Below are 55536 nucleotides of genomic sequence, written 5' to 3' on the forward strand. Positions count from 1 at the left end.
CCGCGGTTAGTCGCCGCATCGTCGATCAGGTGCCGCTGTCCGCGGCGGCAGGGCTCGCCGCCTGAGTCGCACCCGCGCACCGCGTCAATCCGGTGCCGCTACACGAGAAGCCCGTGAACGTCCTCGCCTATCGCACCCGACCCGCCGGCGAGGACGTTCAACTGTGCGGGCCTGCACCCGCGGTGGGCCCAGTGTCGGCATACAGGTGAACGTGCCCCGATAGGTACGACCGAACATAAGCAGTGGCCCAAGGTCAAATCCGGCAAGCGCCGAGACTTAACGGCCGCGCGAGTCGCTCTCTTGCCGAGAACATTGCGGTGGCGCCACTTGGCTCAAGCTATGGAAGACTCGGCCGCGATGGATCTTTCCCCTGATGTCCAAGCCATCATCAGGCGCCGGCTGGTGCCGGAGATTGCGGACAGCTTCCTTGCTCTGGCGCGGCCATCGGTCGGATTTACCGTATGGACCGAAGCGTCAGCGAGCGGCAGCATGATCGGCGGCGCGCCAAGGACCCGACCGTTCGCGTGGCCTGTCTACCGGGAAGCGCCGATGCTGTTGCTGGCGCAAGTGGACTGCGCGCAGATGGCCCCGATCCTAGGCGCGGAGTGGCCGTTCCCACGCCAGGGGTACCTGCTGTTCTTCCACGACGACGAGTTTTCCGCGACCTACGACTACGAGCACGGCGACGACGGTTGCCAGGTGCTGCACCTGCCTGCCGGGTCCGGAGCAGAAGCGGTCGCCACCATCCCCGGCCTGACACTGGACGCCGCCCTGATGCCGTCTCTACCCAACCTGCGGGATGACGCCGATAAGGCGCTGGGCATCCACATCGTCGAGCTGATCGATCTGTTGGAGGAGCTTCGGCCGTTGTTGCCTGCACCCCGGCATCGTCTGCTCGGCTACTGCGACACCGATACGTCCCACCCGCCAGGGCACCGGCCCCTTCTGCAGGTGGAGGCGGAACGGGGTACGGCGTGGGGCGAGATCGTAAACGTCTCCTTCTGGATTCCAGACGCCGACCTGCGCGTTGGCCGGCTGGACCGTGTACGCCGCTGCTACGACGTGGCCTGAACAGTCGCCCATCGGTCGGCGGCAGCCTCGACGGCTGGCCCGCAGCTGGCGTTTGTCCGGTCTTAAGGCTACCCATGATCACGTGCGCTGATGTGCCGCTGGGCATGCGCGCCAGCTTCGGCCGGGTCCGTCACCGATCGTGTACTGGCACCGGTAGGTACGGCGCCTTCGAGTACACGACCGGGCCGAGATCAGTGTGTCGGTGTAGTCATTTACCTCACGGAGTCGGCACGTGTCGCGCCGCCCGGATGTGGATGAGCGAGATATCCAGATGTTGGCGCAGGTGACATCGAGTTCAATAGCGCCGTGATCACGATGCAAGCGGTCGTCGAAGTCCCCGCGCTGGACAACGACCCGGCGCCGCCATGGCCGGTGGCCCAGATCGCACCTTGGTCATGGCTGCCCCTCAACGCCGGCTGCACCGATGAGGAGCTCGGGCTGTTCGTGGCCGCTCTGGCTGCTCGGATCCCCACACCAACCGAGGACTTATGAGATCAAGTTGCTCACCATGGGCCAGTGGATGGCACGGCGACCTACGCATTACGAGATCAAGTTGCCCACCATCGTCTACCAGCCCCAACCCGGTCCGGCCTGCGGAAACCCCTCTCGGCATCTCTCAGCGTTAGCGGTCAGGGCTCGACCTCTTGAGGACTGGATGAGGACTGAGACGGCTCACGCCCACGACCATCTGATCCGTAGATTCCCAAAACCATGTCCAGGCCGTCCGACGCCGTCCGCCTAGTCCTGGTCCTCAAGGGCTCGGCAACTCGATCAGTCCCGTCTCGTCCGGTCCAGTCCGCCCGGGTGGCTCCCACGCCTGGCTCCCAGACTGTCAGCTTGCAAATCCGACAAGATCGGCCCGGATGCCGTCGCTGCGCATTGCTCGACGGACCCTCGTGTGACCTCATGTGGCCTCTAGTGACCTAGCTTGTGGCCCGTGCGTGGCCCGAGCGGCGCAAGCCGCCGAAGCTGGTGCGAGCACAAGGTAGATCTGAAGCAGGGGTTAGCGCAGGATGTCTCGCATGGGTTGGCTGCATGGTCCGCGCATCCTTCAGACGTACGAGCGGGGCTTCGAAGCCTCTTCCGTGCGCCTCAACGTGGACGACATAAACGACATAATTAGTTGGATCAGAGCCAAGGGATTTGACCCAATTCATGTGCTGGGAGCGCCGATTGGACAGCACGGCGACCTGCTGCCTGATAAGCCGATCCAGGACCTGAGCACAACCAGCGCCGCAGAAGTGGGCCAGCTCAAGATATGGTCGGAGATGGACGCCGCCGATCAACAGCAGTGGCGCCGAATCGACATGAGAATTACGCCCGATGGCTTGACCGTAAGCACAATTGCCCCAAGCCAGGAGTGCTGGCAAGAAGTCTTAGGCGAAATACGACGGATGGTCGAGCATGCGGAACGCGGACCAATGCCCGTTGGTCGAAAGGTGCAGCTTATTCTGCGTGCGCAGCGCATAGTTGTTGGGCTGATTCTGCTTGGTCTCTGGACATGGCTTACGCTTGAGTGGCGGAGTGTTCCGGGAGCCCTCCTGACCGCCATCGTGGCCGCGTTGTCAGCGAGCGCCGCAAAGATTGACACTGCGGCAGTGTTCCGCTTCGTGCGTCGGCACTCCCGCATCGACTGGCTTGATCAGTTCTCCAGGCGAGAACTGTATGAACGTCGCGCCAATATCAAGCGAGACCGGAAGGTCGCATATACCACGGCGTTTCCAACGGCCATAGTGGCAGCGACCGTCGGTGCCCTGCTGACCGCCGGCCTCAAGATGTGGCTTGGTTGATAGTCGACCAAGCATCAGAGACGGGTTGCCAACACCGAGGTGGGCTGGCGGCCGGGGAGCGGCCTAGGGATTAGAAGAAGATCACGGATGGCTGGTCACGGTAACCTGCTCCTGCTCGAGCCGTCCGTCACTGTCGGATCACGTCGGCATTGGCCGGCGGTCTTGGCTGTACGAATGGCTGTATGGCGGCGGGACGCTGGCCACAGCAACTGCCTGGGCAAGCTCCTACGCATAGCCGGCTAGCTACGCGCGTCCGACGGGCTCGAACCCCGGCCCCGAAGTCAGGGGATCTGCGTCAGCGCCAGGTGGCTGGAGAAGAGGAGCGCCGCTGTCGCGATTGGCCACGGCCACCAGCGGCGGGTTCGGGGAAGCCGGATCAGCGCGATCACGAGGCAGACCGCGCCCGGCAGGCCCACCGCAGCGGCCACGATCCAGAAGGTTCGCTGCTCCGGACGCCAGCAGGCTCCCCACCCGTCGACGGCGGGATCGCACGGGTTGGGACCCGGGCCGGTGAGCGCAGGTGACCACCAGATCAGGTTGAATGCCCACACCAACAGGAACGGAAAACTGACGATCGCGAGGGGGATCGCCACCCCGAGGCGCAAAGCGCGAGTGCGGGCACGGATGGTTACCGGCTCAGGGCCCTCCGGGCGGCCGTCTACCCGTGGTCACCCCGACATCATGGTCGCCTGCAGGCCGCTCGTCGTCACCCGACCGTCCTACGAGGAATGGCCGGTCGACCATCACCGACCTACGCATTACGAGATCAAGTTGCCCACCTGGGCTCACCTGCCCTAACCCCGCGTGGCCTGCGGAAACCCCTCTCGACATCTCTCACTGTCGGCGGTCAGAAGTCGACCTCTTGAGGACTGGATGAGGACTGAGACAGGCATGCAGCCCACGAGGAGCAAAGCGAATCGTGTGGATGGGCCTTGCGCGGCGTAGCCTCCCAGGGAATCCCCGCCAGAACTGACAGAGGGCATGATGCCAGTCACTCTCGTCCCTGCGACCGTAAGGCGAGCGGCCTCGCGGATCTGGCTCGTCGCAGCCGTAGTCGCGATGGCCTACGCAGCGGGCGGCATGCCGGCGCCCGCCCGGGTTGCAGTGGACCACTGCTACGTCACCTACGACCGGTTGGAGAGGCAGCACAGTCGGTGCGTGGGGCACTGGACCAGGTTGGGTCTGACCGCTTCAGGACCGGTCCACGGCACGCCCGTCAGCACGCGGTGGCCAGTGCTCACCACGGATCCGGACGAAAACTACGAATGGGAAGTCAGCATCCCCGAAGCCTCACGTCATCACACTGCCCTCACTGTCCTGACGATCGCATGGGTCATCCCATGGTCCATACAGGTCCTGTTGACGACTCTCACCGCCACGACGGTTGGCTATCTCGCCTGGACAACCGCGAGCCAGCTGCGACGACGAGCGGTTGCCAGCCCCGACTCGCGTTCCCGCGCAGGGTAAGGCCGCCGCCGCGCAGCGGGAAGCGGGAGTGGCCGCTGTCCAGGCATAGGCCGGCCTGGTGCGCTCGGGAGGCGCTACATCATCTCTGTTTTGGCCACAACAGAGATGATGTAGCGCCGTTTCAGGCAGGCCGCACGGCGGGCACGAAGTCGCATGGCAGGCGCATCGAGACGGGTGCCCGCCAGCCGCCGGCGCCGTCCGGAGATCGGCGCGACCGGGTCACCCGCCGACGAGCACCAGGGCGGACGCGCCGCACAAGAGCAAACACATCGGGGTGTACGCGATGAGGTTGAGCCGGTAGAACGTGCTGTCCCGCCGCGCGCCGATCCCGAACGCCCAGACGATGCCGGCGCCGCCTCTCAGGAGGGTGCCGGCGGCGACGGCGAGCGCCCCGAGCGTGGGCACCCAACCCGGCAGCCAGCTGGGCAGCCACGCGTCCACCAGGCCAGCCTGGGCGAGCACCGCGCCGGCCCCGCCGAGCAGGATGAGTACGAGCGGTGCCAGTACCGGGACGGTGAACGGGACGTCGGCGTTGAGCACCACTTGCGACAGCGTCCGGACGTCGCGGGCCGGCCAGGTGCGGCCTGTCATCCAGTACGCGTGGATCAGGGCGTCGAGGCCCAGGACACCGGCCACCACGATGGCCGCAACTTGGTAGGTCTCCATGCCTCAGAAGAGGAAGCGGGTGCCGAGAACACTCCAGTGAGCCGGGCCACATCGGGCGCCGTGTCACGTGCCGGGGTGCCTGCCGGGGGTGAATCGGGCCTCGAAGCGCCGCAGGACAGTCGCGGCAAAGCGTTGACGCACCGGTGCCAGCAGTGGGCTGACGAGCCGCATGCCCGGCGCTCGTACGCCGGACAGGTAGCCGAACCGGGTGCCGTCCCGCTCGTCGCCGGCTGGCGCGGCGGCCATGCCGAAGACGACGAAGCGGCTCTGCATCAGGCACCAGCCGGGCCGCAGGATCAGGTCGAACGAGCCACGGAGCCCGGACCGGCCGCGGACCACCGCCCGCATCCGCTCGCCGTCCCGCGCGGTGATCTGGATCGACCGGACATCGGGCACCAGCCCCGGGAATCCCTGCTCTGGGTCGCCGAGCACGGACCACACCTCGTCGAAGCCGGCCGGCAGCACCGTCTCGGCCAGGACGGTGCCCGGCATCGCCTCGTGCAGCACCCGCAGCCGGCGCAGGTCGTCGAACTCGCCGATGGGCCAGGTCACCGCGCACCCCCTTCTGAGCGCCAGGCGCGTCGGAAACACTCCCGGGCCCGGAACAGCCGGGACCGCACGGTGCCGGTCGGCACGCCGAGCATCGCGCCGGCCGTCTGCTCGTCGAGTCCCTCCAGATCGCGGAGCGTCAGCACGGCTCGGTGCTCGGGCGACAGCCGGTCCAGCACGTCGTGGATGTCGGTGGCCAGCGCTGGATCGCCCGGCGCGGGCAGGTCGATCAACTCCGCGGGTACCGATCGCGACGACCGCCGGGCAATCCGGACCGCCTCCCGCACCGCGATCACCCGTACCCAGCCGAACAGGGCGGCCGGTTCCCGCAGCGTGCCCAGACTGCGGAACACGACGATCAGGGTCTCCTGGGCGGCGTCCGGCGCGTCCTGCAGGGCGATCGGCCCGCACAGCCGGCGCACGTACGGCGTGATCGCGTCGAGAAGATCGTGCAGCGCGATCAGGTCGCCGCGTTGCGCGCGGCGGATCGTCTCGTCGGGCACCCGCGCGGGACCGGCCTCGGCCGAATCCGCCGGACCGTCCTCGCCCATCATCTCCCTCGGTATCGCCGTCGGAACGGTTACACCGTACGCCCGGGTCAAGCTGGTGCCGGCGGGAAGCCGGCCGGTCGACGTCGCCGCGACCTGCCGGGATATTGGGTTGTTCCTCGTGGCGGACGCGCATAGCTTGTCGGCGCATCGTTTCGACGTCCGAAGAAGGTGCATTTAATACGTTGGCCTGCTGACGCCGAACCTGGCTGCACTGGCGGTCGCGGCGCGTGCTCACATCGGCACGTCCGGACGGCAACCGGGCCAGCTCGGCGTGACGCTGCGTAGCGCGGATCGCGGCAGAAGCGGTCGTGTCTACCGCGGCGGGAGCCGAATGGATGGCTGGAGACCCATGGGATCATGACGTCATGTCGACCCAGCATGATGCCGGTGACGCTCGGGCGACCGACCGGGCCCGAGGAGTTCCAGATCGCGGCGGGTCATGGAGAGGTCTGCGCAAGTTCGGGTCGGCCGGCGAGGCTTACGGCTTCCGGCGCTCCGGTCTGGTGTTCTTGACCTGCCTAGCGGTGGTAAGCGGACTCTCCGTGGCGGCGGCTACGGTCCGGATCAGCTCGTCATTGAGCGAGAGAGCGGAGCAGGGCGTGGCCGAGGAGAGCGCGGTCGAGGTCACCTACTGCGCGGGATGGGATCCGGGGAGCCGGAAGCCCGTCGGCGTGATGAGTGTGGACGGGGCGCGCAAGCGCGATTCGGCCGGAGAGCCTTACGCGGTGCTGCTCACCGCCGACGCACGGCCGAGGGCGCTGCTGCAGATCGACTGGGGGCGCCATTACCTGGGCCTGTTCCTCTTCGACGAGCACAGCCGCCGCGACCGTGCCTTTGACTACCGCGAGCTCGAGCCGGGCCTGCTCGACCTGCGCCAATACGAGCAGTGGAGCTACGCGTCTGCGGACGAGCCGGAATTCCCCGAGCGCGCCTGGCACTTCACCCTCACGGCCCGGCCGGACAGTGACACCGCCGATGTGCAGCTGGACCATGGCGGCCTTTTCCAGACCAGCCACGACATCCCGGAGCGGCACCGCACCCTGCGCAGGGTCCCGTTCGGCGACTGGACGGCGTACGCGGACGGCCGGATGCTCGGTTTCAAACGCAGTGCGGGGGGCGCCGGCGACGTGACGCTCGTACCGGCCAGGCACAAGGAAGACCAGGGGCACCGGGAGGCCGCAACGCCGCTGTGGCGGGCTCCGTCGGGCCTACGGCCCCGCCATCTGGAGGCGCTGTTCACCCCGGGCAATCGGTTCTCAGACACCGAGTTCGGCGTCGCGATCGTTACCGAGCCCCAACCCGCCGGGGTGCTGCGAGTGCCTACCGGCGCAGTGATCGCCGCCGACCCCGGCACCCTCGGCAGCCGCGATGAGCCGTACACGGTAATGGTCCCGGCGGGAGACCACCCTGTGCTGATCGCCGGCATGCGGTGGGAGAGCGAAGGCTGGGGCGAGACGACCGCCGCCATGCTGCGGATCCTCGACAAGCCCACCGCAAGCTGGGAACTCGCGGTCCGTCCCGGGCAGGACATACGGCTGCTCGGCGACGACGAGTTCTACGGCTTCGGAGTGGACAGCGGCATGGGCGCATTCCTGGACGCGTCAGGGCGGGACGCCCTCGCCGCGGCGTACGAGCACCGGCAGCCGAGCGACGCCCGGGACGACGACAAGGAGACGAAGATCGCCGATCCGAACACCGGCACCAATCTGATCGCCTACCCGAGCGGGAGAGGCGACGGCTCCTACCCGGTCTGGATCGGCCGCACCACCGACGGCGAGGTCACCTGCCTGGTGGCCGACATGCTCGTCCTCCACGACATGAAGCCCCTGCCGCCCACCGCACCCGACACGACCGTCTTCCTCACCCCCACACCGACGGGCAGTGGCGTGCGGCCGGAGCCGAAGCCAGCAGACCCCGAGGCAACCGCCGAGTTCCTGGCCACCGTGGCTGCCAGCATCGCAGCAAAGAAGGAGCAGGTCAGCCGTCGCTGACCTACCGCCCGCCCAACGGCGTCCGGGTCCTGGCGAAGCCCGCCGGGCGAGTCCAGGCCGAACGTCCCGGTCCGCCCCTGCTGATCCGACCGGACAAAGAGGTCCTAATAGCGGCATTCGACGTGCGCCCCGCCGGTCACCGTGCCGGCCAAACGTCCTAATCTCGGCATGTCCGCAAGGAACCGCACGAGGCTGACTCGACGCAGCGTGACCGGTGTGCCGAGACCCCAGCGCGCACGATCGGCAGCAGATCCGGATGCTCCCGCCGCCGCCCAGGGGAGAACTGGCCTTCCCCATGAGGACTGGGTGGTGCGATCAGGTGGTGTCGAAACCCGCGGCCGAGCCAGCGCCCGTAGCTGGGTGCGGGTGTTCAGCCCGGCGCGAACCCGCCCTTGTCGTGCCCGGCGAGGGGATCCGCGGCTGATGTCTGAGAGGGGTCGGGGTTCGGGCGGTCCCCGAGGTCTTCCCAAGGTTTTGTGCCCGTCAGCGTGGCCGGCCGGAGGCCGCCGGCAGGCCGGGGAGGGCTGCTAGTGCTTTTGCCCGCTCGAGGCTGCGCGCGGCTGTCGGACTTCTTCGTTGGGGATGAAGTGCTCCATGCCGGCGTCGGTCAGCCGTCGGTTGAAGGTGGTGAGCAGGTCTTCGGCAGCGGCGTGGTCGCCGAGCGCCTCGAGGGCGTGTATGGCGCGCCGGTGCAGGTCTTCGTTGTACGGGTCGATGCGGATCGCGTCTTGTAGCAGGGACAGGGCGCGCCGCGGGTCGGGCTGGGTGGCGGCCAGGGCGGTGTAGGCGTCGATGACGTGCCTGCGTAGGGCTTCTCGTGGCGGGTTGAGCCACGGCCAGTCGTGGCCGGCGGCGAGGTTGCCGGTGTGGGCGTTGATGACGGCCTGCCAGGCGGCGGGGCGTGCGGTCACTGCGGTGGCGGCATGTTCTACCGCAGCGTGGAACCGCCACAGGTCTACCTCGATGTGGTCGCGGCGCAGGCGGTAGCGGTCGCCGGTGTGCTCGATGAGCGGAACGTCGCTGACGGCGGCTACAGCTTTCCTGAGGTCGCTGAGGGTGGTGTAGAGGCGGGTGGTGACGGTGTGTGCGGGAAGGCCGGGCCAGATGGCGGATGTCAGGTCTCGGCTGTTGGCGCCGTCGGGATGCACGGCGAGGAAGACCAGGGCTTGGCGGGCGGCGGTGCGCCGGATTGTCACCGGCTGGCCGTGGCACTGCAGCATCGTGTCGCCGAGGATTTGCAGGCCCAGGCGCCGACCAGTGGTGCGGCGGGGCATGGGTGGCGCATCGCCTCGAGCGGTCTGTCGCGGGACGCGCGCCTGGGTCACCGGTTGGTCGGCTGCTCGAGGCAGTGGCTCGTGGTGTCCTGGCTGAGTCCGGGCCTGGCTGATCACTGTGAGCAGGTCGGCGGCAGCCGCCGCGTTGAGGACGCACATCCGCTGCCGTGCCGGCTGCTCGTCCGTGTTGTCATAGGCGTGGCCGGTTGCCGTGATCTCCCAGGTCGCGCCGTGGGGCCAGGCGCCGACGAGGACTGCGATGGCGGTGCCGCTGGTGGCGGCGAGTGCGGCCTTGAGGCTATGTGCGCTGCTGGAATCCTGCGGCGTGTGAGTGAGGAAGACCCGGGGCGGCTGGCCGGCTGGCCGATGCGCCGTGCTCCTGCCTGGTGCGTTGGCGGTGTCAGGAGCCTGATGCTGCTGGTGTTCCTTCAGCACCGTCACTGCTTCCTCAAGTGATGCGGCGACGGTGAGACCCGACACCGAATGGAGCCGGTGCGCGGTGGGGCTGAGCAGCCTGGTCAGGTCCCCGCTGGTGGTGATGAGCGCCGTCTCTCCGCTGCTCTGGTGTTGGGCGTGCAGAAGGACGGTGACGAGAACGCCGCGAGCAGCATCGTGGGCGGCAACCCCTGTGAGCCCGACGCCGGTCGGCGGCACATCCGCCAGCAATGAGTCCGGCGGCTGTTCCGTGCGCTGATCCGGTGCGGTGAGATCGGATGGACCGGTGCCGTCGGAGGCGGCCAGCGCTGCGTGGGCTGCGGTGACGGTCTCTGGCAGCGGGGCGAGGTCGAGGTTGTCGCGGTGCGCCGGCCCGGCCTCATCCGGGCGGTAGGCGCGCCGGCGGCGCAGCCACACGAGTGCTGCGGCCGCGGCGACCTGTTCGGCGGTGGCGTGCGGTATCCAGCCACCCGGCACGGTGACCCGTCTGGGTCGATGGTGACCGTCGTACCGCGCGTCTCGGCGGTACGGGTGGTGGTCGTGTGGTGGTCGACGGTGCCGACCGTCGTCGAGGGGATGTCTGCCGGTGGTGCGGGCGTCGTACTGGCGGAGGCGGTGAAGACCGCGGCGCCGGCCATGCCGGTTGCGGTGGCCTGAAGCGGTGTGGGAAGTGGTAGCCGGCGCAGCCACCGCATGCCGGCGCGTGTCCTCGAGACCAGTCGGACGAGGAGCGTGCCGGCGAGCAACAGCCACACCAGCCAGACGAGGATCGCCAGGGCGCCCGTCAGGGTCTGCTCGGTCAAGGGCTGCTCGAGCCACTGCCGCGCCTGCTGCGGGCTCGGCCACCGGCGGAGTGGCCATCCGACGGTGCGCGCCAGCAGCAGCGGCGGGCCGGCCAGCAGGAGGACAAGGAAGAGGCTGGCCCCTATCCGACGCGGCCACCGCATCGCGGGCACCTCCCTCCGCGGGTGACGGATCCACCCTCGGGTCGGCTGGCGCTGCCGGGCCGGTCCGCGCACGTCGCCCACCGGCAGCCGATGCAGCCGCTCGCGGCGGCCAAGCCGCGGTCCGCGCTCGTCATGGCGGCCCCGTTGCCCTGGGACGGGTCAAGGGGCATGGGCGGCGGGTGCGGCGGGGCGGATGACGCGCGTCCACAACCGCGCGGCCCACCAGACGGCGATGGCGATGGCGTAGATGACGCCGAGGGTGCCGGCGGCCTGTGAACTGACGAGCGCGGCGGTGATCACGGCAAGGGGTGCGGCGAGGATGAGGCGGAACACCAGCGGTGTCACAAGCGCCATGACCACCCCGACGCCGAGGAGCAGGCCGCCGACGCGGCCGGCGATGTCGATCCACAGCACCAGATGGGGCCACCGGTCGGCGGTCAGGGAGTACTGGATCAGCGCCATGCCGACGGCTGCGGCGACGACGGAGCCGGTCGGCACGGCCAGCAGCGCCGACCAGCCGCCGTGGGGTGCGCGCCATTGCCGGGCGGCGACGACCGCGATGGCGGCGGCCATCAGCACGGTCGGGGTGATCGGCCAGAGGGCCCATTTGAGGAACGCGCCTACCGGCTGGCCTAGGTACTGGCTGGCAACCACCGCGTAGAGGCCCGCGATCGCGAGGCCGAGGGAGACGGCGGCGAGGATGCCGACGCTGATCTTTCCGCCTTCGGAGCGGGTGTCGGGGGTGGGGCTGTGGGCGGCGGCGAGGGAGCCGAGGATGGTGCCCGCCCCGAGGCATGCCAGGAGGGCGAACACGGCGGCCATGGTGAGCTCGCCCCAGTTCAGGGTCACCCAGTAGTGCACGTTCAGCGTGCTGTGCTGCTCTGCGGTGATGAGGCACTGCCAGATCAGGGCCAGGGACGCGAAGCCGGGCACGGCGATGGCGACGGCCCGCCGCACCGGCGGCACCGGCACTTCCACGGCGCTCGCCGTGCTGGGGTTGGCGGCGCCGGCGTCCGCGGCGCCTCGGGCGGCAACGAGCACCGGCTCCGTGACCACCGTCGGAGCGACGCCGGTCTGGTCGGCGATGAGCTTCTCCAGTTGCGGCAGGTGCGCGCCGCCGCCGACGCAGTAGACGCCGGCGAGTTCATTGGTGCTGATCTCGGCTGCGGTGACCGCCTCGCTGGTCAGCCGCGCAGCGCGCTGCAGGACCGGGCGGGCGGCCTGCTCGAGCATGGCGTTGTTCACGATGATGGGTGGCCGGTCGGGAAGCGGCACGGTCACGGCCGGGTGATGCGCCAGGGCTTCCTTCGCGGCTTGAACGCTGGCGGCCACCGTCCACCGCATTGCGCCATCACCGGCGTCTTCCGGCATGGGGTCGCCGTTGAGGGACGCGGCGAGAGCTTGGTCGATGGCGCTGCCGCCGGCGCCCGGGTCGGCGAGGGTCGCGAGGACCTCGAAGCCGGCAGGGCCACGGCGCAGGACAGTGACCTCCGCGCCCGCACCCAGGTCGCAGACGGCGATGAACGAGCCCACCGGCCATCGCAGGCCGGTGGCCACCAGGTGCTCGGCGACGGCCACCGGCGCTTCCACCAGGCGTGGCTGTGGAAGACCGGCCCGGTGGGCGGCCTGCCGCATCCAGGTGCGCCGCCGCGGCCCCCACCCCGCCGGCACCACCACCCGCACATCCCGCACAGGGCCGCCGGCGACCCGCTCGGCCTCGGCAGCGACGCGGCGCAAGGTTGCGGCCGTCAGGTCGAGAGCGTCAACGACGGTTCCGTCGACGGTGAGCTGGTCGTCAACGGGACGGCGCGGTGCCGGGATGAACCGGTTCGGCTGGTCCGCCGCGGCCTGCCAGGCCCGCTGCCCGGTCCACACGTCGCCGTCCGGGGAGAGGTAGACGGCGCTGGGCAGGTGTGGTGCGCCGTCGAAGGACAGTGGCGACCAGCTGCCGTCGGGCCAGGCAAGGACGGCGACGGTGCTGGTGGTGCCGCAGTCGATTGCTAGCCGCGCCTGCCCCGCCTGCATGGGCATAGTCAAACATGAACATCTCGCTTACGTCACCCCGCCACTACAGGCAGGAATGGGGGCCCGTCCGCTTCGCTTCTCGTGACGTCGCATCGGTGGCCTGTGCGCAGGGCGTCCTGACCTTTGCCGTCGTCCTGCGCCGGCCGGTCCTGCGTGGTACGTCAGTCGGATGGAGGTGTTGTTGCGCGGCGGGCCAGGCGACGGGCACGTCATCGACGGCGGCGGCGAGTCCGTGGTGTGGGGTGCGTGCCTGTACGAGCGCACCTCGGACATCGGGCGGTCCCGCGGCCGGGACCTGCGCGTGTACCAGCACCGGCCCGACTGTTGCCAGCCGTACGGGCGCGGCTCGGAGGACCGCTGCGAATGACGCCGACGGGTGGACGGCACAGCATCCTCAACCAGTCAGCCCAGCGACTGGGTTCCTGCCGGACGTGCGCGTCGTCGCCGACCGCGTCGAGGGGGCCGGGTCGGCGGGCTCCATGTGCAGGGGGCACTCCGCTTCGGCGACGGCGCTCGCCACAGGTGGTCCCCGGTCGCCGAGGCCGATGAACCCGATCGGAGGTTGCACGGTGGTCGTGTTCACGACGCGATGGCGTTCAGTTCGGTCAGCGCGTCCTTGGGAAGGTTCAGCGCAGCAGCGGTGACGTTCTCGCGCAGGTGCGTGACGGATGAGGTGCCGGGGATGAGCAGGAGGTTCGGGGAGCGCTGGAGCAGCCACGCCAGCGCGACGGCCATCGGTGTGGTGTCGAGGCGGTTGGCGACGGCGTTCAGTTCCTCGGACTGCAGTGGGGAGAAGCCGCCGAGCGGGAAGTAGGGCACGTAGGCGATGCCCTGTGCGGCGAGGGAGTCGATCAGGTCGTCGTCGTTGCGGTTGGCGATGTTGTAGAAGTTTTGGACGCATACGATCGGCGCGATGGACTGTGCTTCGACGATCTGCTCGGCGTTGACGGTGCTGAGACCGAGATGGTTGATCAGGCCCTCCTGCTGCAGCTGCGCGAGCGCGGTGAACGGCTCGGCGATGGGGCCGGGAGTGGGTCGGTCGAGCCCACCGACGCGCAGGTTGACCACGTCGAGTGCGTCTAGCCCGAGGTGATCCAGGTTGTCGTGCACAGCCTGGCGCAGCTGCTCGGGAGCCAGCGCCGGCGGCCAGTTCCCCTCGGCGTCCCGCAACGCTCCGACCTTCGTCACGATGTGTAGATCGTCAGGGTAGGGGTGCAAAGCCTCCCTGATGATCTCGTTGGTGACGTACGGGCCGTAGTAGTCGGCGGTGTCGATGTGGTTGATACCCAGGAGAACGGCCTCGCGCAGCACGGCCACGGCAGCGTCGCGGTCGGCCGGCGGGCCGAACACGTGCGGGCCGGCCAACTGCATCGCGCCGTACCCCATCCGGGTGAACGTCAAATCCTCCGCCAAGGTGAACGTCCCGCCAGGCAGTGGGGTCGATGTCATGAGAGTTCCTCTCCTCGTTGTCGCAGGTCCACGCGCTTCCCGCCGATGCGGGCGCCAAACCGCGGCGGCCGCCAGAGGTGATGGCTAGCGGCGGATGTCAACGAGTGCCCACGGGCCGGCCGCGGGACGTGAGCGGGACTCGCAGGTGGCGCTAGGGAGCCGTCTTCTGACGCGATTCACAGCCGAGCACACCGATTATTCTGCTCCCCTTACACCCCGAAGCCCCTGCGGCGCCCCGCCGGCATCGTCGTGGTCCCACTTCATGTGAGTGGTCGATCGGCGAGGCCGCTACCTCGCCGGACCCTGCTGCGCGGCCTGCTGCACCGCCGCCACCCACAACCTGCCCGGGACCCGACCCGGAACGGATCCTCGCCCTGGTCGAGTCGGGGCGTACCGCCCGGTCGGACGCGGCCGACCTGACCGAGCTGGCCGTCGCCGCGGCGGCCGGACTGATCGCCGAGAAGCCGTCGTACGCGAAGCTGGCCGCGCGGCTGCTCACCGCGCGCCTGGCGCGGGCCGCTGCGCACGGCCCGCCCGGCGCGCCGGTCTGACAGGGACCGGCCGAGCTAGGCCCTGGTTCGCCACTACTGGTGAGCAGGGCGGCACCCGCTGGCTAAGCAGAAATCGGGCGCCTCGCGGGCTACCTGGCTAGGAGGACGACCACCATCGCCAAGCACCCGAGCAGTAGCGTCACTGCGCCGAACACCGCAAAGGGCCACCACTCGCCCGAGCGTTGCGGCTGTTGGGGAAGTGGCTGGGTTGGCAGGTTCCAGACGGCAGGTGCGGCAACGCCGTTGCGGCTGCCCGGCCAGCGCGGCGGCGGGGTACGAGATGTCGAATTAGCCATAGGGATATCTCCCGACGGGCTTCATGGTGCGCTGTTCGGACCATGCACCGGGCGAGATCGCGGGGGTGGTGCAGTCCCGCCCGTTCGTCAGGCCGCGCACCCGACCTTTCCATCATTTACAGGCGTCGCGGGAATGTGGGGCGTTACATCTACACTCGTCCGGCGCCGCCCCCTTCGTCACCCTCGCCGCACTCACCGTGCGCGGCCTTGGCCCGGATACGGCCAGGAGCGGCAGGGCGTGGCGGTGGGCACAAGTGTTGATCGGTTGCTCCGTTTCGCCAGGGCTGGGGACCTATCAGTCGCACACCGCGCCGTCCTTGTTCCGGTCGATGTACCAGGCGTACTCGGGGTCGACGCCGCGATAGTACGGGCCGTAGCCGGCGTTGTTGGCCTCTCTGCAGGTGCTGAATCGCGGGTCGGTCGTGGGCGCGGGTGGAGGCTTCGGCCGGGAGCTGGTGGGCGCCGGCCGTGGCGTGGTGCTGTGGGTGGCGGTCGGATTCGGCCGGGCTGACGACGGGCTCGGCCCCGCCGCGGACGTCGTCGGGGTAGATCGTGTCGGTGTGGGCAGTTGCTGGAGGACGTTCGAGTCGGTGGTGGCGGTCGCGCCGCCCTCGGGGAGTGCAGCGGCGGAGGGGCCGGCCTGGGCAGGGCTGTTTCCGGCGGAGGGGCCGCTCGGTTCGTCGTCGTTGACTGCGATGAAACCTCCCCAGCAGCAGAGACCGAGGAGGACGGAGGCGGCGATCACCCATGGGACCGCCTTCTTCCTGCCTGCTGGCGGGGGCTGGTAGATGGGTAGCTGCACGGTGTCACCGTGCGGTGCCTGATGGGGGTCGGGTGTCATCAGTGGAGACTTTCTGCCGGTCGGGTAGGAGACGAATCTGGTAGGCCAGGGTCCGGGCCTGGCCGACGGACAGCAGTATTTCTTGGTTTCCTGTGTCGCCGAGGCCCGTGATGAGGAGCTCGGGTGTGGCGCCCGTGGCGGTCGGCTCGGTGAGAGCGACCCGCAGCGTCGCCGACAGCACCTGCGCCCCGGGCCCCGGCCGGATCAGGGAAGCGGCGGCAGGTCTGCGAGGGTAGTTGGCCGAGGTGGTCTCTGAACGGTGATGCGCCCGATGGCGACCCGCCAGGAGGCCGCCGCACGATCGGCGGCGTAAGCGACTGCCCGGCCTGCGGCTATGGGAGCGGTGGTGATGTCGTCGGCCATGACGCTCAGGGTCACCTCGCAGGTGTTTGTTTCGATCATGCAGCGAACGGTCGGCGCGATGACGCCTTCCCACCGGTGCTGAAGCTGCGTCAGCTGATCGCGCAGATCGTCAATGAATGCCGGCAGCGAGGCGTCCTCGGGTGCGGTCATCAAAAGGATGAGACTGACCTGAAAGACCTGCACGGAGGATTCACCCCTTCCCGCAATGAGAGCGGATCCGGTCGGCGACCGCGGCTGCAGGCGGCCCGAGCAGGTCCGACACACCCTCCCCCAGGTCGGGCACTGCGCCGCCCCGGGCGGGCCCAGTGGCCACGCTCGAACAGCTCGGCAGGGGGAAGTCGCTGACGCTGATGGTGATGACCTCCTCGTCTAGGCCCTGCAGGTACCAGTCGAATCTGGGAACGGTCATGGGTACTTCCTCGACGGGGATGCAGGTTTGCGGCACACCGGCTGTCGTGGACGTCGTTGGCCGTGCTGGGTGAACAATGCGTCGGGGTAAGTCGCGCAGGAAAGCCGCGCGATTTCCTCGTGGGGCGTGCCGTGCCGGGCTATTTGCGGCCGGTCGGGTGGAGGCGGTTGCGGGGCAGCATGTCCGCGTGCCGAATCGGCAGGAAATGCTGCACACGCCGCGCCGTTGCCGAGGCATCAACTCCGACGATGAGGCCAGTCATCGGGCTTGCCTTCGTTGCGTGCGGCCGGAAGGGCAGCGGCCCCACCAACCGCGTTGCTGGGGGCGACGGAGGCGGTGGGGCCACTGCGTCATCAGCCGGGAACGGGGGGTCGGCGTCCCCGACCGATGGTTTAGGACGAATGACCTACCGCCAGATCGCGGACGGCACCGCCGCGAGAGCCGCAGTCGGCGAGTGCCCGCCCGAATCCCGGATCCCGTCGTACAGCCAACTGTCCGCGCTCTACCGCGTCTCCATCGCCACCGCCCAGCGTGCGGGCACGGTGCTGCACGTCAAGGGTGTCGTCTACGGAGAACCCGGCATCGCTGTCTTCGTCAAAGGCCACACCTAGTACGGCGGGTCACGCGGGGCGGACGTTACGCCCGTTTCGTGGAGCTGCTAGGCGAGCCGGGCCGTGGGAGCGTTTTCGCCGACCAACCAAAGCGGCCACCTTCGGTAACCGACGCAGGTCATCGCGTACTCGCGATACGCCTTCGCATTGCACCATTTGCATAACGGGCGTAGTAAATGTCCGCAGGCTCCGGCCCATCCCACGCGCAGCCGTCTCGCAGTCGCTGCCGCTGGGTGTCGACACCGCGGCGCAGCGCTTGGCTCGGCTTCGCCGCTTGCTGTGGTGCCGGCACGGATCGCAGCAAGCACCCCGCCACAAGTCGATGTCAAACGCTCGTCCGAAGAACGGCGACGTTGGCGAGTGGTGGCTGTTCGCCATGTCACCGTGCTGGTTCGGTACGTCGCCATGATCGTGATCGCGTTGGGCCTGCTGAGGCTTCGACGGCTCGCCCGCGGTTGCCGTGGCCTCTTTGGCGCCGCAGCGGGAACCTTCCTCGTTCACCGTGCTGCGAACCGGCGCCAGCCCCGTTCGTGGACGTAACGGTATGTTGCCTGCCAGCGCCGATACGACGGATGCCCATGGGCGAGCGTCCAGCGACAGGGGCGGGACACCCGGCCCCTCCCCAACCTTCGGAGGGTGGTCTCGTTCCTGTCGCTATCAGGCGCGGCGCATGTGGTGTCCATTGACCATCGCGAGCACGTGCTGGTCGTGACCGCCCTGCGCCTCCCCCGCTGGGCGACGCGCAGGGCCGGGGCACGCTTCCACGCACGATCGAACGCGTGGTGCAGGCACGATCGAACGAAGTTCCGGGCCCACGGCCGCCGGCATGGCGTAGCTGTATCGCGTCGTCAAGCCGGGCGGCTATCTGGTGACCGCCTTCAAGGCCGGGAGCAGTCAGGTCCGACGCGCGGGCCGCAGCACCAATCTTGGCGTCGAGTTTGACCTTTACTGGCAGGCCCCGGAGGAGATGGAACGGAGCGTCACGGACGCTGGCTTCACGACTGTGTTCTGGGGCGGATTCCCCGCCGATGGGCCGGACAGCCCCGCCCAGGGGTATCTGCTCGCCCAGAAACCTGTTGCCCATGCACCGCGTTGACGCGCACACCCTCAACTCGACAGCTCCGGACGTCGACCGATACGGGATGTCGGTCACTGGCGTGACGGCTTCATCTCGGTGGCGTGTACGGTCGGCGGCAGATTCGCGGACTGTGCTGGCCGAGGCACGGCACCTAATGGGGTCAGTTCGGGCCTCTCTGGTCGACGATCGGAAAGGCCCGCCGCACTTCCGCCAGGAACTCGGTCCGCCGAGCAGCGTAGGTGCTGACCGCCGCCCATAGCGCCTCCAACGCAGCCTGCAGCGGATCCGACTCGCCAGCGGCCATGAGTGCTGGCAGTGCCATCGCGACCGGGTCCACCGGGGCGTCGAGAACTGTGCGGAGCGGATCAGCCGGGACCCGACCCGCCGGGCGCAGCGCGACCAAGGAGAACGTGACGGCCGGCTCGCCCAGGATCCGTGTCCGCAGCGCTGTCGTGTCAGCGAATTCGGCGGGTAGCGGCACGCCCCGATCCAGCGCCGTCCACGCCGGCGTCATCCAGTCGAGGTCCGCAATGCCGGCGACGGTGAACGCTTGCCGCGCCGCCCAGATCGCGATCTGCCGCTGAATGACGGGGTCGGCCTCGGCCACCCCGTCGACGAGGTCTCGGTCCAGCAAGGCGATGCCATAAATGTTGCCGCGAACCCGCCGGAGCCGCTCACTCGGCGGGCGCCCGTCCCAGCGCCGCAGCTCATCCCGCCTTCGGCACTCCTGGTCGCGACGTTCCCGCTCCAACCGCTTGAGCATCTCAGCCTCGACCTGCTCCCACAGGGTCGGCGGGGGCGGCAACGCGCAGGCCCAGGCGTGCCAGTAGGCGGCGGCGCCGCTGGTCTGGCGCGGGATCGCGTCGGTGCGCGTCACGCCGTCACTCGGGCCGCCGCCGGTTATGCCCTCCGGCCACAAGCACAGCAGGTAGCGGTCCGGCCGTCGATCCATGTAGGTGTGGTCGCCCTCGTCAAGCTCGTCAGGGTCGAGCCCGCCGAACGGGTCGTGCCCCTCGTCCATGCCCGTGGCGCAGTACCGGACGCGGTAGAGCGGCAGCCGGCTGGTGTCCTGCCCTTCGGGGGTCAGCGGCAGCCGGGCGAGTGACCCGTCCCCCCACGGGACCAAGTCGACCACCCCGGCCCTCGGCAGAAACGACACCTCCACCACCTCCTCCCACTCTTCCGCTGCGGCCGACGGCTCAACGTCGTGCAACTCGATCGTGAACCGGACACGCCCAGAGTGCGTGCCGGTCATCAGGAACAGCGCGCCCGGCTGACCGGCCCCGCAGAGGCCGTTCGCTTGCCCAGCGAACGCCCCGCCCATGTCTGGCAGCTCACGACTCGTCACGTAGATTTGCCCGTAGGCGACCGGAGCCTTGCCGTCGAAGAGAATGCGCATCGGCCGATCCTGTCATCGACCGGCGGGCGCCTGCTGTCCCCACGATGCGGCAATCACGTCAGCGACTATTCGAATCGACCGGGGCCGGGCCCCCACTCCACCGCAAGCTCACGGCATCGCTCATCGGCCTGTGCGTATACCGGCCGAGTCGGCACTTCGTGACGCCGCGTAGCGCGCGGATCGCGGCAGATCCGTGCACGCGAGCGTGGACTCCAAGAGTCAACCCGCGAACCAAGGATCAGCGCTCAAGCGATGTTTCACCTTCAGCTACCGTCGTCAGATGCCCGGTGCCCGCACCGCCGTGACCGCCCTTGTCGCCCTCACGATCGTTGACGTCTTCCACACCAACGTCGCCCTCGCAGCGTACGAGTACGAGCACCGGATCGGCGTAGTGACCCACGAAGGGTCCGGCACGGTGGACATGCTCAACACCATCGTGCCGCTTCGCGAGCTGCCCGCAGCGATGTTCTGTCTGCTGCTTCTCACCCTGCTTACCGCCTGGGCCGGCGTCGCCAACTGGTTCATCCAGACCCGGCGCACCGAGCCACCGGTCGCACCCACAGCGCCAGTGACCCGGTGGCAGATGAGCGCGATCGTCGCCGTACCCCTCAACCTGATCGCAGCCGTGCAGTACCTGTCCGCCACCGCAAACGGGGGCGAGTACATGCGCACTGTCCTGGCCGAGACCACCCTGCTGCTGGTCGCCGCATCCGTGGCACTCGTGATCACCACGACGGCCGGTATCCAGGTCGTCCGGCGCACCGCAGCAAACCAGCAGCACATCGCCGGTGCCGGAGCCACAATGGCCTAGGGCGTGTCCTGCCGATCTTGTAGGGGTTGGTCGTTGACGATGTGCCGGTGGTGCGTCGTGGTGAGCTGACCGATGAGGCGTGGGCGGTGATCGCGCCGTTGCTGCCCGAGCCGGGGCGGGGGCGGTGGCGGGATCACCGTCAGGTCATCAACGGAATCCTGTGGAAGCTGCGTACGGGTGCTCCGTGGCGTGACCTGCCGGAACGGTTCGGGCCGTGGAAGACCTGCCACGAACGGCTGCGTCGGTGGACGGCCGACGGGACGTGGGATCGGATCCTCGCGGCGGCGCAGGTGCACGACGACGGGACACCGGTGCAGTGGACGATCAGCATCGACTCGTCGATCGTGCGGGCGCACCAGCATGCCGCTGCCCGCAAAAAGAGGGGCTCCCCGACCAGTGCGGCGACGCCTGGTGCGCAAGATGGCGAGGCCATCGGCCGGTCCCGAGGCGGGCTGAGCACGAAGATCCACCTCGCCGTCGACGGACGTGGCCGGCCGTTGTCGATTCTGCTCACCCCAGGTCAGGCCGGCGACAACCCCCAGCTGCTGGCGCTGCTGGACGCGATCTGCGTCAACGAACCGGGACCGGGCCGACCCCGCAAACGCCCCGACGTACTGATCGCCGACAAGGGCTACGCCCACGACTCCACCCGCCCCGCTTTGCGGCACCGCGGGATCCGGCACGTCATCCCGGAACGCTCGGACCAGGTCGCCCGCCGGGCCGCCAAGGGCAGCGCCGGCGGGCGGCCACCCGCCTTCGACCGGGCGGTCTACAAGAAGCGCAACGTGGTGGAACGCTGCTTCAACCGCCTCAAGCAGTGGCGAGACCTGGCCACCCGCTACGCCAAACGCGCATCCCTCTACCGGGCCAGCCTCGTCCTCATCGCCGCCATCATCTGGCTTCCATGATCGACAGAAACCTAGTTGCTGCGTTTGCTGGCGTCGAGGGCAGCCTGCTCCACCCGCTGGCGGTAGTCCAGCCACCATGACTCGTCGGCGGGGGGCAGGTTGTCGTTCCTGGGCAGCAGCCCGGCCGCGCCGTCGATGAGTTCTCGCACGATGTCAGCGTGGCCTGCGTGCCGTTGTGTTTCCGCGATGACGTGGACCAGGACGTGGTGCAACGTGACCGCTGCATCGCCCCACCACGGCACGCGGCCGACCTCATCCAGTGCAAGGGCTTCAATGGTGGTGTCGGCGTGGGCGATCGCGCGACGGTACAGTGCGACGATCTCCTCGCGGGTCTCATCCGCGGTCGCCCACATGTCGGCATTGGTCTCCGCTCCGTCGCCGACGTACGGCAGCTCCTGCTCGAACGGCCGGCCGAACACGACGCCGAAGTAGAGGATCTCCATGGCCGCCGAGTGCTTCACCAGACCGAGCAAGTTGGTTGCGGTCCGGGTCAACGGACGCCGAACATCGTATTCGCTGAGCCCGTCGAGCTTCCACAGCAGCGCGTCGCGGCCGCCCTTCAAGTAACTGTGCAGGTCTGCCTTCATCGCGGCACTATGGCATCCGGTTGGGTGTCGGCGCTGCCCCTGACGATCCACGGAGCTCATGATCGGCAGGACACGCCCTAGTCGTCCACGTGACGCACGGTCGGCGGCATGTGAGGGTGCTTCCGTTCGTTCTCGGTTGCAGGCGAGGGCGTGTCCCGGCCATGAGGAAGAGTGCGCCAGTGAACGATTACCGGCTGTGCCGTCTTTCGACGTCTGACGGCGAACTAGAGCTTGCCGGACCGCCGGCTGCTCTTCGTGCCCTCGCCCGGCTGCTCCGCGAGCCTTGGGAGCGGGTGGAAGCTCAGGTTTCGGGCGGAGTTGTCGTTCAGGAGCGGACAGCAGGACCGCTGACCGTCAGCCTTCGAGGCGAAGCAACGCTGCATCTTTCCGGCGGTCATCGGTATCTCGACATCCTTTGGGACGCCCTCGACGGTGTGGCTGAGCAAGCCGAAAGCGCTGAGGATCGCGGAGTTCACCGGCATCAGCACATCGAGTACCTTTCGGATGACGAATACCGGTCGCCGGAGTCTGTCCCTCTGGTCATCGTGTCCGATTGGCCAGAGGCGGCATAGCGGACGAGCGGTGACCGCAGTCTCGGACCATCGCGCCTCCCTCAGTACCGCGCGGCGAACGCCCTCACATCGGCACGTCCGTGCGCGGACCGCGGCGGCTTGTCGTGACGCTGAGTAGTGCGCTATTCGCGGCAGATGAGTGCGTTCACACTCACCGAACTCGGTCAGACTCTAGGAGGGGAATCGTCCTCGCTCGGGCGGCCCAGGCATCGACGATGTGGTCCAGGGTGCGCCTGCCCCACCGGCTCATCGTCGGGTTGGAGTCGAGGTAGTACCAGACCAGCCCCATCGCCTGCTGGAACGCCCAAGCCATCCCGCGCCGCCACTGGACGTCGCCGCATCCGAGCTCACGGCGGAGGATGCCGCGCTGGGTCTCGTCGAGGAGGTGCCAGGCCGCCACGAGGTCGAGCGCCGGGTCCGCCGGGCCGAAGCCGCCGCCGTCCAGGACGCCGACGAGACGGCCGCCTTCGACGAGGACGTTGGGCGGGATGAGGTCGCGGTGGCACATCGCGTCCTCGTCGACCTCGGGCAGCGTCCGAAACTCCGCCCAGATCCGCCGCAGGAGGGGTACGTCGAGCAGGTCCTCGCTCTGCCGGAAGCATGTCTCGAGCCACTCGTCGTGGTCCGGAAGGTGCCCGCCGCGACCGACGCCGTCGAAGCGTCGCCCACGGATGTCGTCGGCGCGCATCCCGGCGATGAGCTCGGCCAGGTCATGGGCGAACGCGTTCGACCCTGCGGGGTCCTCGACCGTCGCGTCGTGGCCGGACAGCCAGGTCTGGACGCTCCACGGCAGCGGATAGCCCGCGCCCGGCTCCCCGATCGCCACCGGCTCCGGGGTGGGCACGGTGGCGGCGTCGGCCAGTTCACGCGCGGCCTCGGCCTCGGCCGCCAGCGACGCGCGGGCCTGCGCCGGGTCGTGACCGACCAGCGGGAAGCGGGCGGCCAGGTCGTCGCCGATCCGGAAGATCGCGTTCACGGTCCCGGGCGTGCGCAGCTCGGTGACCGGCAGTCCGCGCCACTGAGGGAACTGCACCTCGACCAGCCGGCGGACGGTCTGCGCGTCTACGTGGAGCTGGTCGGCGTGCATCGTCATGCCGCCATCCTCCCGTCGGCGACCGCGGGTGTCCTCCGACTTTCGCGCGGCAGGCTCGGCGCCGTCATTGCCCGACCAGCCGCCAGCGCCCGGTCGAGACGACGTCCACCTTGTCGCCGCGGACCCGGATCGCGGAGTCGTCGTCGAGCAGGTAGAGCGGGAAGTCCACGCTCGCCGCCAGCCGGTCCGCCCATGCCTCGTCGCGGTTGCGGAAGGACGGGGAGTCGAGGTGCGGCTTGACGTACCAGTCGAACAGCGGGCAGGCCGGCTTGATCCGCTCCTCGCCGACGAGGTGGAGGTCGGCTAGGTCACCGAGCAGGTCGGCCGCCCGCTCGTCGAAGCGCCGGCTGAAGATCATCGAGCCAGCTCTGGTGCCGACGTACACCTTCTCGCGCAGCAGCCTCGGGAACGCCTGGGACAGGCCGGCGCGGGCGATGCTCTGAGCGAGATGGAACTGGTTGCCGCCGGTGACCCACCAGACGTCGGCCCGGCCCAGACGTCCCTCCAGCACGTTCCGCGTCAGGCCGTTGAGGTCGAGCACGTCGAGCTCGCCCCAGCCCATGCCGTGCAGGTCGGCGAGCGCCTCGACGAACCAGCCGTGGTCGCCGGGTTGGCCCAGCGAGGCGGTCACGATCGCGGCGACCCGGGCCTCGGCGCAGGGCTTGCCCAGCAACTTCGCAAACGCCTGTCGCAGTGTGTCGTTGGCCAGTCCGTTCGAGGTCAGCAGCATCCGCACGGCCCCGATTCTGTCGCACGCCGGCCAGAGACGGCGTGGCCGGCCCGGTCAGGCGGTGAACAACTCGGCGATCTGGCGACCAGCGTGTTGACGAATGCGTCCGGTAGGCCGCGATGCCGCCACCCCAAAGGTCCACACACGGCGGAACAGCTCGAGCCCGACCGGGTGCCGTTGCCTTCTCCTCGCAGCAGCACCACACAGCCGGGTGCCTCGTCAGGACTTTGACGCGGCCGGTCGCACGTCCGCACATCGGCAGATCCGCTCACCTCACCGACTGGGCTCGCCTCTGGCGTCCATCTCCTGCGTCGCGTTCTGCCACAGCAGCGCGCCGGCAAGCACCTCAGCATCCGATGACTGCGTTACCCGAAGACCACGCGCATGATTATGGACCGTGCCAGCGCATGGGTGAGGCGGCGGCGCCGAGAGCATGTCCGCCGTCTTCGCGAGGCAGGGCCGCACCAATCCGCGCCGGTGACCTCCCGTTCGGCCGGCCAGGAGAGCCGAAGCTCGACGGCTGCGCCGCGGTCAACCGCCATGGCCTCACCTACTGACCGCGTCACATCTGACGGCGCCGCAAGCACCATCGGACAGCACCTGACGGGGGGCCCGCACCGAGAACCCGCCGTGACAAACGCCGGTCGCGGGCGAAGCCGGGGCGGCGTAGGAGTCAATCGCCTCAGCTCGCTGCCGAGAGCGCGCGTTACCGGCGGCAGATGCGCGTACCTGAATCTCGCGCCGCATCGTGGTTGCATCCTGGGTTCAATCAGGCGCCCGTGCGATGGCTGATCAGTGGCTAGGCGTTACTGCTCGCAGTAGGGGCAGGGGGCCTTCCGGGGTGGGCTCGCGGCGAGGGGCATGCCGTCCGGAGCGGGCTTGGGGTTTTCCACCCGATCGCCGCCAATTTTGCTGTCGGCCTCCAAGCCGGCTCCGTTCAGGAGGATCGGGCCGCCGCGTGCTGGCGCCGGTGAACACCACTATTGGCAGACCTGCATGTTCGAGGCGGCGGTCCGGAGTGCCGCCACGCTTGCGGCCACCGCCGGGTGGTCGCCCGAGCCCTTCCGGTACGCGACCCGGGTACGTCGCTTGATGGTGAGCGGTACGAGGCGGACCCCGGTGGGCGGTTGCCCGACGGCGAGTTGAGGTACCAATCCGACTCCCCGGCCGGAGGCGACCAGGGCAAGCATGGTGGCGAAGTCGTCCGCGTGATGACGCACGGTCGGGTGGAAACCGGCCAACTCGCAGGCGTGCAGGGCGAGCGAGTGGCATAGCGTCCCCTGGCTACCCACGATCCAGTCCTCGTCGCGCACCGACTGCATCGGGTCGCCCGCCGGATCGTGCTCCGTTCCGGCGGCGGGAATGGCGATGAACACCGTCTCGTCCAGCAGCGGTGTCGAGTCCAGCGCCGGATCCGGTTCGACCGGCACGATGTCGTAGTCGTGTACGAGGGCCACGTCGAGACGGCGGTCGCGCAGTGCGGCCGGCACGGCGACCGGGTCCAGTTCGGTGACCATCAGGTCGAGCGCGGGTTGGTCGCGGGCCAGCGCGACCAGGGCAGGCAGCAGCAGGGTACGCACCGCGCTGGGATACGCGCCGATGCGTACCGTGCCGGATAGTCCGCCCCGCGCGGCGGCAAGGGTGGCCTCGGCCGTCTCCAGAGCTGCGAGGACCACCTCCGTTTGCCGAACCAACGCCTCCCCGGTGGGAGTGAGGGCGACCCGACGACCGACGCGTTCCAGGAGCGCGACACCGGCCTCCCGTTGCAGCGCGGCGAGTTGCTGAGAGACCGCCGAGGGCGTGTAGGTGTACGCCTCGGCGACAGCGGCGATGGTGCCGAGCCGAGCCAGATCCCGGAGCAGCCGCAGACGGCGCACATCAAGCATCAGTTCAGCTTACGTATTCGTTGAGCAATCGGAACTGGATCTTCACAATCTCAAGTCGCAGGCTGAAGGCATGACACCGTCCGGCCTGTACGTACCGCTCATCACACCGTTCGACGAACAGGGCGACATCGCCATTGACGCGCTGACCGCGCTCGCTCACGACATGCTGATAGCCGGCGCGGACGGCCTGGTCGCGCTGGGTACCACCGCGGAGCCGCACGCGCTCAGCAACGCTGAGCAGCTGACGGTGGTCGACGCCGTCGCCGCGGTCTGTCGGGAGCACCGGGCGGGCCTCTTGGTCGGCGCGCACACCACGGAAGACCTGCAAGCCCTCGCCGGACGGCCCGAGGTCACGGCGGCGCTCACCCTGGTGCCGCCGTTCCTGCGACCCGGCGAGGAGGCGGTGCTCGCGCACTTCGCTCGGCTGGTCGAGGCATCCCCGGTGCCCCTGGTCGCCTACCACGTTCCGTACCGCACCGGGCAGCAACTCTCCGCCGAGGCGCTGCGCCGCCTCGCCGCGCTGCCCGGAATGGTGGGGATCAAGCACGCCGTCGGCGGCATCGACGCGGACACCATCGCCTTCTTCGCCGACCTGCCACCCGACTTCGTAGTGCTCGGCGGCGAGGATGCGTACATCTCACCGCTGCTCGCCCTCGGCGCACACGGCGGCATCCTCGCCTCCGCGCACGTCGCCACCGCCGAGTACGCCACGCTGGTCGCGGCCTGGCAAGCCGGCGACATGGCCGGGGCCCGGCCCCTCGGTCACCGGCTCGCCACCCTGTCGACGGCACTGTTTGCCGAACCCAACCCATCCGTGATCAAGGCGGTGCTGCACGCCCAGGGACGCATCCCGACACCCGTGATCCGTCCACCACTACTGTCCGCCACACCATCGACCACGGCGCGAGCCTTGGCGCGAGCGGCCGACCTGAGCAGCGTGCCGACGCGGCCGAGATAGACGTGACCAGGCTGGTATAGAGATTGGGTGTATGCCCCGAGGGCACTGATATCCCAACAACGCTTACCCCGCCGCAATCCCACCGTCGCCAAAACGTTCGACTACGACCAGATGGACACCCGAGCCAGCACGGACAACACGAAGTGAAAGTGGCGCTGCCCCCTGGCAGCCGGGCGAGCGCGAACCAGGGATTTGTCGAAAGGCACGGCGGCGACATCCGGTCTTTAGACGCCGCTTCACCTTGGCGCCGGCGCGACGCACACCGAGGGCGACGGGCGCTCCGACGCCGACGCGCACGATCGGCGGCATGCGGACGTCGACGCGGGGCAGCCTGGGCAGGGTAGGCGGTGCATTTCCTGATCTTTAGGATGACGTCCGCGGGCTGGTTCGACCGCTCAGGGGACGGGTTCGAGTTCCAGATGCTCTACGGCAGCCGGCCAGAGGAGCAGACCCGGCCGGCCGGCGAGGGCCACAGGTTCCGGACCTACCTGTCCTACGACAGCTACCTGATGCGCCGGCTCGCCGAGCGCGCCCCGAACTTGGTCTTCTTCGCCCGCGCCCTGATCCTCAGCGGTAGTCGGCTGGCTTGGGCAGGGGTTGAGCGGGGCGGCGCCAGCCGGGATGATCCACTAATGGATCTCGTCGCCTCGCTACCTGCCTTCGTCGTTGCCGTTGTGCTGATCTCGGCATCTCCAGGTCCTGCGATGGCGCTGATCATGCGTCGGGCCGCGCTGCGCGGATTCGCCGGAGCGGTGCCGACTGTGCTGGGCCTGGAGGCCGGTCTCTACCTCTGGGCGTTGTTCGCCGCGGCGGGTCTGGCAGCCATGGTTGCCGCGTCGGAAGCAGCTTTCATTGTCCTCCGGGTGATCGGCGCGGGATTCCTGATCTACCTGGGAATCAAGGCGTGGCGGACCGCCTGGCAGGGCCGGAAGTTGGGGTCGGTCCAGGAGCCGACCGAGGACCTGCTGTCCAACCCGAAGCGGGGCTGGTGGAAGGCCTTCGGCGAGGGTGCGTTGGTGATGCTCGCCAACCCGAAGGCCGCCGTGTTCATGATCGCTTTCTACCCCCAGTTCGTGCCGGCCGACCGGCCGTTGTTCGCGACCACCGCCCTCCTTGCACTGCTCCAGGTAGCTGTCGAGATCGTCCTGTACCTCGGTCTGGCGGCCGTGGTCGGGCGAGCGGGCGCGTGGTTCCGCCGACCGGTGATCCGCCGTCGACTGGAAGCGGTCAGCGGCACAGTGCTCATCGCCCTGGGGCTACGGGTAGCCGCCGCGACCCGCTGACCGCCGCGACCCTCCCAAACCCCCCTCGCGGGTGGCGCCGGGGGTCGGGCCCGTCGGCGGATGGCGCAGCCGGTTGAGGCGGCAGCGCACCAGCACGGCGTGCACGGTCGAGGCCGGCATGTCGAGGCGCCCGCCGATCTGGACCGGGCCCAGGCGCTGCTTGCAGCGCAGGTGCACGACCTGCGGACCATGGGCTGCGGTGTGCGTGCCGGGCTGCGGTGCGGGCGCGACGAGCGATCCTGCATACCGTCAGCGCCCTGCTCGCGGTAACGATCTGTCCAGCGTTTCGCGGTGCGCCAAGAGACGTCATAACGGCGTGCCGCCTGGGCGACCGGCCAGCCCTCGTCCACGATCAGACGCGCCAGCCGCAGACGTGCGCGTGGGGTCAAAGCAGCATTACGGTGGAGCATGAAGGCCTCCTGGTTGCCGGAGCGGTTCCTAGACAGCTCCACTCCACAACCGGAGGCCTTCACCTACCTACGACATCAGACCATGTCGTCACACAACCTCGACCAACCTCCCTGGACAGCACAACTAGGCTACGTCGCTGACGTTGTCGCCGCTGACGGCTGGCGGGTGGCTGGCGGCGGCCAGTACCGGCGGACCGTGCGTTCAGACCGGCCGATCCGCGCGGCGATCTCGGCTGGGTGCAGGGTGGGCTCACGCCGATACCAGTAAGCCACCGCGCTGGCGGTCTCCGTCGGCACGGGTCCCCCCTCGGAGACCGCGCCGTCTGCTGTATCCCTCTCCGTCCTGGGTTCCATGTCGGGCCTCCGTGGCGGTGGATCCACGCGCTGCCCGTCGTCGAGCCGATCTAGCGGCTGTGGGTTCGCGAATCGCTGGTGCGGGCGCGCGGAGCGGGACGCCTTCCCGTTGGCGGTGTCGGCGGGCGTGGCGGGGTCGCTGGCGTCGGCCGCCTGCGGCGGCAGGTCATTGCCGCGCTCAGCGGAATCGACGTTGGTCGTGTTTCCGGCATCCTGGCGAGCACCGTCAGGTGCCGCAGTGGGTGCGCAAGCGGTTGACGGCGAGGCGGTTGGTGCAGTGACGGCTTTGATCGGCCGTCGAGTCCGTGTGCCCGGTGGCACGGCCTCTGCCCCTGCAGCGGCGTGCTGCTGGGGAGCGAGTGTGCCGGGCTGAGCCGTAGGCTGTCGGGTCACGTGGGTGGGCTCTGTGGCCGGTGGGAATTCGGGCGATGCGATCAGCACAGGCTGGTGGTCAGGTGTCGCCGCGCGGATCCTGGCGGTGAGCTCGACGAGGCTGACGCTGGCGACGATGACGAGTCCGTCGACGGATATGGGCAGCAGGTATGCGGCGGCGGCTTCGGTCTCCCCGTATCGCGTGGCGACGCCGACGAGGTGCCAGTAGCTCACCCATGTCGCGATGGCGGCGATGATGGCCGTCGCGATGATCCGGATGGTGCCGAGGGATCGGCGGTGGTGCGGGACGCGGGAGATCAGTTCGACGGTGAGCAGCAGCGCCAGTGGTGGCCATGCGGCGATGATCTGGCTGATCGGGTTTGATTCGGCGTGCAGGACGTTTGCCGCCACGGAGGCGGCGACGCCGAGGGTGAGCGTGGCCCGTACGGCCCAGCGCAGCCGCCGCAGATGTGCGCCGGTGTCAGCCGACGCCGCGGCGCCGGCGGTGGCGGTGCTGGTCGGATTGCCGGTGTGCGGTGCGGTGTTCATGCGGACGCTCCGTCTGTGCGGGCGGAGCTTCGTGTCCGTGCGTCGCGGCCGGGGCGGCGCAGGTCGGCGGTGAGCTGGTCGGCTAGGGCGAGAGTGTCGTCGGCGGGTTCGGCGTCGATCTCGGCCAGCCGGCGGGTCAACGTCCGGCGTAGCGCGCGGATGGCGTCGAGGTGGCCGAGTTGCGCGCGGGCGCGCATGGCGGCCTGGTACAGCTGTTCGGCGTAGGGGTGTTGGCTTATTGCGGTGTCGAGGACGGCGAGCTGTTCCGTGGGTCGGCCGGCGAGTTCCTCGGCGAGGGCCAGAGCGGCGTCGAGGGCGTCCTGGCGGATCTTCTCCCGGTAGGGCTCGAGCCATTCGTATTCGCGGCCCTCGGCGAGTGGTTGGTAGGTGTCGACGGCGCGGCGCAGCTCCGTGACCCGTTCGGGTTTGGATCCGGCGGCGTCGGCGGCGCGGACTGCGGCGCGCATCCGCCACAGGTCGATGTTGAAGCTTTCGGGGTTGAGTTCGTATCGGCGGTGGGGGTGGGTGAGGTAGGTGCCGGGGCCGCCGTTGTGCCGCAGGACGCCGCGCAGGTCCGAGACGTAGGTGTGCAGCCGGTGCACTGCCTTGCTGGCGGGCGCGTCGGGTAGCAGGTCGTCCAGGATCGCCTCCGTGGACGCGCTGCCATCGCGGACCGCCAGATACACCAGCAGTTCGAGGGACTTCGCGCGCAGGCTGCGCTGCGGGTCACCGTCGACGATGCCGGGTATCCCGAGCACCCTCACCCCCACCCGTCCGGGTTGCCCCACCAGTTCGGCATCGACGTCCCGGCCGGCTGCGGCTGGTGACCGCCCGACGACGGCAGCCCTCCGGTGGTTGACTGTCGCCGTCGCGTCGTCTGTTGGGCGGGTGTCGCCGCCCTGGCTGGCTGCGGCGCTCAGCTCAACGGGAACCGAGACGTCGGTGATGCCAACGGCACCCGCCGGGGACTGTGTCTTGTAGGTGTCGCCGCTCCGGTCGTGGCCGGCCTCCACGTCCTGCTCGGCGTCGGCGTCCGTGTCAGTTGGTGCGACCACCGGCGTGTCTGTCGGTGTGGCCGCAACCGCCAGCGAGGTCGGAGTCGCGGCCCGGAGCGGTGGTGGTGCGGGTTCGGTCGGGGGCGGCGGCTGGGGTTGGCCGGTGTGCGACTCGGCGAGGGTGGCCAGCAGGTCCGCGGTTTCAGCAGGCGTGAGGATCGCGAGCCGGCCGACGTCGGCGGTATGCCTGCCAGGGCGCTGGCTCTCTCTATCGGCGGGGGTGGTGACGCCGTCGTCGGCCACCATGACGGTGTTGCCGTCGGACCATGGGCCGAGCAGCACCCCGTGGATGTCCAGGCGTTGGCCCTGCGCGAGCAGGGCGGCGACGCGGGCGCGTTCGTGGCGGGTGCTCGCTTCGGCCAGGAGCATGATCGGCGGCTGCGGCTCCTCGTAGGGGTCGGTGTGCCGCAGCTCGGCGACGGTGTTCACCTCGTGCCGGTCGAGCAGCCAGGTGCGGCGCATGGTCTGCGCTTCGAGGATCTGAAGGGCTTCGTCGAGTCCGGTGGTGATGGTCAGCCGGGGTGTGTGCGGCAGGTTGACCGCCGCGGGACCGAGCAGCGTGGCCGCGGTCGCGGACGGCATCACCACGTCGGTGCGGGCATCGATGTCGTCCAGGCCGCCGGCGGCCAGGGCGGCGGCGAGGAACCCGCGGGCGGCGGCGTGCGCACCGGGACCGGTGAGTCCGAGTCCGGCGGGCGGCCACAAAGCCGACAGCGGGTTGGCCAGCGACGGCACGACCGGCACGTCGCCGCCTGCTGTGGTTTCGCGGCGGGCGTCGGCCTGGTTCGGCTCGTCAGCGCCGGGACGGGTATCGGGGTGCGTGCCATTGCCGTCGTTCTCCGTGGCGGCGCCACTGCCCACGGCGAGGTCGTCGGTGTGCATGTCGACGCCCACCTCGGTGATCGTGTGGGGGGCGTCGCTGGTCGGCGCGTTGGCGTGGCCGGCGGTGAGCTGGCGCAGTCCCCGGCGGATCTGGCCGATCACCGGCGGCATCGGCGCGACGTCGAGGTCGGGATCGGTCGTGTGCGTAGTGGCCGTGGGCGGCCGGGGAATGTAGCGGCGCTGGCGATGCGCCCACACCAGCGCCACCGCGCCCGCGATGGCCAGGGCCAGGCCGATGTCTACCCAGCTGCCGCTCGGCAGAGACACGCCCCGCGCATCCCGATCGTGGGTGGGGGCATCGCCCGCTTCGGCGTTGGCGGCAGAGCCGGTCGCGGTGGCGACGGGTTCCGGGGCGCCGCTGCTCGGCGGTGCGGCCGTCGTGGTCGACGCGGGTGTGTTCGGCGTGACCGTGGCCGGGGCCGAGCTGCCTGGGGCTGGGGTGGGCCTGTTCAGCGAGGGTTGTGGTGCCTTGGCGTCCGGTTGATCGGTCGGCGGCGGCTTAGGCGGCCCCACATCTTTTGGGGGGCCGTCTGGGCTGGCGTGGGCTGGCAGGTTGAGGGTCCAGCCGGGATAGATCAGGTTCGGGTTGCGCAGCGTCCCGCCGACGCCGGGAAAGCGGGCGCCGCGGTTGAGGGCGAAGATGTCCGGCCAGCGGCGGTCGTCGCCCAGGCACCGCTCGGCGATGTCGGAGAGCGTGTCTCCACGCTTGACGATGTAGGTATCCCCGTGGCCGGTCGCGACACGGTTGAGCTTTGTGCCGCTCGCCGCCGCGTGGCTTATGAGGGTGTGACTGGCTTGCGGCGGGGTGAGGTGCACCGCGTCGGGCGAGTTGGTCATGTCGGCGTTGGCGGGCGCGGCGGCGTGGGCAGGGATGGCGCCCGTGCTGGCGCTGACCGCGGTGGCTCCCAGCACGGCCGCGGTCAGTCCCTGCAGCGGTCCCGGCAGGTGCAGCGTGGGTAGCCACCGCAGCGTGCGGGTGACCGGCGTGTAGGCGCGGGGGCCGACGGCGGTGACGAGCAGCGCCCAGATCAGCCAGGCGGCGGTTTGCGCGAGGCCGGCGATGAATCCGGCGGTCAGCGGTTGTCGGACCCAGTCCCGCAGCGCCCCGGTCGATGGCACGTCAGGCGTTGGCCATCCGCCGAGGTGAATGAGCGCGGCCGGAACGGCCGCGACCAGGAGCACGGATGCCATCGTTGTGGCGATAGAACCCGCTCTGGTTCGCATCACTGCCTCCTGCCTGATTGGTGTCGCCTGGCTGATCTGCGCGATCACGGGAGATCGCGGGCGTGGAGCTACAGGGGCGACGGACGGTGAGTGGGGGTGCCTGGCCGGTGGGTCGACGGTATGACCACAGGCGGTCGAGGAAGGTGTCGTGAGGGCTGACAGTGCCTCACACGGCCTTACACGACCTCACATCAGCAGGTCAGAGGCCCGCGCCGCGACCACCAGAGAGGAGTCGAGGGCCTCCAGGGGCACTCGCCCATGCCCTTCCCTAGCGAAGTAAGTAAGGGGCTTGGGCTCGCTCCGGTGCTTTCGCCCTCACATGGGTGGGCGTTACTGTGACGTGGTGCCGACCTATTGGTGGGGTGGTGAGCTCCTACCGTTGCCCGACTTGGGGCCACTTCACCGCGCCGGCGTGGCAGTGCGCCGATGGCCGTTCGTCGTGGCGAGTGTCTGGACGTGCCGCCCGGGCCGCCGCAGCCGCGAGCGCGATCCGGTTAGTGGGGGGCTAAGAGGCGTGGAATCAGGTCCGGTCAGCGGACCAGGCAGGGATGGCGTACGCCGGCGCCGGTGTCTGCTGGGCCACCGCGCCGGGGAACGGGCATGGCATGGCCGGTGAGCTGAGCGAGGCCGTCGCCGCGGCGCAGGCCGGTGACGAGGACGCCTTCCGCTTCCTCTACCGCACCCTGCAGCCGAGCCTGCTGCGCTACCTGACCGCGCTGGTGGGCGCCGACGCGGAAGATGTGGCGTCGGAGACCTGGTTGCAGATTTCTCGGGACCTGCCCAGCTTCACCGGCGGCGAGTTCCGGGCCTGGACGGTCACCATCGCCCGGAACCGGGCGATGGACCACATCCGCTGGCAGCGCCGCCGGCCGTCAAAGCCGGTACCGGTGCACGCGCTCAGAGAGCTGGCTGGCGACGCCGACACCGCCGAGCGGGCCGGGGAGACCATCGGCACCGACGCCGCGCTCGCGCTGATCGCCACGCTGCCACCCCGGGAAGCCGAGGCGGTCCTGCTCCGGGCCGTCATCGGCCTGGACGCCGGGACCGCCGGGCGGGTACTCGGCCGGCGCCCCGGCGCGGTGCGGACCGCCGCGCACCGAGGGCTGCGGCGGCTCGCCGGGCTGATCGAGCGCTACGATCCGAGCCAGCCACCAGCCGCGCTCGAGACCAGCGCGCGGCCGCGCGGCGACCGGCGCCGGCAGGCGCCGCACGCCGAACCGGCGGATGGTTGACGTGAGGGGATTCAGGATGAGTTTCCGCCGCTCCGGCCGACTCGCCGACCGCGCCGCGGCCGACCGGCTCCTCGACGCGGCGCGCGCCGCAACGTCCACGGAGGGTGCCGTCCCGGCCGACCCGCTCGCCGGGCTGCTCGCTGCGGCGGCCGCCCCGGCGCGCCCTGTCGAGCTGGCCGGGGAGCAGGGGGCGCTGGCGGCCTTCCGGGCGGCCCGCGCTGCCCCGGCATCCGCGCCCGCCCGGGTCCCCGGCCGCCGCCGGTTCACCGCCGGCGCCCTGGCCTGGGTCGCCGGGGTTCTCGCCACCGCGACAGCCGGCGCCGCCTTCGCGGCGGTCACGTTGGACCCTCCCGGGGCGCCGGTTCCGCCGTCTGGTCCGGCGACTCCCGCCCCGACCACCGGCCGCCCCGACGGATCCCCGACCGGCGGTGGCGCGCCCACCGCCGGCGATCCGGGCCGGTCCCCGACCGTCCCGTCGGCCCGGCGGAGCCCGAGCAGCGGTCCGCAGGACAGGGCGCAGCTCGGCGGGCTTTGCCGGGCGTACCTGGCCAAGAAGCCGGCCCAGCGGGAAAAGGCGCTAGCGACCTCGGGGTTCCAGCCGCTGGTGGCCGCCGCCGGTGGTGGCGCCGCGCAGGTCGACGCCTACTGCCAGCGCCTGGTCCCGGACACCAAGCCCGCCAGCAAGAACGGGTCCGGTACGAAGAACAGCTCCGGCACCGGGAGCGGGTCCGGCACGGCGAAGAAGCCCGGCACGACGGCCGAGCCGAGCCGGCCGGCGAAGGTTAAGCCATCCCACCCGGTCACCGGCCGGCCCACCGAGACCGGGGTACTGACCGGCCCGCCCCACGCAGCGCCGCCACCCAGCCCTGGCGGGGGCCACGACCGTTGAGGCTCGCTCGCACGGATGATCAAACTCGGCAGGCCCCTGGGGGCGGAGCTGAGTGGTGACCGGCTGACCCTGGCCGATGCCAATCCCGCCGAGGGTGTTTCTCCCGCCCGGCCGTCGGTGTTTGGCTCCGGCAACGGCGGCTCGATCAACGTCCACTGAGCACCGGTCAAGCCGGAGGGGTAACCACGACATCCGGACACCGAGCCCGGCTGCGGTCGCCGCTGTCACGCCGTCCACATCAGACCATCTCGAACACGCTCATAGGCATCGTGCATCGTCGATATGTGCGTGGGTGGATGCTGCTGGTGGAAGGATGGAATATGTGGGAAATGCCTTGGCTGAAATGACTAAGCCTCAGATCTCGCCGCTTGCCGGCGAGCCGATCGAACGTACCGATGCCGAGCGGCTGGCGGGGGTCCTGAAGGCCCTCGCCGACCCTGCCCGGCTGCGGTTGCTCAGCCTGATCCAGTCGGCCCCGGAGGGCGACGCGTGCGTCTGTGACCTGACCGCGCCGGTCGGCCTCTCGCAGCCGACGGTCAGTCACCACCTGCGTATCCTTACCGAGGCCGGCTTGCTGGAGCGGGAGAAGCGCGGTGTGCGGGCCTACTACCGGCTGGTGCCGAGCGCGATCGCCACGATCGCGGATCTGCTGACCCCGCCACGCAAGCGATCAGCGCGGAGAACCCGCTGACGCGTGACAATCTCACCGCGGGGGCGGGTGCGACCTACCTACCCTGTGGCGATGCGAACGGCTCATGAAGGGTCACGACTGAGGATGGACCCAGTGGCGATCACATCGCAGACGGCCTTCGCCCAGTTCGTTGTGGGGCAGTCCAAGACGCCCGGCAGGACCGCGGCTGGACCGTGGGCGACGTCACCAGGCACACCGGTGCCAGTCGCTCGACCTGTTCCGCTGGCTCGCCGGCGACTGGCAGCAGTGGCCAAGGTACGCGGCCTATGCGCCGCACTCGACCTGCCCATCGGGGCGGCGATGCGACCGCTCGCGCTGCCTGACCCCACCCGCCGGGGCGGCGACCGCAGCGCGGAGGAGATCGAGGCCGACATCAGCGTCATTCGGCAGCAGATGGCCGACAAATCTGTCCCGAGGCCGAGAAACATCAGATCCAGAACCCGCTGCGCTACGTGGCCCGCCGCGACGATCGGGCAACCTGACCGCCCCTGGCCACCACCGCCACAGGGCACAGTGCCGGGTGGCAGCGCACGGCTGAGGGGCCGGTGAAACGATTCGTCATCTCCTCGACGACCTTGTCTCTGGTCGGGTAGATCGTGTCCTTGCTGACCTTCGCCCCGTAGACCTGATCGAAGTGCCCGGCGACCTCGGCCGCCGCGGCCATCGGCAAGCTGACCGCCCGGCCACCACCGCCACATGGCGCAGTCGCGTCGACGCTGGGTGGCAGTGCACCCCTTGTAGGCGGCACCATGGTCGCCGTGACCGCTTCCACCCGCCCGCCCCTGGCGGTACTGGACGCGGTGCTGGAGCGGTTGACCTACGTCAACGAGGAGACCGGCTACACCGTCGCCCGGGTAGCCACCGACCGCGGTTCCGACCTGTTGACGGTGGTCGGTGCGCTGCTCGGCGCGCAGCCCGGGGAGAGCTTGCGCCTGTCGGGGCGGTGGTCGTCGCACCCACAGTACGGGCGGCAGTTCGAGGTCGATTCCTACACCACCGTGCTGCCCGCCACCATCCAAGGCATCCAGCGCTACCTCGGCTCCGGCCTGGTCAAGGGCATCGGTCCGGTGTTCGCCGAGCGGATCGTCGCCCACTTCGGCCTCGACACCCTCCGGGTCATCGAGGAGGAACCCGCACGGCTGGTCGAGGTCCCTGGGTTGGGTCCGAAGCGCACGGCGAAGATCACCGGGGCGTGGGAAGAGCAGAAGGCCATCAAGGAGGTGATGGTCTTCCTCCAGGGCGTCGGGGTGTCCACGTCTCTGGCGGTGCGGATCTTCAAGAAGTACGCCGACGCCTCGATCTCGGTGGTGCGCAACGAGCCGTACCGGCTGGCGGCCGACGTGTGGGGCATCGGCTTCAAGACCGCCGACACCATCGCCCAGGCCGTCGGCATCCCGCACGACAGCCCGCAGCGGGTCAAGGCCGGCCTGCAGTACACCCTGTCGGAGGCCACCGACTCAGGGCACTGCTACCTGCCCGCCTCGCAGCTCGTCGCCGACGCCACCAAGATCCTGAACGTGCCCGGCGACCTTGTCGCCGGCTGCCTAGACGACCTCGTCGGCGAGGAGGGCGTGGTCCGTGAGGGGCTGCCCGGCTCTGACGGCGAGCAGGTGCTGGCGGTGTATCTGGTGCCGTTCCACCGCGCCGAACAGTCCCTGGCAGGGTCGCTGCAGCGGCTGCTGGGAGTCCGTGCCGACCGCCTGCCCCATTTCGCTGACGTCAACTGGGACAAGGCCCTGGCCTGGTTGAAGGCCCGCATTGGCGCCGACCTGGCCCCCGAGCAGGAACAGGCCGTACGCCTCGCGCTCACCTCCAAGGTGGCGGTGCTGACCGGCGGGCCTGGCTGCGGCAAGAGCTTCACCGTCCGCTCGATCGTCGAACTCGCCGCCGCGAAGAAGGCCAAGGTCACCCTCGCCGCCCCGACCGGCCGCGCCGCGAAACGCCTGTCGGAGCTGACCGGGCATCCCGCGGCCACCGTGCACCGGCTGCTGCAGCTACGCCCCGGCGGCGAGGCCACCTACGACCGGGACAATCCCCTCGACGTCGACCTCCTGGTCGTCGATGAGGCGTCGATGCTCGACCTCATCCTGGCCAACAAGCTCGTCAAGGCTGTCCCGCCCGGCGCGCATCTGCTCCTCGTCGGCGACGTCGACCAACTCCCCTCCGTCGGCGCTGGTGAAGTCCTGCGCGACCTGCTCGCCGCCCCGGCCATCCCCCGGGTGCGGCTCACCCAAATCTTCCGACAAGCCGCCGAATCCGGCGTCGTCACCAACGCCCACCGCATCAACGCCGGCAAACCACCCCTCCTACAAGGGCTGAGCGACTTCTTCCTGTTCGCCTGCGACGACACCGACGCCACCGCCGCCCTGACCGTCGACGTCGCCTGCACCCGCATCCCCGCGCGCTTCGGCCTCGACCCGCGCCGCGACGTGCAGGTCCTCACCCCCATGCACCGCGGCCCGGCCGGCGCGGGCGCCCTCAACGGGCTGCTGCAACAGCGCCTCACCCCCGCCCGCGATGGGCAACCGGAACGGCGGATGGGCGGGCGGGTGTTCCGGATCGGCGACAAGGTCACGCAGATCCGCAACAACTACGACAAGGGCCAAGCCGGCGTGTTCAACGGCACCGTCGGCGTCGTCACCGCCCTGTCCGCCGAGGAGCAGTCCCTGACCGTGCGCACCGACGAGGACGAGAGCATCGACTACGACTTCGACGAACTCGACGAACTCGCCCACGCGTACGCCATGACCATCCACCGCTCCCAGGGCTCCGAATACCCGGCCGTGGTCATCCCCCTGACCACCAGCGCCTGGATGATGCTGCAACGCAACCTGCTCTACACCGCCGTCACCCGCGCCAAAAAACTCGTCGTCCTCGTCGGCTCCCGCCGCGCCCTCGCCGCCGCCGTCCGCACCGCCGGCGCCGGCCGCCGTCACACCGCCCTCAACCACCGACTTGCCTGACACCAGCTGATGCCGACGTCGCCCGGCAACCACGGACGGGCTGACCAGGGCACAGCATCGCCCCGCCAGCGTGGTGGCCGCAATCAGCGGTCCACCCCGGCGAGGGCCGGCATGATGACATCGGTAACCAGCTGCGGCTTGCTGATCATGATGACGTGGGAGCCTTCGGTTCCCCGGGTGTTGCCGCTGAAGCGGACTCTGGGAGTCGGAGTGCCCTTCGTCCCGAACTGGCTGCACCGTGGCCTGTTCGGGCTTCTTCCGGGGTCATGGGCTCTGCTGACGTCGGTCTCGGCCTGCACGCTCCGCAGCACCTGAGTGCCACGGTACCCAGGCGTACGAGAGTAGCTGTCGCCAAACGCCGGTCGGCCTGCGCCGTTGACCTCTGCCCCTGCCCGGCTGTTTGGATTGTTAGGCTCCGCGCCATGTTCTCGGGCGATGCAGATGCTGACCTGCGGCAGATGGCCGACGACTCCACCTTTCCGCACCGCGATGCCGCCCGGCACGCGGTGCGGTTCCGGGCCTCCGGCGACGTGGCGGACCTTGTCGCCGTACACGACGATCCGCACCCTTGCGGGATGACCGACGTGGTGTTCGCCATGGCGGGATCGAAGCGGCCCTGGCTCAACTGGGTGCCGATGCCGAGCGAGGCGATCAGCAACGTCGCCAACGAGATCGGTGGCCGTCGGGCGCGCGGCGAGCAGCTCGAGGTCACCGGCTTCGGGCTGTCGGCGGCGGAGCCGGCCAGCGCCATGACCGCCTGCCGCAGGATCGCCGGCCCAGTCGATATCGGCATCGCCGAGTTCCCGTCCCCCGATATCCGGACGCCCGTACGGCCCGGCCGGTACGCGGTCTGGCGGTACGACGGTACCGAGCCGCTGCCCGCTGGGCCGGCGCCGGCGGCCGCCGCAGTCGGGCTGCTGCAGGAGGTTGCGGGGGAGCCGTGGCAGTCGCCGCTCTCGGGGTACGTGAAGGCCGCCCCGCTCGGCGAGGTGCCGCTGGACGACCTGCTCGGGCTGCTCGCCCACCTGCCCGGCCCGCCGGACACCGCGCGCTGGCAGCACCTGGCCAAGTCGACGCCGACGTACTGGTACCGGCTCATGCAGGCGTGGGTGTGCCTCGGCATCCTGCACTACGCCAAGGACGAGCCGTGGTCGACCTCGACCCGACGCGAGGTGCTGGTGGACCTCGCCTTCGGCGTCGAGGACTGGGTCTCCGACGCGGCGCTGTTCGCGCTCGTCACCGCCGCTTACCGGGAACCGGACCTGCGGCCGGAGGTACGCCAACTCGTCCGGGCCCGGCTCGACGCGGCGGTGGCGGCGAACCGGCTGGTCACCATCGAGGAATCACTGGCGCAGCTGATGATCGTCACGCCCGGCTGCCGTCAGGACGACCGGGCGATGGCCACGGCCGTGTTGGCCCGTGCTGCGCAGGACGACGAAGAGGACGAGGAACCGGCGCCGGCGCCGGTCGCGAAACGTCGCTGGTGGCAGCGGGGCAGCTAGCAACGAAGGGGGCAGTGGTGGCCGCCGGCACCGCCGTCGGCCATTACCGGGACCTGCGGCCGGCAGACCGGCTGTTCATTCCCGGTAGCCGCGGCAGCATCAGCCGCCCCGGCCACGTCGGCATGTACCTCGGGCAGGGGCTGATCGTTCAGGCACCGCGCAGCAGCGACGTCGTGAAGATCAGCGGCCTGTCCGCCTGGAGCCGGCACCTGGCCGCTGTGCGTCGCCTCGTCGCCTGAACCCGCCGGTCAGTTCTTACCCGGTCTCTTGACGTCTGCTCGATCTATCGGTCCAGCGGATGGTTCCGGGAAGGTCCAAGGCGCTGGCGGAATCGTTATGGCCTGGTGTGCCGCGGACCGGCGCTTGCCGCGTAAGCCGCCTTCGCGGCCTTGACCATGTCGCACGCATCACCGTGCTCCGCGCCTTCCACGTTCAGCGGCGGCCGAAGGACGGTGATCAAGGTTCTCTCGTGTTGCCGGGGCTGCTCGCACGCGAACCAGGTGAGACGTAGGTGGATCCGCATCCAGGCGGTCAGGCGCTGCTCGTCTTCAGGCACGAGGATCACGCGGTCGGTCCAGGTCGTCTGGTAGTGCTCGGTGGGAAGGAGGAGACCGGCGAGTGTCCGGCGCAGGGTGGAGCTGCCCGAGCGCGCGAGGTGGTTGCCGGCGATCCTGCTGTGCAGGCTGGTCGCGATCCCCAGGTACAAAAGGCGGACGCTCGGATCAGCGCTGCTGGGCAGGCCCGGAAGATTCGGGAAAACCTCAGGTGCCGCCCACCAGGCGTATAGGCCGGAGGTACGCGGCAGGAGTGGCACGGCATCAGTGAGGGGTGCTGGGGTGCTGTTCAGCCCGTCGATGGCGGCGCGAGGGATGTCCGGTGTGCCTGCCGTCGTCATAGGGGACGTCCTTCCGGAGGAGATGGCTTCGTGACGAGTTGTGCAACAGCAAACCGCGTCGGCTTGCGCGACCTGCTGTGCACTGCGGTCGGGTCCGTTCAGCCGTCTCGGCCGGACTGCCAGCGCCAAATCGCGCGATCGAGCGCGGTCGCGGTGATATCAAGCGACCGCCCTCGTGGCCCGCGCGTCCCGGTGCAGTGTCGGCTGGTCCACGGGCGGCGGCGCGGTTTACGTGTCGTTGGACACCCCGATGAGGGCCGAGCTGCGCGAGCGGGGAGCTCACGCGACGCTTGATCTAGCCGGCTTCGCCCTCAAGCTCCCTGCGGCGCTTCTCTGCCCAGGCCCGGATGTCGGCCGTCGCCCACACCCGCCCCACGGTCAGGTGCGCGATCGGCTCAGGGAAGTCGGGACGGTCTGCGAGTGTGTTCGCTCGCTGCCTGGACACACCGAGGAAGGCCGCTATCTCGGCCATGGCCATAACGTCCCCGGTCATCAGTGCCGACCATCCGACCGGGGCGGTTTACGACACGTCACCCTGCCCCCTTGACGAGTCGTCAACTCATCGGCGAGAGTCGGCGCATGCCCATGCGGAGAGCACCTAAACCCGTACCGCTCGCACCCATCCATCGGCCCGTGTGGCGGCGCTGGTTCCGCCGAAATTGCTCCTGCGGACTGAGGTGGAAGACGTGCCCCGACAAGCGGCTGGCCGTGCCCGTCGAGCCTCAGCGGGTCGAGCCGCCCAGGCGGGCCGACCTGCCCCCTTGGAACCAGCAGACCGAAATCCTGTGGATCGGAAACCTGCTCACGAGAGGGCAGGCGTACCGCGCGAACGGCGGCCGGCATGCGTGAGCACCTACCCATCCGCCCCATGTGGCTGTGTCGCGTCTGCGCGCAGCCCTGGCCGTGCGGGGAGGCTCGTTTAAGACTTTCTGCCGAGTACGTGAACGATCAGGTAGCGCTGAGCGTCTACCTGGCGTCAATGCTCGGCGAGGCCGCCGACGACCTGCGCAAGCTCAATCCCGAGCCTGGGCCAGATCACGTGCTCCTGTTCCGAAGGTTCCTTGGCTGGACAAGGCAGGGCGAGAGTCCAGGCCAGGCGGGCGAATAGGAGTGCGTCATCCGCTACCCACCCTTCGAACCGCCCTGCGCCTTGCGCATCCCTTGGAGGCGGACGACCGGACGACCAGGCGCGGAAGACCCCGCGCGTGGGGGGACGGCTCGATCCGCGCGACGGTGCGGGTCTTGGCGGTCGGAAGACCCCGGCGCGGGCGGGAACGACTACTCGGCGGCGTTGCGCGCGTGTCCGTCGCCGAAAAGACCCCGGCCCCGGGTAAAGGCGGAAGACCCCGCGCGTGCGGGGACGGCCTGCGCGCCGACGGCGAAGCCGGCACTCCGCGGGGAAGACCCCCGCGCGTGCGGGGACGGCGACCGGGCGACCGTGACCGGAGAGACGGAGGACGGAACCACCCCGCGTGCGGGGACGGCTGGCTGACCGGCGCCCCCTCCGGATGTGTCCTGATTCCAGTGACGAAGACTTTGGGCGGCCGGGTTCGCGCCGGCCGAGCGTGCCGATGCACCCGGCCGACCCACTGAAGCAGCAGGTCGATCGGTGCCAGGTCGGTCACGAGCAGGTCAGCGTCAACGTCGGCGAGGCGACGAAGGCCAGACCGAACCCGGCCGCATGCGGGAAATCCAACTCGCTGTCGCTTAACGCACTGGCGGATACGAAGATCGTCGCACCCAACGTGATCGACAGGAACTGCTGCAACCGCTCGGCCAGGTGCTCACCAGCGATCATCGCTACGTTGTCTCGCAGCCAGGAGACCGTCGACCAGCTGTAGCCGATGGCCAGCGCGAGGGTCCAAAGCCTGGTGTGGAGACCATCGTCGTTCACCAGCCCGCCCACGATCCAAGGCACCCCGCTTACGGCGACTGAGAGCAGGTACGGGATAGAGGCCCATTGAGGGCGGAAGACCAGCAAGAGCAGCGGGCGGGTTATCTGGAGCGCGACGTAGGCTCCGGCGAAGAGGAGAGAGCGCCGGCCGAACCCCTGCGCCGCCGCGATGGCCATCACCACGGCTCCGGTCATCGTGATGAACGCCATGACCTGGATCAGCAGCGAATCCGGGGGCAGCCGGCTGGTCACAGCGGCCGTCGTCACCTAGACCAGCCAGAGCGCCAGGAACAGCAGGACGTCTTCACCACCTCGCCGAACCGAAGCTGGTTCCCGGTGCTGAAGTTATGGATCAGCCGAACCCTGAGCTGATCGAGCGCGAACACGAAGGCAAGATCGAAGAACAACTCCACGAAGGTTGCCCGCTGCCAGACGCCTTCCTCGCGCACGCGCCGCCCGCCGCCCGGCTCACCCATCCGTCATCAGCCCGGCGCAGGGTCCCCACATAGTCACGGCGTTTCTCTCGCATCACTGATTACGCCGTGCCAACGAGTGACCAACGACGGAAGCCGCTCGACAGGGACTGAGTCGAAAATAGGCACCAATCGGAGCCGGACACGGCCGGTTGAGCCTGCGAACCTGCGCCGACCGGCGCCAGGGTGGAGCCGCGGGCGACCACCAGCTCCTTGAGGTCCTTCTCCGCGGTCTTGATCTTCTTGTCGATGCCCTCGAGTTCACCGATGAGTTCGACGGCGAGGCGCGTCTGCTCTCGCCCACGATGTCGCGGGGTTTGATGGTCGCGATCAGCGCACGTGCCTGCCGGGCGGACAGGAATTGCTTTGCCCCGCCTGGGAAGAGCTTCAGCAGTAGCCGGTGCAGCCGGTTGATGGTCTACCTCCTCGCGCGGCCCAGCTCGTCGCGGCGGTCGACCAGCATCCCCATCACCTGCAGGTCCGGGTCGAGTTGGACCTGCACGAGGTTCGGGGTGCGCAGTGCCACCATCGCGACCGAGTGCGCATCCACCGGGTCGGTCTTGCGGCCGTTGCCGGTGGCGAACACCCGCACCTACGCGGACAGTTTCGCGGGCACGTCGAGCACCGTCTCACCGTCGTGCAGCAGGCGGTGGGCGATGTGCTTGCCGATGCCGTTGCAGCCCTCGACCGCCCACACCCGATCGGCGTACTTGCGGCCGGCGGCGACTATCTGCGCGTAGCCGGTCTTCTCGGTGCCGTACCTGCCCACTGCGAGCACCCGGGCGCGTTCGTCGACGACCTCGATGGTGGCTGAGCGCTTGTGCGGGTCCATCCCGATGATCACGGTCATCGGCGCCTCCCCTTGACTGAATTCTGTGAGTTGTCAGCAAGGAGGGCACCGCTACTTTGAGCCGAACAAACCCCTTTCCAGCCTCTCCTCGCGCGGTGCCCGGCGAGACCGCAGGCCATGAGAAAGCCACACCAATGACACCGGTGGGCGGCCGCAATGTGGGAGCGTCTCGCCGAGCACCTGGACCGAGTCTGGCCGGACATCGATCCTGCGGAAGGTCTCTAAGAGGGCGTCTGATTCACGTATTTTGCGAGTGATGTGATCTTCAGATGTCTCGCCAGGTTGGGGTGGTTTCGTCGGTGACCCGCTTGGTGAGGTTGTCGATCATCGCGATGCGGATCATGCTGGCGGAGTTGTCGGGTAGGGCTTCGTAGTCGCGGGCGAGGCGTCGGTGCAGCATGATCCAGCCGAGGGTGCGTTCGATGACCCATCGGCGTTTGACCACCGAGAACCCTTTGATGTGCGGGTCTTTGGCGACGACCTCGACGTCGATGCCGAGGGTGGCGCCGTGTTCGATGACCTTGTTCTTGAAGCCGGCGTCGACCCAGGTCTTGGCTAGGGCGGGATGCGCGGCTTTGGCCTGGTCGAGGAGGTTGATGCCGATGGTGTTGTCGCTGGCGCTGGCGCTGGCGGCGGTGACGATGACGGCGAGGAGCAGGCCGAGGGTGTCGGTGACGATGCCGCGTTTGCGTCCGACGATCTTCTTGCCGGCGTCGATGCCCTGGCTGGCCAGCGGCGCGTTGGTGGAGGTCTTCACGCTCTGGGTGTCGATCACGCCGGCCGAGGGCTGCGGGGCGCGTCCGGCCTTGGCGCGAGCCAGGCCGGTGAGCTGGTAGTTGAGTTGGGTGAAGATGCCATCGCCTGTCCAGGCGGTGAAGTAGCCGTAGACCGTCTGCCAGGGCGGGAAGTCGTGGGGCAGATAGCGCCACGCGATGCCGGTGCGGTTGACGTAGAGGATCGCGTTGAAGATCTCCCGCAGGTCGTAGGTGGGTTTGCGTCCCCCGACGCCAGCATCGGTGCGAGCCTGGCGCCAGGCGTCCAGTCGTGGTGCGATCAGCGCCCAGCGGGCGTCGGACAGGTCGGAGGGGTAGACGGGTCGCTCGGTCACACGACATGTCTACTGCGGACTACACGGTGGATCGCACCTGGGGTCCGACGATTCCCGAACTTTGTGAACCAGACACGATCTGCGGATCAAAGCAGGGCATCTCGCATCGACATCAATCAGGTGAACCTGGTCCCAGTGGTGATAATTCGGCCCTGCCGACGCCTCGCCGACCAGGCCCACGAAAGCAGCAATACGTAGCGAGAATGATCAAAACACCCAGTAAGAGCTACCTGGAGCTGACCCAGGTAGACCTGTAGATCCAGCCAATCGCCCTCACCGCCCTTGGTCCAGACCTTGCGATCGATCTCCACGAGGAATTCGGCTGCCTTCCGGCGGGCTCCTGCGGGGCTAACTACGTTCCCGCAACTGCGGGGCGTCCAAGAGGAAGTGCTAGCCCATTCCTAAACCGTGTGTGGCAGGTGCGACTCGGAGGCGACGGACCCCTTCCGAACCGAGAGGGACAGGCTAGGACGTAGGCCACGCTCGTCGTACGAGCACCAATCGAGCAACATGCCACCCGTAGGGGACGAACGACAAGAGGCGCCCGACCCCTATTGTGGCAGGTCAAACGCCTCTTGATCTTGTGCGCCCGAAGGGACTCGAACCCCTAACCTTCTGATCCGTAGTCCGAAGCCCCGAGCACACACTCCTACAAATAGCACTCTACATAAAACTCGTCCGGCCGCAAGCCTTCCGGTCCGTTCAAGTCCAAGGCGTCCTCCCAGGTCCACGCCCCTGCACAGGCAGCCAATCCGCAGTTGTCGATGGACCATCGGGTGTCGCGCTTCCTGTCGGGTCCGGTTGCGTAGCGCTAAATCCGCGTCAGTTCCCCGTCGGCCGAGCAGCCACCGAGCAGCCACGATCGCCGCGGACCCAACCGTCGCCGCGCCCGCCGCCACCGTTCGAGCGGACGCCATCACCTACACGTGCTGCCGGCACCGTCGGCTCGAAGGCCTCTGCTCGCACCGAACACATCACCATGCGCCGCTGGATGCCGCCTTGGCAGTCCGGTCCGAATCCTCTTGCTCGCGTTCAATCGGAGATCCTGTCTTCAATGACGGGATTCCATTGGCGGCGAACCACCCGCCGATCTGCTGCCACATGCTCGCCGGCCAGTACCAGCGGCGGACCGTACCGGTGTCGCTGAACTGGCCGAGCTGTTCCACCGCGTAGGTGTTGCCGATCTCGTTGAGCAGCATCGAGGATGCTTGCACGGTGCCCGGCCCGAGCCGATCGAGCGCGCCAAGGCTCAAGACTGCCTCGGCCGGCACTGAGGATGCGACGGCAGGCATCCGGCTTAGGGACTCGGTGCCCGAGTCTGTCTGCCGGCAGATCGCGATGGGGCGCTCCGGCGATGCGGTGACGAGCCGCGCATGCGAGTGCCGGAGCCGCGAAGGAGACACAACTCCAGAGGCTCAAACTTCGGGTGCGGAGTAGGTGAATTCCTTGCCACCGCGCTCTGCGACCCCACGCCGCCGGACGAGCGCTCTCGCCGCGACGAGGCGCTTGAGCCGGTTATTCGCATTTGGGGCGCTGATGCCTAGTTGTTCAGCGACCGTCGTCGCGGTGAAAGTTCCCAGCGCCCTGGCGAGCTTGAAGGTGTCCGAGAGAACATCCGACGCCGCCAGTAGCACAAGGTCATCACCGAGTCGCTCCAGCGCGATAAGTTCGCGGCGTTCGAAGGCGATGACGATCGTTTCTCGGGTGTCGTTGTTGAGTCCGGTGACGAGCACGGAGGTCGGGCCGTCGTCCTGGGTGGCGAGGGTGGAGTAGTACTTGCGGAGGAACTCGTCGGTGAAGCTGACGGTCATTGCCTCGACGTTGGCGAAGTTGATGACAAGAAGGCTGGTGCCAGGCGGGATGTGGTCTTCTAGGTCGTGAAGCACTTTCCTGCCGCGTTCCCTGGTTGACAGGAACGCCCGGTGTTGTCCGACGTCGTAGGTGACGGTCGTAGCGGGATCCGGTTTCACCTGACTGATTGAAACATGTTACGGCTCGTTACGGAACTCGGACGCGGAGCCAGGCCCAGGTGCCGTCCACCGGTTCGGCGACACGGCTGCAGATCGAGGTGGGTTCCGAGCGGAGCTTCGCGGTGGCGACGGCGTCTCCGCTGCGGAGCATGAGTTCACCTCCCTTGCCGCCTCGGACGGCCTGCCGCCACAGGTTCGGTAGTCCGTGGCCTCGCCCTTCGGCGCGTCTATTGCCGCCATTCAGTGCTAGCTCGAGGGCCGGGGGTCCTTCCAGATCCTGGTTGGTGGTGCTGGAAAGGACCTTTTGGATCCCGTCGCCGGAGTCGCAGACGGCGAACTCGAACCCAGGTGTACGGCTCAGGGTGCCGCTGTAGAGCTGGGCGGCGGTGAAGGCGCCGGTCTCGCTGTAGCCGTGTGTGGTGGCGTTGCTGAGTAGCTCGCCGAGGCTGCGGAAGGCCGCCCTTCCCGCTTCCGGTCCAAGCCGCGCCTTTACCAGTCGGCCGAGTGTCTCGCTGATGTCGTCGATGTTGGCGGGCGTGACCTCGGCAACCTCGAGGAGTTTGTCGGAGTGGTCGCGGCGCACCTGGGATGGGACCGACCCCTCGATCTCGGTGAAGGGCTTGAGTAGCTCCACAACGTTCATCCGCACGAGATAAGACGCGATCTTCGGGTCGTGAGGAACGAGCAGGTGGACTTCACGGCCGCGGGCAGCGGCGACGGTCCCCATCGTGACGATGGCGGCGAGCTCAAGCGGGCTGACCCACTGGAGTCCTCGCGCGTCGAGCACCAGGTTCCCCGTGTCGCCGTGAAAGTCAGCCCTCAGCTCTCGGCGTCGGAGAGGGTTCCGGCCGGCTAGCTCGATACGCACCCACCAAGCATGACAGCTCGAACGGGGCAGGCGCGCCCTCGGGACGCCGGAGTGGGCCAAAGGCCGCTTCGGGGTTGCGCTGGACACGATCACCTGTTTCACTGGTCTCAGTGAAACCGAAATCTCGGGGACGGCCGGTGCTCAACCACCAGCCTCCGAGACCGCGGAGCCCGTCGACACGGCCCCGCTGAAGCAGAGGAGCAGACGTGAGGATCCACAAGTTCACGGCCGGCGAGGCCGTCGCCCGGACCCGCGAGGTCGAGCCCGATGTGCGGCTCGGTGACCTTCTCGTCCTCGAGGAGGACGAGAAGGCGTTCGTGGTCGACGACGAGGCCGAGCTCGACGTGACTGTGACGGTCGAGGCGGCTCTGGCCGGGCGGCCGGGTCACCTGGCTACTTCGGCCTGCCGCCAGATCGCGGTGACGGTCGGGTACGCCGGAGCCGACAAGGTGGTCAAGGTGCACCCGGCCATCCGGCTGCGTCAGGTCCGCAAGCGGGCGATCGCGGCGTTCGGGATCAGCCAGGCCGCCGCGGCCGATCTGGTCCTGCGGCTCCCTGGCGAGACTGAGGACCTGGACCTGAACGCGCCGGTCACCACCATCGTTCCGAGGCGCACCTGCAGCGCCATGGTCGACCTGGTCCACACGGTCCGGCCGCAGGGATGAGCACGGCGTCCGAGCCCGGCGTCGACCCGAACCTGCGACGTCTGCGCCGGCATCTGTTGGCCGCCGACGTCGAGGCCGGTGTCGACGCCGGGTCGTGGCGCGTCGTCGACCTCACCTGGCCGTTCCTGACGGTGGCCATCGCGGTCGGCGAGGACGCGGAGCTGGGCATGCGGCTCGACGTCCAGGACTACCCGCTCCAGGCGCCGGCGGGGCAGCCCTGGGACATCACCGCGGACACGCCGCTCCCCATGGCCGAGTGGCCGGTCTCCGGCCGCAACCCGGAGATCTTCCGCCCGGAGTGGTCGCCGGCGAACAAGAACGCGCCGTACCTGGCCTGCGACCGAGCCGGGATCATGAGCCACCCGAACTGGGCCAGCGAACGCCCGGAGCGGGCCTGGAACGCGACTCGCACGATCGGGTTCTACCTGCGGGAGCTGCACCGGGAGCTGTCCTGCGCGACGATGCCCCGGAACGGGGATGCCCGGTGACCGCCCGTCTGACGATCGCACCGGACCTGTTCGGCGTCCTGCTCGCCGGGCTGACCGAGCGGGGGCAGGGACACCGCGAGAGCGGCGCTTTCCTGCTCACCGACCGGTCCCACCCCGAGAACGAGCTGCCCCAGCCGGTCACCGCGATCGCGTTCTACGACGACCTCGATCCGGACTGCCTCACCGGGCGGATCGACTTCCACGCCGCCGGCTACACCGCGCTTCAGGACCTCTGCCGTCGTGACGGGCTGCGCGTGGTCGGCGACATCCACACCCACCCGGCCCACCGCGTTCAGCAGAGCCGCGTTGACGCTGCGCACCCCATGGTCGCCCGGGACGGCCACGTCGCGCTGATCGCCCCGCACTTCGCGGCCGGCGTCACCGACGTGTCCCCGCTCGGGGTCCACCTGCGTGTGAACGGCGACTGGGCGTCCTTCTACGGAGAACAAGCCGCCGAGCTCCTGCTCGTGCCCGAACGGCACTTGGCCGCTGAACTCAGACCGTGGTGGCGCCGGCTGCTGTCCCGCTTCCGCCGTCGGCAACTTCAGGAGAGACGATGACCATCTCGATCACCGACACCTTCAACCGCACCGCCCTGCTGGCAGTGCACGAGGGAACCCAGGCGACCGTCAACGCCGCGCTCGACGCGCACGTCGCGACGGGAATGGCCATCGTCGCGGACAGCGTGGCCTCGGACGTGCGCGGCCAGGCCGCGCTGTGCACGGCCGTCGCGACGGCGGTCCGCGCGTTCGGCCAGGTCATCGTGATCACCGACGGCCACGTGCCACTGACCGCCGGGCCGCACCGAGGGCACACCACCAGGCAGATGATCGACCGGGAAGGCGCCCGGCACGCCGATGACCTGACCGACGTCCCGGTGGACTGGCCCGTGCTGTACCTCGGCGACGCTACGCGTCCGGCGCCCGCCGGCGGCGTCCGGCTCCGGGCCAGGTGGAGCGGCTGGACCGCTCACGTCCATCCGGCCGACACGGGGACCGACCACGCCGTCGAGGGCAACGTGCTGGCTGCGATCGCCGCCGGGGCCCTCGGTGTGCACGAGGCCTTCGGCGCGCTCCGCAACCGCCCGGGCAGCGACGCCGGCTGGCGCACCATCACCGTCAACCTCTGGCAGCCGGGGACCAGCGCCGACGGGCCCGAGCTGACTCACGCACCGGCAGCCTGGTGGATCGTCGGCCTCGGTCACCTCGGCCAGGCCTACGCCTGGGTGATGTCCTGGCTCACCTACCTCGACCCGGACCGGGTCGAGGTGGTCCTGCAGGACACCCAGCGCGTCGTGGACGCCAACCACAGCACCGGGCTTCTCACCCCGGTGAAGCCGGAGCCGGTCCGCAAGACCCGTCTGGCCGCGGCGGTCCTCGAGCGGGCCGGTTACGACGTCGTCATCCTCGACCGGCGGCTCGATCACACCAGCCGTGTGCTGGCCGAGGACCACCATGTCGCGCTGCTCGGCGTCGACAGCCTCGACCCTCGCAGGCTCATCTCCGGAGTCGGCTGGAGGCTCGCCATCGACGCCGGACTCGGCGTCGGACCGGCCGACTTCAACGCCCTGCTCCTGCGCCGATTCCCCGCTCAGGTCCCCAGCGTCCAGGTCCTCGGCTGGAAGGAGGGCGTTTCGCAGCAACGACGTGCTCCCACGGCCGCCCTCGCCGACCTTGAACGACGCGATCCCTGCGGATCGGTACAACTCGCGGGGACCGCCGTCGGCGCCGCCTTCGTCGGCGTCGTCACCGCATGCCTCGGAGTCGCCCAAGGCGCCCGCGCCGCCCTGTCCGGAGACGGCTTCGACGTGATCAACCTGCACCTGCAAACCAACGACGTCGATCTCGCACCGGCAACCCGCGAGGTCGATGTGGTCGGGGGCCGCCTCTTGCCCGTGAGTGACCGGCGCCCGGCCATCTCAGGAACGGCGGCGGGTCAAGGAAGTTAGGTCAGGGTGGCGAGGTGGCGTTCGGCGTCGAGGGCGGCGGCGCAGCCAGTGCCGGCGGCGGTGATGGCTTGGCGGTAGGTGTGGTCGACGAGGTCTCCGGCGACGAAGACGCCGGGCAGGTTCGAACTGGAGTGGTGCGCGGATCGCCCCGCACCGTCAACTGGCGAGGCGGCCGATTGAAGTCCGCGCCACGGGTGACAGGACCATGCCGGCCCATGACCGCCGGCTGTCGCGACGGCGGATCGATCACGCGCCCGCCTACCTTGCTGAGATCGAAGTGTGCGGACCAGGACGGAGGTCGACCGCAGCCGGCGCACGATCGTAGCCGATGAGCGGATACAGCGGCGTGTCGCAACTAGCCGAAGAGCGTCGACGGGTTGTGATGTCGTGGTGACCATCTTCTCTGGGACCACCCGGACCGACCCGTCCCCGGCGGTGCACGGAGATGGGCGGTTCAAGTTCTTGGACCGCGTCTCGGGGGCGTACTGGGACCAGGTCCGTGACGTGATCGAGGATTGGTTCAGCCGCCTGTGTCCGGACGCCCAAGCCGACGTCAGGGGTCGGCTGAGATCAAAGGACAACAGGCAGTTCAGCGGGGCGTTCTTCGAGTTGTACCTACACGAGTGCCTGCTTCGGATGGGCTACACCGTGACGTGCCACCCGGTGCTGAAGGGGACGACTCGCCGGCCGGACTTCCTGGCTGAGAAGGACGGACGGTCGGTCTACGTCGAAGCGCGGTCGGCATCCGACAGCGACGTCGCTGTCGGCGCGGCGGCGCGAATCAACGCGGTGTACGAGTCGCTCAACAGATTGGACAGCCCCAACTTCTTCCTCTGGATCGAGGTCGTGAGGCAAGGTCCTGGTCCGCTCCGCGCCAAACCGCTGCGCGGCCGCCTGGAGAGATGGCTCAGCGGCCTGGACCCCGACAAAGTCCCGCTGGGCGGGCGCCGTGACGACCTCCCGTCCCACCTCTACGAGGAGCAGACCGAGGGCGACGACGTAAGCTGGATCATCGAATTCTGGGCCATCCCCAAGTCCTCCGAGGCGCGCGGCAGAGAAGGCGTCCGACCTCTGGGGATCTTCGGCGGGAACGCGGCGTCGGTAAACGACGAGGACGGCATCCTCGGGGCGCTGAGCGACAAGGGCGCGGCCTACGGCCCGCTCGGCGCGCCGTTCATCGTGGCGGTTGCTTCGAGCAGCATGTCTTTGGACGACCACGACGTGTGCAACGCCCTCTACGGCAACGAGATGTTGCAGATCGCGACTGCGCCGGATGGCACCGAATCGCACGCCGTCGTCCGCGAAGCCAACGGCTACTGGTACGCAGGCGACAACTGGGACCACCGCGGGGTGTCGGCCGTGCTCGTCGTCAAACAGCTCCACCCTGCGTTCGTCGGCAACCAGCAGCACACGATCTGGGAGCACCCGGACCCGGAGCACGCTATTGAAGCGCTGCCGATCTGGCGCAGCGCTATCCTCGGCGCCGATGGCCGGATGGAGTTCGACGACCCGCCGCGTACTCAGAGCGACTGGTTCGGCCTCGGCGACCCCTGGCCTATCGGCGAGCCTTTCCCTCGTCAAGCCTAAGAAGCCGATCTTGTACGCGAGGTGCCGGGAAACCGTGGTCGCGGACCGCTGGAACTGACGGCGTGGACTGTTCGTTGCTGGCTGGGCTGGACGCCTGCATCGGGCTTAACGCACTGATTTGCCGCCGACGGGCGCCAGAGGCAGGAAATTTCCTCACCCTCCGTGGACATCTGGCACGGGCATCGACCCGACCCCGTGCACGCACGTGCCGAGATCAGTGCATCGGGCGCGGCAAGGAGGAGCGGCGCCGAGCCGGCTGGGCCGCCGAGCGTGGTTTTCTTTGAAGTGGGCAACCTGCGGAGCGGCGGCACGCAGCTGCGCCAGGCCCGGCCGGGCCGCTCCGATGACGTTGAGCGCTTTCACTTGCGGCAGAGGGTGCGGCAGGTGCATCGCCGACTGAGTCGGGCGGGGCAGTTCCATCAACGCTGCACAGGCGCGCCGCCGGGAGTGCGGTTCGACGATGGGAAGGCCCGCGTGCGCTTCATCCGCTCGGTCTCGCGGCTCACGGCCGAGACTGCCGCTGAGCACGTCGGGCAAGCGACGCCTACGTGGAAGCAGCTGCCGAGAATGGCGCTCGGCGTGCACATCTCCGCGCTCTGACCGCAGGACAGGCGGCGGACAGGATCAGCTACCGACCCGGGTGTGCGGCTTGAGCACCACGCTGGAGATCTCCACGACCGCGCCGCCGACGGGGCACGGGCCTGAAAATCTTGAAGACGGCGGTTCACGCTCGACCCGTCAGCGCCCTCTTACCTGTCACAGCCGCGCAATCGGCGACGGCCACGAGCAAGAGCGAGGTGCAGTGCAGAACATCAGCTGGGGGTGGGTCACCGCCGCAGTCGTCGGCAACCTCACCATGCTGGCGGCACTATGGATCCGCGCGCGGTGGCGCGCCCAAGCCGAAAAGACCCGCGGTGACTCCCTCATCGCGATCGCCGAGGCCCTGCCCGGTGGCGGCCGGCTCCGCGACCAGCGGGCCGACGGGTCGTGCATCACACTGAGCGTGCCTGCCACTGCCCGCCCTGGAGGCCGCCGTGGATGACCGCACCACTGACCGGCCGCAGCCGGCGCCGGACCTCCCGCGCGGTGGGTTCTCGGCATCCGACTTCGCCGGGGCCCTGGCGGAGGTACCCACGCCAGGGGACATGATCGTGCAGATGGGCAGCGGGTCCGTGCAGGTCGAGGTCAAGACCAGCAGCCGAGAAACGGGCGTCTTCGAGGCGGCCGAGCGGGCGCGGATCGTCGAGGAATTCAGCGCCTTCTACCGCAGCTTCGCCGCCAGGCTGGCTGGCTGGCTCATCTGGCAAGGGGCCTCAGAGGCCGACGCCAAGGACGTGGTGCAGGAGACGATGCACAAGGCCTACCGGCGGTGGCGCACCATCGACAACCCGGAGGCGTGGGCACGGGTGACCGCGTCCCGGGGGTATGCCGAGCGCCTGGGGAAGGTCGACGCGATGCCAGTCGAAGACATCGCCGAGCACGTCCCGAACACGCCGGACGGCTGCGAACTCGCCGCGGCGGACGCCAAGCAGGACATCCGGCTGGCGCTGCGGCAGCTGCCGCAGCGCCAGCGACAGCTGCTCGCCTGGTCGTTCGAGGGGTACACCCCGACCGAGATCGCCGAGCAGTTGCATATAACCCCCGAAGCGGTCCGCAGCAGCCTCCACAAGGCGCGGAAAAAGCTCGACGGGCTTCTGCAGGCGTGGGACGCGGGCGACCAGTGAGCGAGGGGGAATCATGAACGACACGACCATCGGAACGCCGGACCACATCGCCGCGGCCGCCACCGCCGAGCTTGATGCTATCCAGCGTCGGCTCGAGGCGACGTGGGACATCGAGGCTGGCCTGCGAGAGATTCTGCTGGAGGAGCACTACCAGCGGTTCGTCGAGGAGAGGGCGGGCCGCCTCGACGTCGAGGCTGGCCTCGCAGAAGTACTCGTCGGCAGCGATGAAGAGGACCTCCGGAATGCCGTGACGGCCCTACAGGTGGACCTGCGGCGCTGGAAGAGCACCCTTGACGCCATCTCCGCTGGCTACGGCAAGGTGGAGGTGTCTGCGGGGCCAAACACCTTCGAG

General features: G+C 69.2%; 59 protein-coding genes and 2 pseudogenes (2 of these 61 running past the window's edge). 30 read left to right on the forward strand and 31 right to left on the reverse strand.

Going from position 1 to position 55536, the window contains the following annotated elements; all coding sequences use genetic code 11:
- The 4 genes from OG470_RS06190 to OG470_RS06205 all read left to right on the forward strand — a co-directional run.
- Window positions 1-65, forward strand: partial view of a hypothetical protein gene (locus OG470_RS06190; RefSeq protein WP_328421631.1) — the final stretch only. Its footprint begins 820 nt before the window's first position; 65 of the gene's 885 nt are visible here — the last part of the coding sequence; its start codon lies off the left edge, out of view; its stop codon occupies window positions 63-65.
- Window positions 66-339: 274 nt separating this feature from the next.
- Entirely contained in the window at window positions 340-1071 is a 732-nt protein-coding gene (locus OG470_RS06195) for a DUF1963 domain-containing protein (RefSeq protein WP_328421633.1), read from the forward strand.
- Between the two features lie 306 nt (window positions 1072-1377).
- The gene (locus OG470_RS06200; RefSeq protein ID WP_328421635.1) at window positions 1378-1563 is read left to right on the forward strand and encodes a hypothetical protein; all 186 of its coding nucleotides are present in this window, start codon (window positions 1378-1380) and stop codon (window positions 1561-1563) included.
- A gap of 530 nt (window positions 1564-2093) precedes the next feature.
- Complete coding sequence (locus OG470_RS06205) at window positions 2094-2861, forward strand: hypothetical protein (protein WP_328421637.1); 768 nt, start codon at window positions 2094-2096, stop codon at window positions 2859-2861.
- Between the two features lie 281 nt (window positions 2862-3142).
- Here OG470_RS06205 and OG470_RS06210 read toward each other — a convergent pair whose 3' ends face one another.
- The 4 genes from OG470_RS06210 to OG470_RS06225 form a co-directional block, all read right to left on the reverse strand.
- Entirely contained in the window at window positions 3143-3466 is a 324-nt protein-coding gene (locus OG470_RS06210; protein ID WP_328421639.1) for a hypothetical protein, read from the reverse strand.
- A 1081-nt stretch (window positions 3467-4547) separates the two neighbouring features.
- Window positions 4548-4994: a DUF3995 domain-containing protein gene (locus tag OG470_RS06215; RefSeq protein ID WP_328421641.1), complete on the reverse strand. Its 447-nt coding sequence runs from the start codon at window positions 4992-4994 to the stop codon at window positions 4548-4550.
- A gap of 63 nt (window positions 4995-5057) precedes the next feature.
- Window positions 5058-5546 carry a hypothetical protein gene (locus OG470_RS06220; RefSeq protein ID WP_328421643.1) on the reverse strand — a complete coding sequence of 163 codons (489 nt, stop codon included), beginning with the start codon at window positions 5544-5546 and terminating at the stop codon, window positions 5058-5060.
- A complete protein-coding gene (locus OG470_RS06225) occupies window positions 5543-6094 on the reverse strand; it encodes an RNA polymerase sigma factor (RefSeq protein ID WP_328421645.1) in 552 nt (183 codons plus the stop codon). The genes OG470_RS06220 and OG470_RS06225 overlap by 4 nt, the downstream gene beginning before the upstream one ends.
- 575 nt (window positions 6095-6669) lie before the next feature.
- Here OG470_RS06225 and OG470_RS06230 point away from each other — a divergent pair.
- Window positions 6670-8085, forward strand: a complete 1416-nt coding sequence (locus OG470_RS06230) for a DUF4241 domain-containing protein (RefSeq protein WP_328421647.1) — start codon at window positions 6670-6672, stop codon at window positions 8083-8085.
- A 527-nt stretch (window positions 8086-8612) separates the two neighbouring features.
- Here OG470_RS06230 and OG470_RS06235 read toward each other — a convergent pair.
- Entirely contained in the window at window positions 8613-10013 is a 1401-nt protein-coding gene (locus OG470_RS06235; protein WP_328421649.1) for an AfsR/SARP family transcriptional regulator, read from the reverse strand.
- 144 nt (window positions 10014-10157) lie between these two features.
- Between OG470_RS06235 and OG470_RS06240 the strand changes: the two genes are divergently transcribed.
- Entirely contained in the window at window positions 10158-10451 is a 294-nt protein-coding gene (locus OG470_RS06240) for a hypothetical protein (protein ID WP_328421651.1), read from the forward strand.
- Window positions 10452-10900: 449 nt separating this feature from the next.
- On the opposite strand, the gene OG470_RS06245 is transcribed toward OG470_RS06240, so the two are convergent.
- Window positions 10901-12766, reverse strand: coding sequence for an Hsp70 family protein (locus OG470_RS06245; protein ID WP_328421653.1), 1866 nt, complete (start codon window positions 12764-12766; stop codon window positions 10901-10903).
- A gap of 169 nt (window positions 12767-12935) precedes the next feature.
- On the opposite strand from OG470_RS06245, the gene OG470_RS06250 reads away from it, so the two are divergent.
- A complete protein-coding gene (locus OG470_RS06250; protein WP_328421655.1) occupies window positions 12936-13133 on the forward strand; it encodes a hypothetical protein in 198 nt (65 codons plus the stop codon).
- 212 nt (window positions 13134-13345) lie between these two features.
- Here the strand turns inward: OG470_RS06250 and OG470_RS06255 are convergent, their stop codons facing one another.
- From OG470_RS06255 to OG470_RS06270, 4 genes are all read right to left on the reverse strand, one after another.
- A complete protein-coding gene (locus tag OG470_RS06255) occupies window positions 13346-14215 on the reverse strand; it encodes an aldo/keto reductase family oxidoreductase (RefSeq protein WP_328421657.1) in 870 nt (289 codons plus the stop codon).
- A gap of 1142 nt (window positions 14216-15357) precedes the next feature.
- Entirely contained in the window at window positions 15358-15864 is a 507-nt protein-coding gene (locus OG470_RS06260; protein ID WP_328421659.1) for an excalibur calcium-binding domain-containing protein, read from the reverse strand.
- Between the two features lie 243 nt (window positions 15865-16107).
- A complete protein-coding gene (locus OG470_RS06265) occupies window positions 16108-16449 on the reverse strand; it encodes a hypothetical protein (protein ID WP_328421661.1) in 342 nt (113 codons plus the stop codon).
- A gap of 7 nt (window positions 16450-16456) precedes the next feature.
- Window positions 16457-16675 carry a hypothetical protein gene (locus OG470_RS06270; RefSeq protein ID WP_328421663.1) on the reverse strand — a complete coding sequence of 73 codons (219 nt, stop codon included), beginning with the start codon at window positions 16673-16675 and terminating at the stop codon, window positions 16457-16459.
- Between the two features lie 401 nt (window positions 16676-17076).
- Between OG470_RS06270 and OG470_RS06275 the strand changes: the two genes are divergently transcribed.
- Both OG470_RS06275 and OG470_RS06280 read left to right on the forward strand, forming a co-directional pair.
- Window positions 17077-17286, forward strand: a complete 210-nt coding sequence (locus OG470_RS06275) for a GntR family transcriptional regulator (RefSeq protein ID WP_328421665.1) — start codon at window positions 17077-17079, stop codon at window positions 17284-17286.
- Window positions 17287-18154: 868 nt separating this feature from the next.
- Window positions 18155-18382: a hypothetical protein gene (locus OG470_RS06280; protein WP_328421667.1), complete on the forward strand. Its 228-nt coding sequence runs from the start codon at window positions 18155-18157 to the stop codon at window positions 18380-18382.
- A gap of 142 nt (window positions 18383-18524) precedes the next feature.
- On the opposite strand, the gene OG470_RS06285 is transcribed toward OG470_RS06280, so the two are convergent.
- On the reverse strand, window positions 18525-19763 hold the full coding sequence (locus OG470_RS06285; protein WP_328421669.1) for a hypothetical protein: 1239 nt from the start codon (window positions 19761-19763) through the stop codon (window positions 18525-18527).
- Window positions 19764-20043: 280 nt separating this feature from the next.
- Between OG470_RS06285 and OG470_RS06290 the strand changes: the two genes are divergently transcribed.
- Both OG470_RS06290 and OG470_RS06295 read left to right on the forward strand, forming a co-directional pair.
- Window positions 20044-20574, forward strand: coding sequence for a hypothetical protein (locus OG470_RS06290; RefSeq protein ID WP_328421671.1), 531 nt, complete (start codon window positions 20044-20046; stop codon window positions 20572-20574).
- Between the two features lie 50 nt (window positions 20575-20624).
- On the forward strand, window positions 20625-21482 hold the full coding sequence (locus OG470_RS06295) for an IS5 family transposase (RefSeq protein WP_328426164.1): 858 nt from the start codon (window positions 20625-20627) through the stop codon (window positions 21480-21482).
- 11 nt (window positions 21483-21493) lie between these two features.
- On the opposite strand, the gene OG470_RS06300 is transcribed toward OG470_RS06295, so the two are convergent.
- Window positions 21494-22069 carry a DinB family protein gene (locus OG470_RS06300; protein ID WP_328421673.1) on the reverse strand — a complete coding sequence of 192 codons (576 nt, stop codon included), beginning with the start codon at window positions 22067-22069 and terminating at the stop codon, window positions 21494-21496.
- Window positions 22070-22248: 179 nt separating this feature from the next.
- Here OG470_RS06300 and OG470_RS06305 point away from each other — a divergent pair, with 179 nt between their 5' ends.
- On the forward strand, window positions 22249-22641 hold the full coding sequence (locus OG470_RS06305) for an Imm32 family immunity protein (RefSeq protein ID WP_328421675.1): 393 nt from the start codon (window positions 22249-22251) through the stop codon (window positions 22639-22641).
- Between the two features lie 151 nt (window positions 22642-22792).
- On the opposite strand, the gene OG470_RS06310 is transcribed toward OG470_RS06305, so the two are convergent.
- The 3 genes from OG470_RS06310 to OG470_RS06320 form a co-directional block, all read right to left on the reverse strand.
- Window positions 22793-23734, reverse strand: a complete 942-nt coding sequence (locus OG470_RS06310) for a phosphotransferase (RefSeq protein ID WP_328421677.1) — start codon at window positions 23732-23734, stop codon at window positions 22793-22795.
- 64 nt (window positions 23735-23798) lie between these two features.
- On the reverse strand, window positions 23799-24464 hold the full coding sequence (locus OG470_RS06315) for a Type 1 glutamine amidotransferase-like domain-containing protein (protein ID WP_328426166.1): 666 nt from the start codon (window positions 24462-24464) through the stop codon (window positions 23799-23801).
- A gap of 980 nt (window positions 24465-25444) precedes the next feature.
- Complete coding sequence (locus OG470_RS06320; protein WP_328421679.1) at window positions 25445-26350, reverse strand: LysR family transcriptional regulator; 906 nt, start codon at window positions 26348-26350, stop codon at window positions 25445-25447.
- 70 nt (window positions 26351-26420) lie between these two features.
- Here OG470_RS06320 and OG470_RS06325 point away from each other — a divergent pair, with 70 nt between their 5' ends.
- Window positions 26421-27308, forward strand: coding sequence for a dihydrodipicolinate synthase family protein (locus OG470_RS06325; protein ID WP_328421681.1), 888 nt, complete (start codon window positions 26421-26423; stop codon window positions 27306-27308).
- 347 nt (window positions 27309-27655) lie between these two features.
- Entirely contained in the window at window positions 27656-28591 is a 936-nt protein-coding gene (locus tag OG470_RS06335) for a LysE family translocator (RefSeq protein ID WP_442931054.1), read from the forward strand.
- 60 nt (window positions 28592-28651) lie between these two features.
- Here OG470_RS06335 and OG470_RS06340 read toward each other — a convergent pair.
- The 3 genes and pseudogenes from OG470_RS06340 to OG470_RS06350 all read right to left on the reverse strand — a co-directional run.
- Window positions 28652-29001: pseudogene (locus OG470_RS06340) on the reverse strand (leucine zipper domain-containing protein); the annotation flags it as partial.
- A 129-nt stretch (window positions 29002-29130) separates the two neighbouring features.
- The gene (locus OG470_RS06345) at window positions 29131-30138 is read right to left on the reverse strand and encodes a DUF2637 domain-containing protein (RefSeq protein ID WP_328421683.1); all 1008 of its coding nucleotides are present in this window, start codon (window positions 30136-30138) and stop codon (window positions 29131-29133) included.
- Between the two features lie 134 nt (window positions 30139-30272).
- On the reverse strand, window positions 30273-33404 hold the full coding sequence (locus OG470_RS06350) for a BTAD domain-containing putative transcriptional regulator (RefSeq protein WP_328421685.1): 3132 nt from the start codon (window positions 33402-33404) through the stop codon (window positions 30273-30275).
- A gap of 638 nt (window positions 33405-34042) precedes the next feature.
- On the opposite strand from OG470_RS06350, the gene OG470_RS06355 reads away from it, so the two are divergent.
- The 4 genes from OG470_RS06355 (at window position 34043) to OG470_RS06370 (ending at window position 36249) form a co-directional block, all read left to right on the forward strand.
- Window positions 34043-34669, forward strand: a complete 627-nt coding sequence (locus tag OG470_RS06355; RefSeq protein WP_328426169.1) for an RNA polymerase sigma factor — start codon at window positions 34043-34045, stop codon at window positions 34667-34669.
- Between the two features lie 16 nt (window positions 34670-34685).
- The gene (locus OG470_RS06360) at window positions 34686-35558 is read left to right on the forward strand and encodes a hypothetical protein (protein ID WP_328421687.1); all 873 of its coding nucleotides are present in this window, start codon (window positions 34686-34688) and stop codon (window positions 35556-35558) included.
- A 15-nt stretch (window positions 35559-35573) separates the two neighbouring features.
- Window positions 35574-35717: a hypothetical protein gene (locus tag OG470_RS06365; protein WP_328421689.1), complete on the forward strand. Its 144-nt coding sequence runs from the start codon at window positions 35574-35576 to the stop codon at window positions 35715-35717.
- A 154-nt stretch (window positions 35718-35871) separates the two neighbouring features.
- A complete protein-coding gene (locus OG470_RS06370) occupies window positions 35872-36249 on the forward strand; it encodes an ArsR/SmtB family transcription factor (RefSeq protein ID WP_328421691.1) in 378 nt (125 codons plus the stop codon).
- 448 nt (window positions 36250-36697) lie between these two features.
- Here OG470_RS06370 and OG470_RS06380 read toward each other — a convergent pair whose 3' ends face one another.
- On the reverse strand, window positions 36698-36913 hold the full coding sequence (locus OG470_RS06380; RefSeq protein ID WP_328426873.1) for a hypothetical protein: 216 nt from the start codon (window positions 36911-36913) through the stop codon (window positions 36698-36700).
- 85 nt (window positions 36914-36998) lie between these two features.
- On the opposite strand from OG470_RS06380, the gene recD2 reads away from it, so the two are divergent.
- The 3 genes from recD2 (at window position 36999) to OG470_RS06395 (ending at window position 40953) form a co-directional block, all read left to right on the forward strand.
- Window positions 36999-39212 carry an SF1B family DNA helicase RecD2 gene (gene recD2, locus OG470_RS06385; protein WP_328421693.1) on the forward strand — a complete coding sequence of 738 codons (2214 nt, stop codon included), beginning with the start codon at window positions 36999-37001 and terminating at the stop codon, window positions 39210-39212.
- A gap of 422 nt (window positions 39213-39634) precedes the next feature.
- The gene (locus OG470_RS06390) at window positions 39635-40714 is read left to right on the forward strand and encodes a hypothetical protein (protein ID WP_328421695.1); all 1080 of its coding nucleotides are present in this window, start codon (window positions 39635-39637) and stop codon (window positions 40712-40714) included.
- Window positions 40715-40731: 17 nt separating this feature from the next.
- Window positions 40732-40953 (forward strand): hypothetical protein, encoded by a 222-nt coding sequence (locus tag OG470_RS06395; protein WP_328421697.1) that lies wholly within the window; start codon window positions 40732-40734, stop codon window positions 40951-40953.
- A 95-nt stretch (window positions 40954-41048) separates the two neighbouring features.
- On the opposite strand, the gene OG470_RS06400 is transcribed toward OG470_RS06395, so the two are convergent.
- The 11 genes from OG470_RS06400 to OG470_RS06450 form a co-directional block, all read right to left on the reverse strand.
- Window positions 41049-41609, reverse strand: coding sequence for a GIY-YIG nuclease family protein (locus OG470_RS06400; protein ID WP_328421699.1), 561 nt, complete (start codon window positions 41607-41609; stop codon window positions 41049-41051).
- Between the two features lie 295 nt (window positions 41610-41904).
- Window positions 41905-42102, reverse strand: coding sequence for a helix-turn-helix transcriptional regulator (locus tag OG470_RS06405; protein WP_109804372.1), 198 nt, complete (start codon window positions 42100-42102; stop codon window positions 41905-41907).
- Between the two features lie 622 nt (window positions 42103-42724).
- The gene (locus OG470_RS37175; protein WP_442931056.1) at window positions 42725-43234 is read right to left on the reverse strand and encodes a hypothetical protein; all 510 of its coding nucleotides are present in this window, start codon (window positions 43232-43234) and stop codon (window positions 42725-42727) included.
- Window positions 43231-43755, reverse strand: a complete 525-nt coding sequence (locus tag OG470_RS06415; RefSeq protein ID WP_442931057.1) for a low temperature requirement protein A — start codon at window positions 43753-43755, stop codon at window positions 43231-43233. The genes OG470_RS37175 and OG470_RS06415 overlap by 4 nt, the downstream gene beginning before the upstream one ends.
- Window positions 43756-43766: 11 nt before the next feature.
- Complete coding sequence (locus OG470_RS06420) at window positions 43767-43979, reverse strand: low temperature requirement protein A (protein ID WP_328421709.1); 213 nt, start codon at window positions 43977-43979, stop codon at window positions 43767-43769.
- 415 nt (window positions 43980-44394) lie between these two features.
- Window positions 44395-44568 carry a hypothetical protein gene (locus tag OG470_RS06425; RefSeq protein WP_328421711.1) on the reverse strand — a complete coding sequence of 58 codons (174 nt, stop codon included), beginning with the start codon at window positions 44566-44568 and terminating at the stop codon, window positions 44395-44397.
- Window positions 44569-44826 (reverse strand): hypothetical protein, encoded by a 258-nt coding sequence (locus OG470_RS06430; protein ID WP_328421713.1) that lies wholly within the window; start codon window positions 44824-44826, stop codon window positions 44569-44571.
- A 265-nt stretch (window positions 44827-45091) separates the two neighbouring features.
- Window positions 45092-45934, reverse strand: coding sequence for an IS5 family transposase (locus OG470_RS06435; RefSeq protein WP_328421715.1), 843 nt, complete (start codon window positions 45932-45934; stop codon window positions 45092-45094).
- Between the two features lie 974 nt (window positions 45935-46908).
- Window positions 46909-47133 carry a hypothetical protein gene (locus OG470_RS06440; protein ID WP_328421717.1) on the reverse strand — a complete coding sequence of 75 codons (225 nt, stop codon included), beginning with the start codon at window positions 47131-47133 and terminating at the stop codon, window positions 46909-46911.
- Between the two features lie 216 nt (window positions 47134-47349).
- The gene (locus OG470_RS06445; RefSeq protein WP_328421719.1) at window positions 47350-47904 is read right to left on the reverse strand and encodes a hypothetical protein; all 555 of its coding nucleotides are present in this window, start codon (window positions 47902-47904) and stop codon (window positions 47350-47352) included.
- A gap of 28 nt (window positions 47905-47932) precedes the next feature.
- Window positions 47933-48772, reverse strand: coding sequence for a hypothetical protein (locus tag OG470_RS06450; RefSeq protein WP_328421721.1), 840 nt, complete (start codon window positions 48770-48772; stop codon window positions 47933-47935).
- A 206-nt stretch (window positions 48773-48978) separates the two neighbouring features.
- Between OG470_RS06450 and OG470_RS06455 the strand changes: the two genes are divergently transcribed.
- From OG470_RS06455 to OG470_RS06470, 4 genes are read left to right on the forward strand one after another with little or no spacing between them, the layout of a single operon-like run.
- Window positions 48979-49437, forward strand: coding sequence for a hypothetical protein (locus tag OG470_RS06455; RefSeq protein WP_328421723.1), 459 nt, complete (start codon window positions 48979-48981; stop codon window positions 49435-49437).
- Entirely contained in the window at window positions 49434-49925 is a 492-nt protein-coding gene (locus OG470_RS06460) for a DUF7665 family protein (protein WP_328421725.1), read from the forward strand. The genes OG470_RS06455 and OG470_RS06460 overlap by 4 nt, the downstream gene beginning before the upstream one ends.
- Window positions 49922-50485: a hypothetical protein gene (locus OG470_RS06465; RefSeq protein ID WP_328421726.1), complete on the forward strand. Its 564-nt coding sequence runs from the start codon at window positions 49922-49924 to the stop codon at window positions 50483-50485. The genes OG470_RS06460 and OG470_RS06465 overlap by 4 nt, the downstream gene beginning before the upstream one ends.
- The gene (locus OG470_RS06470; protein WP_328421728.1) at window positions 50482-51873 is read left to right on the forward strand and encodes a hypothetical protein; all 1392 of its coding nucleotides are present in this window, start codon (window positions 50482-50484) and stop codon (window positions 51871-51873) included. The genes OG470_RS06465 and OG470_RS06470 overlap by 4 nt, the downstream gene beginning before the upstream one ends.
- Here OG470_RS06470 and OG470_RS06475 read toward each other — a convergent pair.
- Window positions 51870-51992: pseudogene (locus OG470_RS06475) on the reverse strand (thioredoxin-disulfide reductase); the annotation flags it as partial. The gene OG470_RS06470 and the pseudogene OG470_RS06475 overlap by 4 nt on opposite strands.
- A 271-nt stretch (window positions 51993-52263) precedes the next feature.
- Here OG470_RS06475 and OG470_RS06480 point away from each other — a divergent pair.
- From OG470_RS06480 to OG470_RS06500, 5 genes are all read left to right on the forward strand, one after another.
- The gene (locus OG470_RS06480; protein ID WP_328421730.1) at window positions 52264-53460 is read left to right on the forward strand and encodes a hypothetical protein; all 1197 of its coding nucleotides are present in this window, start codon (window positions 52264-52266) and stop codon (window positions 53458-53460) included.
- Window positions 53461-53622: 162 nt separating this feature from the next.
- Window positions 53623-54060 (forward strand): hypothetical protein, encoded by a 438-nt coding sequence (locus OG470_RS06485; protein ID WP_328421732.1) that lies wholly within the window; start codon window positions 53623-53625, stop codon window positions 54058-54060.
- Window positions 54061-54109: 49 nt separating this feature from the next.
- Entirely contained in the window at window positions 54110-54502 is a 393-nt protein-coding gene (locus tag OG470_RS06490; protein WP_328421734.1) for a hypothetical protein, read from the forward strand.
- A 130-nt stretch (window positions 54503-54632) separates the two neighbouring features.
- Complete coding sequence (locus OG470_RS06495; RefSeq protein WP_328421736.1) at window positions 54633-55184, forward strand: RNA polymerase sigma factor; 552 nt, start codon at window positions 54633-54635, stop codon at window positions 55182-55184.
- Between the two features lie 13 nt (window positions 55185-55197).
- On the forward strand, window positions 55198-55536 hold the 5' portion of the coding sequence (locus tag OG470_RS06500) for a hypothetical protein (RefSeq protein ID WP_328421738.1). 405 nt of this gene lie beyond the right edge of the window; only the first 339 of its 744 coding nucleotides appear in the window; it begins with the start codon at window positions 55198-55200; its stop codon lies beyond the right edge, outside the window.

Source organism: Micromonospora sp. NBC_00389, assembly GCF_036059255.1.
Lineage (GTDB): Bacteria > Actinomycetota > Actinomycetes > Mycobacteriales > Micromonosporaceae > Micromonospora.

Excerpts from the sequence above, each read along its gene's own strand:
- OG470_RS06195 (WP_328421633.1), top strand. The coding sequence starts at position 340 with ATGGAAGACTCGGCCGCGATGGATCTTTCCCCTGATGTCCAAGCCATC.
- OG470_RS06205 (WP_328421637.1), top strand. The coding sequence starts at position 2,094 with ATGGGTTGGCTGCATGGTCCGCGCATCCTTCAGACGTACGAGCGGGGC.
- OG470_RS06215 (WP_328421641.1), bottom strand. The coding sequence starts at position 4,994 with ATGGAGACCTACCAAGTTGCGGCCATCGTGGTGGCCGGTGTCCTGGGC.
- OG470_RS06225 (WP_328421645.1), bottom strand. The coding sequence starts at position 6,094 with ATGGGCGAGGACGGTCCGGCGGATTCGGCCGAGGCCGGTCCCGCGCGG.
- OG470_RS06245 (WP_328421653.1), bottom strand. The coding sequence starts at position 12,766 with ATGCAGGCGGGGCAGGCGCGGCTAGCAATCGACTGCGGCACCACCAGC.
- OG470_RS06250 (WP_328421655.1), top strand. The coding sequence starts at position 12,936 with ATGGAGGTGTTGTTGCGCGGCGGGCCAGGCGACGGGCACGTCATCGAC.
- OG470_RS06255 (WP_328421657.1), bottom strand. The coding sequence starts at position 14,215 with ATGACATCGACCCCACTGCCTGGCGGGACGTTCACCTTGGCGGAGGAT.
- OG470_RS06270 (WP_328421663.1), bottom strand. The coding sequence starts at position 16,675 with ATGACCGTTCCCAGATTCGACTGGTACCTGCAGGGCCTAGACGAGGAG.
- OG470_RS06275 (WP_328421665.1), top strand. The coding sequence starts at position 17,077 with ATGACCTACCGCCAGATCGCGGACGGCACCGCCGCGAGAGCCGCAGTC.
- OG470_RS06285 (WP_328421669.1), bottom strand. The coding sequence starts at position 19,763 with ATGCGCATTCTCTTCGACGGCAAGGCTCCGGTCGCCTACGGGCAAATC.
- OG470_RS06290 (WP_328421671.1), top strand. The coding sequence starts at position 20,044 with ATGCCCGGTGCCCGCACCGCCGTGACCGCCCTTGTCGCCCTCACGATC.
- OG470_RS06300 (WP_328421673.1), bottom strand. The coding sequence starts at position 22,069 with ATGAAGGCAGACCTGCACAGTTACTTGAAGGGCGGCCGCGACGCGCTG.
- OG470_RS06310 (WP_328421677.1), bottom strand. The coding sequence starts at position 23,734 with ATGACGATGCACGCCGACCAGCTCCACGTAGACGCGCAGACCGTCCGC.
- OG470_RS06315 (WP_328426166.1), bottom strand. The coding sequence starts at position 24,464 with ATGCTGCTGACCTCGAACGGACTGGCCAACGACACACTGCGACAGGCG.
- OG470_RS06320 (WP_328421679.1), bottom strand. The coding sequence starts at position 26,350 with ATGCTTGATGTGCGCCGTCTGCGGCTGCTCCGGGATCTGGCTCGGCTC.
- OG470_RS06325 (WP_328421681.1), top strand. The coding sequence starts at position 26,421 with ATGACACCGTCCGGCCTGTACGTACCGCTCATCACACCGTTCGACGAA.
- OG470_RS06350 (WP_328421685.1), bottom strand. The coding sequence starts at position 33,404 with ATGGCATCCGTGCTCCTGGTCGCGGCCGTTCCGGCCGCGCTCATTCAC.
- OG470_RS06355 (WP_328426169.1), top strand. The coding sequence starts at position 34,043 with ATGGCCGGTGAGCTGAGCGAGGCCGTCGCCGCGGCGCAGGCCGGTGAC.
- OG470_RS06360 (WP_328421687.1), top strand. The coding sequence starts at position 34,686 with ATGAGTTTCCGCCGCTCCGGCCGACTCGCCGACCGCGCCGCGGCCGAC.
- OG470_RS06365 (WP_328421689.1), top strand. The coding sequence starts at position 35,574 with ATGATCAAACTCGGCAGGCCCCTGGGGGCGGAGCTGAGTGGTGACCGG.
- OG470_RS06370 (WP_328421691.1), top strand. The coding sequence starts at position 35,872 with ATGGAATATGTGGGAAATGCCTTGGCTGAAATGACTAAGCCTCAGATC.
- OG470_RS06380 (WP_328426873.1), bottom strand. The coding sequence starts at position 36,913 with ATGGCCGCGGCGGCCGAGGTCGCCGGGCACTTCGATCAGGTCTACGGG.
- recD2 (WP_328421693.1), top strand. The coding sequence starts at position 36,999 with ATGGTCGCCGTGACCGCTTCCACCCGCCCGCCCCTGGCGGTACTGGAC.
- OG470_RS06390 (WP_328421695.1), top strand. The coding sequence starts at position 39,635 with ATGTTCTCGGGCGATGCAGATGCTGACCTGCGGCAGATGGCCGACGAC.
- OG470_RS06400 (WP_328421699.1), bottom strand. The coding sequence starts at position 41,609 with ATGACGACGGCAGGCACACCGGACATCCCTCGCGCCGCCATCGACGGG.
- OG470_RS06405 (WP_109804372.1), bottom strand. The coding sequence starts at position 42,102 with ATGACCGGGGACGTTATGGCCATGGCCGAGATAGCGGCCTTCCTCGGT.
- OG470_RS06420 (WP_328421709.1), bottom strand. The coding sequence starts at position 43,979 with ATGGGTGAGCCGGGCGGCGGGCGGCGCGTGCGCGAGGAAGGCGTCTGG.
- OG470_RS06430 (WP_328421713.1), bottom strand. The coding sequence starts at position 44,826 with ATGACCGTGATCATCGGGATGGACCCGCACAAGCGCTCAGCCACCATC.
- OG470_RS06440 (WP_328421717.1), bottom strand. The coding sequence starts at position 47,133 with ATGCTGCTCAACGAGATCGGCAACACCTACGCGGTGGAACAGCTCGGC.
- OG470_RS06460 (WP_328421725.1), top strand. The coding sequence starts at position 49,434 with ATGAGCACGGCGTCCGAGCCCGGCGTCGACCCGAACCTGCGACGTCTG.
- OG470_RS06470 (WP_328421728.1), top strand. The coding sequence starts at position 50,482 with ATGACCATCTCGATCACCGACACCTTCAACCGCACCGCCCTGCTGGCA.